Annotated in this window: 48 protein-coding genes and 2 pseudogenes (1 of these 50 running past the window's edge); 27 read left to right on the forward strand and 23 right to left on the reverse strand. The window is 38.2% G+C overall.

Annotation, left to right across the window (positions count from 1 at the left end):
* Nucleotides 1-1,498: pseudogene (locus AABB81_RS11945) on the reverse strand (hypothetical protein); the annotation flags it as partial.
* A 276-nt stretch (nt 1,499-1,774) separates the two neighbouring features.
* Here AABB81_RS11945 and AABB81_RS11950 point away from each other — a divergent pair.
* The 4 genes from AABB81_RS11950 to sufD are packed head-to-tail and all read left to right on the forward strand — an operon-like array spanning nt 1,775 to nt 5,681.
* A complete protein-coding gene (locus AABB81_RS11950) occupies nt 1,775-2,104 on the forward strand; it encodes a HesB/IscA family protein (RefSeq protein WP_342160775.1) in 330 nt (109 codons plus the stop codon).
* Nucleotides 2,105-2,124: 20 nt separating this feature from the next.
* A complete protein-coding gene (sufB, locus tag AABB81_RS11955; protein ID WP_342160776.1) occupies nt 2,125-3,573 on the forward strand; it encodes a Fe-S cluster assembly protein SufB in 1,449 nt (482 codons plus the stop codon).
* A gap of 36 nt (nt 3,574-3,609) precedes the next feature.
* Nucleotides 3,610-4,347, forward strand: a complete 738-nt coding sequence (sufC, locus tag AABB81_RS11960) for a Fe-S cluster assembly ATPase SufC (protein ID WP_342160778.1) — start codon at nt 3,610-3,612, stop codon at nt 4,345-4,347.
* An 11-nt stretch (nt 4,348-4,358) separates the two neighbouring features.
* On the forward strand, nt 4,359-5,681 hold the full coding sequence (gene sufD, locus AABB81_RS11965) for a Fe-S cluster assembly protein SufD (protein WP_342160780.1): 1,323 nt from the start codon (nt 4,359-4,361) through the stop codon (nt 5,679-5,681).
* Nucleotides 5,682-5,688: 7 nt separating this feature from the next.
* On the opposite strand, the gene AABB81_RS11970 is transcribed toward sufD, so the two are convergent.
* Nucleotides 5,689-6,549 carry a cupin-like domain-containing protein gene (locus tag AABB81_RS11970; RefSeq protein WP_342160781.1) on the reverse strand — a complete coding sequence of 287 codons (861 nt, stop codon included), beginning with the start codon at nt 6,547-6,549 and terminating at the stop codon, nt 5,689-5,691.
* A 13-nt stretch (nt 6,550-6,562) separates the two neighbouring features.
* Nucleotides 6,563-7,909 (reverse strand): serine hydrolase domain-containing protein, encoded by a 1,347-nt coding sequence (locus AABB81_RS11975; RefSeq protein WP_342160782.1) that lies wholly within the window; start codon nt 7,907-7,909, stop codon nt 6,563-6,565.
* A gap of 110 nt (nt 7,910-8,019) precedes the next feature.
* Between AABB81_RS11975 and AABB81_RS11980 the strand changes: the two genes are divergently transcribed.
* The 3 genes from AABB81_RS11980 (at nt 8,020) to AABB81_RS11990 (ending at nt 11,524) form a co-directional block, all read left to right on the forward strand.
* Complete coding sequence (locus AABB81_RS11980; protein WP_342160783.1) at nt 8,020-9,234, forward strand: aminotransferase class V-fold PLP-dependent enzyme; 1,215 nt, start codon at nt 8,020-8,022, stop codon at nt 9,232-9,234.
* Nucleotides 9,235-9,246: 12 nt separating this feature from the next.
* Entirely contained in the window at nt 9,247-9,882 is a 636-nt protein-coding gene (locus AABB81_RS11985; protein WP_342160784.1) for a DUF4377 domain-containing protein, read from the forward strand.
* Between the two features lie 79 nt (nt 9,883-9,961).
* The gene (locus tag AABB81_RS11990) at nt 9,962-11,524 is read left to right on the forward strand and encodes a DUF1254 domain-containing protein (protein ID WP_342160785.1); all 1,563 of its coding nucleotides are present in this window, start codon (nt 9,962-9,964) and stop codon (nt 11,522-11,524) included.
* 1 nt (nt 11,525) lies between these two features.
* Here AABB81_RS11990 and rnhA read toward each other — a convergent pair whose 3' ends face one another.
* Nucleotides 11,526-12,020 carry a ribonuclease HI gene (rnhA, locus tag AABB81_RS11995; RefSeq protein ID WP_342160786.1) on the reverse strand — a complete coding sequence of 165 codons (495 nt, stop codon included), beginning with the start codon at nt 12,018-12,020 and terminating at the stop codon, nt 11,526-11,528.
* Nucleotides 12,010-12,582 (reverse strand): phosphoribosylglycinamide formyltransferase, encoded by a 573-nt coding sequence (purN, locus tag AABB81_RS12000; protein ID WP_342160787.1) that lies wholly within the window; start codon nt 12,580-12,582, stop codon nt 12,010-12,012. The genes rnhA and purN overlap by 11 nt, the downstream gene beginning before the upstream one ends.
* Before the next feature lie 170 nt (nt 12,583-12,752).
* Here purN and AABB81_RS12005 point away from each other — a divergent pair, with 170 nt between their 5' ends.
* The 5 genes from AABB81_RS12005 to pyk all read left to right on the forward strand — a co-directional run bounded on the left by AABB81_RS12005 (nt 12,753) and on the right by pyk (nt 17,078).
* Complete coding sequence (locus AABB81_RS12005; protein ID WP_342160788.1) at nt 12,753-12,986, forward strand: acyl carrier protein; 234 nt, start codon at nt 12,753-12,755, stop codon at nt 12,984-12,986.
* Nucleotides 12,987-13,071: 85 nt separating this feature from the next.
* Entirely contained in the window at nt 13,072-14,325 is a 1,254-nt protein-coding gene (gene fabF, locus AABB81_RS12010; RefSeq protein ID WP_342160789.1) for a beta-ketoacyl-ACP synthase II, read from the forward strand.
* Nucleotides 14,326-14,331: 6 nt separating this feature from the next.
* Entirely contained in the window at nt 14,332-15,066 is a 735-nt protein-coding gene (gene rnc / locus AABB81_RS12015; protein WP_342160790.1) for a ribonuclease III, read from the forward strand.
* A 117-nt stretch (nt 15,067-15,183) separates the two neighbouring features.
* A complete protein-coding gene (locus tag AABB81_RS12020) occupies nt 15,184-15,651 on the forward strand; it encodes an IPExxxVDY family protein (protein ID WP_342160791.1) in 468 nt (155 codons plus the stop codon).
* A 2-nt stretch (nt 15,652-15,653) separates the two neighbouring features.
* Nucleotides 15,654-17,078, forward strand: a complete 1,425-nt coding sequence (gene pyk, locus AABB81_RS12025) for a pyruvate kinase (protein ID WP_342160792.1) — start codon at nt 15,654-15,656, stop codon at nt 17,076-17,078.
* A 1-nt stretch (nt 17,079) separates the two neighbouring features.
* Here the strand turns inward: pyk and AABB81_RS12030 are convergent, their stop codons facing one another.
* Nucleotides 17,080-18,843: an aromatic amino acid hydroxylase gene (locus AABB81_RS12030; protein ID WP_342160793.1), complete on the reverse strand. Its 1,764-nt coding sequence runs from the start codon at nt 18,841-18,843 to the stop codon at nt 17,080-17,082.
* 297 nt (nt 18,844-19,140) lie between these two features.
* On the opposite strand from AABB81_RS12030, the gene AABB81_RS12035 reads away from it, so the two are divergent.
* The 10 genes from AABB81_RS12035 (at nt 19,141) to AABB81_RS12080 (ending at nt 30,469) form a co-directional block, all read left to right on the forward strand.
* Nucleotides 19,141-19,812 carry a peptidoglycan recognition protein family protein gene (locus AABB81_RS12035; RefSeq protein ID WP_342160794.1) on the forward strand — a complete coding sequence of 224 codons (672 nt, stop codon included), beginning with the start codon at nt 19,141-19,143 and terminating at the stop codon, nt 19,810-19,812.
* Nucleotides 19,809-21,266 (forward strand): M14 family zinc carboxypeptidase, encoded by a 1,458-nt coding sequence (locus tag AABB81_RS12040; protein WP_342160795.1) that lies wholly within the window; start codon nt 19,809-19,811, stop codon nt 21,264-21,266. Before AABB81_RS12035 ends, AABB81_RS12040 begins: the two co-directional genes overlap by 4 nt.
* A 13-nt stretch (nt 21,267-21,279) precedes the next feature.
* A complete protein-coding gene (locus tag AABB81_RS12045; RefSeq protein ID WP_342160796.1) occupies nt 21,280-23,577 on the forward strand; it encodes a TonB-dependent receptor in 2,298 nt (765 codons plus the stop codon).
* Nucleotides 23,578-23,611: 34 nt separating this feature from the next.
* Nucleotides 23,612-24,736 (forward strand): PQQ-dependent sugar dehydrogenase, encoded by a 1,125-nt coding sequence (locus AABB81_RS12050; RefSeq protein WP_342160797.1) that lies wholly within the window; start codon nt 23,612-23,614, stop codon nt 24,734-24,736.
* Nucleotides 24,737-24,883: 147 nt separating this feature from the next.
* Nucleotides 24,884-26,407: a 2,3-bisphosphoglycerate-independent phosphoglycerate mutase gene (gpmI, locus tag AABB81_RS12055; protein ID WP_342160799.1), complete on the forward strand. Its 1,524-nt coding sequence runs from the start codon at nt 24,884-24,886 to the stop codon at nt 26,405-26,407.
* Between the two features lie 126 nt (nt 26,408-26,533).
* On the forward strand, nt 26,534-26,944 hold the full coding sequence (locus AABB81_RS12060; protein WP_342161575.1) for a BT0820 family HAD-type phosphatase: 411 nt from the start codon (nt 26,534-26,536) through the stop codon (nt 26,942-26,944).
* A 221-nt stretch (nt 26,945-27,165) separates the two neighbouring features.
* Nucleotides 27,166-27,768 carry a DUF4254 domain-containing protein gene (locus AABB81_RS12065; RefSeq protein WP_342160801.1) on the forward strand — a complete coding sequence of 201 codons (603 nt, stop codon included), beginning with the start codon at nt 27,166-27,168 and terminating at the stop codon, nt 27,766-27,768.
* The gene (locus tag AABB81_RS12070) at nt 27,755-28,807 is read left to right on the forward strand and encodes a glycosyltransferase family 9 protein (protein ID WP_342160802.1); all 1,053 of its coding nucleotides are present in this window, start codon (nt 27,755-27,757) and stop codon (nt 28,805-28,807) included. Before AABB81_RS12065 ends, AABB81_RS12070 begins: the two co-directional genes overlap by 14 nt.
* Nucleotides 28,808-28,886: 79 nt before the next feature.
* Nucleotides 28,887-29,693 carry a type I methionyl aminopeptidase gene (gene map / locus AABB81_RS12075; protein ID WP_342160804.1) on the forward strand — a complete coding sequence of 269 codons (807 nt, stop codon included), beginning with the start codon at nt 28,887-28,889 and terminating at the stop codon, nt 29,691-29,693.
* Nucleotides 29,694-29,704: 11 nt separating this feature from the next.
* On the forward strand, nt 29,705-30,469 hold the full coding sequence (locus tag AABB81_RS12080) for a class I SAM-dependent methyltransferase (RefSeq protein WP_342160806.1): 765 nt from the start codon (nt 29,705-29,707) through the stop codon (nt 30,467-30,469).
* A gap of 26 nt (nt 30,470-30,495) precedes the next feature.
* Here the strand turns inward: AABB81_RS12080 and AABB81_RS12085 are convergent, their stop codons facing one another.
* From AABB81_RS12085 to AABB81_RS12160, 16 genes and pseudogenes are all read right to left on the reverse strand, one after another.
* Complete coding sequence (locus AABB81_RS12085) at nt 30,496-31,284, reverse strand: SH3 domain-containing protein (RefSeq protein ID WP_342160807.1); 789 nt, start codon at nt 31,282-31,284, stop codon at nt 30,496-30,498.
* A 7-nt stretch (nt 31,285-31,291) separates the two neighbouring features.
* Nucleotides 31,292-33,052: a BatD family protein gene (locus tag AABB81_RS12090; RefSeq protein WP_342160808.1), complete on the reverse strand. Its 1,761-nt coding sequence runs from the start codon at nt 33,050-33,052 to the stop codon at nt 31,292-31,294.
* A gap of 52 nt (nt 33,053-33,104) precedes the next feature.
* Nucleotides 33,105-33,947 carry a tetratricopeptide repeat protein gene (locus AABB81_RS12095; protein WP_342160809.1) on the reverse strand — a complete coding sequence of 281 codons (843 nt, stop codon included), beginning with the start codon at nt 33,945-33,947 and terminating at the stop codon, nt 33,105-33,107.
* A gap of 1 nt (nt 33,948) precedes the next feature.
* Nucleotides 33,949-34,983: a VWA domain-containing protein gene (locus AABB81_RS12100; RefSeq protein WP_342160810.1), complete on the reverse strand. Its 1,035-nt coding sequence runs from the start codon at nt 34,981-34,983 to the stop codon at nt 33,949-33,951.
* 11 nt (nt 34,984-34,994) lie between these two features.
* Complete coding sequence (locus AABB81_RS12105) at nt 34,995-35,996, reverse strand: vWA domain-containing protein (RefSeq protein ID WP_342160811.1); 1,002 nt, start codon at nt 35,994-35,996, stop codon at nt 34,995-34,997.
* The gene (locus AABB81_RS12110) at nt 35,983-36,975 is read right to left on the reverse strand and encodes a hypothetical protein (RefSeq protein WP_342160812.1); all 993 of its coding nucleotides are present in this window, start codon (nt 36,973-36,975) and stop codon (nt 35,983-35,985) included. The genes AABB81_RS12105 and AABB81_RS12110 overlap by 14 nt, the downstream gene beginning before the upstream one ends.
* Before the next feature lie 41 nt (nt 36,976-37,016).
* On the reverse strand, nt 37,017-37,883 hold the full coding sequence (locus AABB81_RS12115; RefSeq protein ID WP_342160813.1) for a DUF58 domain-containing protein: 867 nt from the start codon (nt 37,881-37,883) through the stop codon (nt 37,017-37,019).
* A gap of 89 nt (nt 37,884-37,972) precedes the next feature.
* Nucleotides 37,973-38,977 (reverse strand): AAA family ATPase, encoded by a 1,005-nt coding sequence (locus tag AABB81_RS12120; RefSeq protein WP_342160814.1) that lies wholly within the window; start codon nt 38,975-38,977, stop codon nt 37,973-37,975.
* Nucleotides 38,978-39,109: 132 nt separating this feature from the next.
* The gene (gene panB, locus AABB81_RS12125; RefSeq protein ID WP_342160815.1) at nt 39,110-39,928 is read right to left on the reverse strand and encodes a 3-methyl-2-oxobutanoate hydroxymethyltransferase; all 819 of its coding nucleotides are present in this window, start codon (nt 39,926-39,928) and stop codon (nt 39,110-39,112) included.
* Nucleotides 39,929-40,020: 92 nt separating this feature from the next.
* On the reverse strand, nt 40,021-40,518 hold the full coding sequence (locus tag AABB81_RS12130; RefSeq protein WP_342160816.1) for a CvpA family protein: 498 nt from the start codon (nt 40,516-40,518) through the stop codon (nt 40,021-40,023).
* Nucleotides 40,519-40,526: 8 nt separating this feature from the next.
* On the reverse strand, nt 40,527-43,670 hold the full coding sequence (locus tag AABB81_RS12135) for a UvrD-helicase domain-containing protein (protein ID WP_342160817.1): 3,144 nt from the start codon (nt 43,668-43,670) through the stop codon (nt 40,527-40,529).
* Between the two features lie 98 nt (nt 43,671-43,768).
* Complete coding sequence (locus AABB81_RS12140; protein ID WP_342160818.1) at nt 43,769-44,530, reverse strand: transporter; 762 nt, start codon at nt 44,528-44,530, stop codon at nt 43,769-43,771.
* 53 nt (nt 44,531-44,583) lie between these two features.
* Nucleotides 44,584-46,771: pseudogene (gene feoB, locus AABB81_RS12145) on the reverse strand (ferrous iron transport protein B).
* The gene (locus AABB81_RS12150) at nt 46,768-47,793 is read right to left on the reverse strand and encodes a metal-dependent transcriptional regulator (protein WP_342160819.1); all 1,026 of its coding nucleotides are present in this window, start codon (nt 47,791-47,793) and stop codon (nt 46,768-46,770) included. Before AABB81_RS12150 ends, feoB begins: the two are co-directional and overlap by 4 nt.
* On the reverse strand, nt 47,793-48,452 hold the full coding sequence (locus tag AABB81_RS12155; RefSeq protein ID WP_342160820.1) for a metal-dependent transcriptional regulator: 660 nt from the start codon (nt 48,450-48,452) through the stop codon (nt 47,793-47,795). Before AABB81_RS12155 ends, AABB81_RS12150 begins: the two co-directional genes overlap by 1 nt.
* A gap of 262 nt (nt 48,453-48,714) precedes the next feature.
* Entirely contained in the window at nt 48,715-49,152 is a 438-nt protein-coding gene (locus AABB81_RS12160; protein WP_342160821.1) for a TerB family tellurite resistance protein, read from the reverse strand.
* Nucleotides 49,153-49,275: 123 nt separating this feature from the next.
* On the opposite strand from AABB81_RS12160, the gene mfd reads away from it, so the two are divergent.
* The 4 genes from mfd to AABB81_RS12180 all read left to right on the forward strand — a co-directional run bounded on the left by mfd (nt 49,276) and on the right by AABB81_RS12180 (nt 55,557).
* Nucleotides 49,276-52,629, forward strand: coding sequence for a transcription-repair coupling factor (mfd, locus tag AABB81_RS12165; protein WP_425287343.1), 3,354 nt, complete (start codon nt 49,276-49,278; stop codon nt 52,627-52,629).
* A gap of 166 nt (nt 52,630-52,795) precedes the next feature.
* Entirely contained in the window at nt 52,796-54,130 is a 1,335-nt protein-coding gene (locus tag AABB81_RS12170) for a PhoH family protein (RefSeq protein ID WP_342160822.1), read from the forward strand.
* A 129-nt stretch (nt 54,131-54,259) separates the two neighbouring features.
* Nucleotides 54,260-54,706, forward strand: a complete 447-nt coding sequence (locus tag AABB81_RS12175; RefSeq protein ID WP_342160823.1) for a DUF4252 domain-containing protein — start codon at nt 54,260-54,262, stop codon at nt 54,704-54,706.
* 65 nt (nt 54,707-54,771) lie between these two features.
* Nucleotides 54,772-55,557, forward strand: a complete 786-nt coding sequence (locus AABB81_RS12180; protein WP_342160824.1) for a CPBP family intramembrane glutamic endopeptidase — start codon at nt 54,772-54,774, stop codon at nt 55,555-55,557.
* Nucleotides 55,558-55,639: 82 nt separating this feature from the next.
* Here AABB81_RS12180 and AABB81_RS12185 read toward each other — a convergent pair whose 3' ends face one another.
* Entirely contained in the window at nt 55,640-56,452 is an 813-nt protein-coding gene (locus tag AABB81_RS12185; RefSeq protein WP_342160825.1) for an SDR family oxidoreductase, read from the reverse strand.
* 96 nt (nt 56,453-56,548) lie between these two features.
* Here AABB81_RS12185 and AABB81_RS12190 point away from each other — a divergent pair, with 96 nt between their 5' ends.
* A protein-coding gene (locus AABB81_RS12190) for a thioredoxin-like domain-containing protein (protein ID WP_342160826.1) crosses the window boundary here: on the forward strand, nt 56,549-57,671 show its 5' portion. 224 nt of this gene lie beyond the right edge of the window; only the first 1,123 of its 1,347 coding nucleotides appear in the window; the start codon lies at nt 56,549-56,551; the stop codon falls past the right edge of the window.

The following is a 57,671-nucleotide window of genomic DNA, read 5'->3' on the forward strand; positions in this document are numbered from 1 at the left end:
TCGTATCATTTATAACTACCGCTTGGGTCTGGGTAGCCGTGTTACCACTTGCATCGGTATAAGTCCAGGTAATTGTTGTACTTGATGTGATTGGTAAACTAACTCCTGTTGTTGCCGTTAAAGCGCCATCACAGTTATCTATAGCTGTTGGTGCCGTTAAAGATGCAATCTCACATTGTGCAGTAAGTGCTGGTAAACTTGCAACATCCGCTACAGGATCTGTCGTATCGTTAAGAAATGTTACAACTACCGTATCGGTAGCCGTACATCCTGTTGATGAATTAGTAACTGTTAAAGTATAAGTACCCGGCGTATCAATCGTTGGACTCAATGTAGTCTCAGCTGTAATCGTACCCGGACCTGTCCATAAGTAATCTAAACCTGGTGTAGTGCCTGAACCATCTAAGGTGATCGTGGTGATCACACAAGTAAGCTCCGCGGTAACGCCTGCTTCTGCAGTAGGTGAAGAAATTACAACTACATCCAAACTCTCTGTTTTTGTAATTGTACCAAAGTAAGTTACCGTAACTTCAAATGTGTAATCCCCATCTTCAAGCCCCGAAATGGAAGGGTCTTCAACCGTTGAACTATAAGTATAGCCATTTGGACCAGTACCAGACCAGCTAACAGCATAATCATTGGGGTCTCCTGATCCGATAGGTTCAAGATTTGTTTCCAAATCAAGTATAGCACCTTCACAGATAGGTGAATTAGAAGTCGGATTCAAAAAAACCGATCCTCCATTATTAATCAACTCTTCAAATGAAAGCTCATCATTCCCTGCATTATTATTGCAAACAGAATAAGTGTTATTTCCAATTACAATTGACCTGCTTGCACTGCAACTTCCCTCTTCGTCTAAAATTCCACCCTCTTTTATAATGATTACAACATCTTCAGGTAAGGTTAAAGAATAATTTGTATTTCCTCCCCAATCAATTACGCCATTGCTTTCAATTAAGAGCATCGCAAAATGAAATTCTGAATTACCTATGATTTGAAGCGTCCCTAAAGTCCCTTCTCCGATAATCAATGTTTGGAATGTACCAGGGACTTCACCATCGATAATAATGGTAAAATTATTGTTGATATAAACGTCATAGGAAGCTATTCCTCCTGCTCCGGGATAAGTTCCATTGTTTACAAAACTTGATCCGTCCCAGACCCCCCAATTAGACTGATCATCCCAATCACCATTACCTATCGCTCCATAGTCACCCACATTCTGAGCAAAAAGGCTTATGGAAAATAAAAGAAGGCCCAAAATCATTAAAATCCTGAGTCCTTTTGAAGAATAGTTGGATTTCTTAGGTAATTTTTTCCTAATAAAATCCATCCTTTCTTTAGGGTCTATTGTTAAATTGTTCATACAATTTGTTCTGTTATTGTTGTTGTTTGTTGCATGCGTAAATCCTGTTAACACAAAATTATCTTGTGAAAACAGGGGTAAAATGTACTTTTTTGATAGCCTACCGATCAGGGAGATGTCGGTTTTCATATCCTATTTTTTAAATTATCTATTTGTATGTCAACAATTTATCTCAAGGATATTGACATTAGCTTTACGGAAAGAGTGCATCCTTGTTAAGAAGATGTTAATAACTCGAGAAAATTGTTAATATCGGAAACGCAGCTATGCAGGTAATATTGCTCCTTTTTCGTGTTGCAAAAAAATATTTTTTATTGTGTTTAAGGCCTACTTTTTTTTTAGAAAATTCTTTAAGTCTTTATTTTACCATATATTTGCACTTATTTAGAATGAATCTAATTTGTTATGATAGAAGTATCCGAAAAAGCAAAATTGAAAGCCATCGAGTTGATGCGAGAGGATGGTTATGACGCTTCCCGAGATTATATTCGCGTAGGTGTGAAGAGCGGGGGCTGTTCTGGATTGTCGTATGAATTAACTTTTGATAAAGAAGAAAAGGAAAACGACAAGGTTTTTGAAAACAATGACATCAAAATCATTGTTGATAAAAAGAGTTTTTTATATCTGGTGGGTACTACCCTTGATTATTCAGGTGGGCTTAACGGAACAGGTTTTGTATTTAAAAACCCCAATGCCAACAGAACCTGTGGCTGCGGTGAAAGTTTTTCCCTTTAATTAATCTTTAATTTGATATTATGAGTAAGTACACCGAAGATGACTTAAAGAAAGAACTCGAGACCAAAGAATACGAATATGGTTTCTATACGGATATTGAATCCGAAACCTTCCAAAAAGGCTTGAACGCTGATATCATCATCGCTATATCCAAGAAAAAGAATGAACCACAATGGATGACTGAATGGCGTTTGGAGGCTTTTGAGATTTGGAAGCAGATGAAGGAGCCCGAATGGGCCAATGTAAGATATGAGAAGCCTGATTTTCAGGCTATCAGTTACTACTCTGCCCCGAAACCCAAGAAAGAATTGGAAAGTTTGGATGAAGTAGATCCTGAATTGTTAAAGACTTTTAGCAAATTGGGAATTTCAATTGACGAACAAAAGCGTTTAACGGGCGTTGCCATGGACATTGTAATTGATTCGGTTTCAGTAGCGACAACTTTCAAGGAGACCCTGGCCGAAAAAGGAATTATTTTCTGTCCTATTTCTGAAGCCATTCAGGACCACCCTGAGCTGGTAAAAAAATATATAGGTAGTATTGTCCCTAAAACTGATAATTTCTATGCGGCTTTGAATTCAGCTGTTTTTACAGATGGTTCTTTCTGCTATATCCCAAAAGGAGTTACTTGTCCTATGGAACTTTCCACTTACTTCAGGATTAATGAAGGGGGTACAGGTCAATTCGAAAGAACACTTGTGATTGCAGATAAAGGAAGTTATGTAAGTTATTTAGAAGGATGTACGGCTCCTGCAAGAGATGAAAACCAATTACACGCTGCCGTTGTTGAATTGATTGCTCTGGACGATGCAGAAATCAAGTATTCAACCGTCCAAAACTGGTTCCCCGGAGATGCAGAAGGGAAAGGCGGCGTTTACAATTTTGTGACAAAAAGAGGTATTTGCCATAACAATTCAAAAATCTCATGGACACAAGTGGAAACAGGAAGTGCTGTTACCTGGAAATATCCAAGCTGCATACTAAAAGGAAATAATTCGGTCGGGGAGTTTTACTCCATAGCCGTTACAAATCATTTTCAGCAGGCAGATACAGGAACAAAAATGATTCATCTTGGTAAGAATACCAGAAGTACCATAATCTCAAAAGGGATATCGGCAGGGAAATCACAAAATTCATATAGAGGCCTTGTCCAGGTCGGGGCTCGTGCTGAAAATGCTAGAAATTTTTCACAATGTGATTCTCTGTTAATGGGTAATGAGTGCGGTGCACATACCTTTCCTTATATAGAAGCAAAAAATAAAACGGCTCAAATAGAGCACGAGGCTACCACAAGTAAAATTGGAGAAGACCAATTGTTCTACTGCAACCAAAGAGGTATTGATACTGAAAAAGCAATCGCCTTAATCGTCAATGGTTTCAGCAAGGAAGTATTAAATAAACTTCCAATGGAATTTGCCGTAGAAGCCCAAAAATTATTGGAAATCTCACTTGAGGGATCCGTCGGATAACAAAGAACAAAACATAAAGACTTTAAGATATTTAAAATGCTACATATAAAAAATCTACATGCCGGAATTGACGACAAAGAAATCCTAAGGGGAATTGATTTGGACGTCAAAGCTGGTGAAGTACATGCCATCATGGGACCAAACGGTTCTGGAAAAAGTACACTTTCATCGGTCATTGCCGGAAATGAAACTTATGAAGTTTTGGATGGTGATATCGAGTTTGAGAATGAAAGCATTCTCGACATGTCTCCGGATGAAAGGGCTCACAAAGGAATATTTATGTCCTTCCAGTATCCCGTTGAAATTCCAGGAGTTTCTACTACAAATTTCATCAAAGCTGCCATTAACGCAAAAAGAAAGGCTCTTGGGCTGGAGGATCTGCCGGCAAGAGATATGCTTAAACTCATCAGGGAAAAGTCAGAATTACTTGAAATGGATAGAAAGTTTCTTTCCAGGTCTTTAAATGAAGGATTTTCGGGTGGTGAGAAAAAACGTAATGAGATCTTTCAAATGGCGATGCTTGAACCAAGTTTGGCCATCCTTGATGAAACTGATTCAGGTTTAGATATTGATGCCTTAAAAATAGTTGCCAACGGAGTCAATAAATTGAGAAACGAGAATAATGCGGTGATTGTCATTACCCATTACCAGCGTTTGCTTGACTATATTATTCCTGATTTTGTTCACGTTTTACATAATGGTAAAATCGTTAAATCTGGAGGAAAAGAGCTTGCACATGAGTTGGAAGACAAGGGTTATGATTGGTTGAAATAGTTGGAAGTGATATGGATTTAAAAGAAAAATTAGTAGCCTCTTTTATGGCTTTTGAGAATAAAGGTAATGTGGATCTGGATTCTAAAATACACGGAATCAGATCAGCTGCTATTGAACAATTTGAAAAATCAGGTTTCCCTGACAGAAAAGATGAGGAATGGAAATATACTTCTCTGAACTCATTGATTAAAAATGATTTCAGTGTATTCCCGGAGGCTGATACCGCCATAGAATTAAAAGAGGTCAAAAAATATTTTCTACACGAAATTGAATCGTATAAAATCGTTTTTATTGATGGGGCTTACAGTTCGTTTTTGTCAGACACCACTCATGAGGGAGCAGATATCTGTATCCTGTCATCGGCATTGAAGCAACCTAAATACAAAATGGTAGTCGATCACTATTTTGGTACTGTTGCGTCAAAAAGTGAGAGTCTCACTTCATTGAATACCGCCTTCTCCAAAGAGGGGGCCTTTATCAATATTCCAAAAAATATCGTACTCCCAAAACCAATTCAGATCCTTCATTTCTCAACAGGAAATGAAAAGGAGATCATGCTACAGCCTAGAAATTTGATTGTTGTGGGCGAGAATTCCCATGTTCAGATTTATGAACGTCACCAGAACCTTGGGAATAATCTGGTATTGACTAATGCCGTAACAGAAGTCTTCGCTCATAAAAGAGCCATAGCCGATATTTACAAGATTCAGAATGACAAAAATACGTCTTCGTTAATTGATAATACATACGTTCAGCAAAAAGACAGCAGTATCGTCTCTGTAAATACATTTTCCTTTGGAGGAAATATTACGCGTAATAATCTGGAATTCCATCAGGAAGGAGAACATATTACTTCTAACCTTAATGGAATAACCCTCATTGGAAATAAACAACATGTTGATAACCACACGCTGGTACATCACAAAAAAGAAAACTGCGAAAGTCATGAAATGTATAAAGGCATCTATGATGATCAGTCAACAGGGGTGTTTAATGGAAAAGTTATCGTTGATAAACTGGCTCAAAAAACAAATGCTTATCAGCAGAATGACAATATCCTTATCGGGGACAAAGCGAGTATAAATGCAAAACCTCAGTTAGAAATCTTTGCGGATGATGTAAAATGTTCACATGGCTGCACAATTGGTCAACTGGATAATAGTGCCCTATTTTATTTGCAATCAAGAGGTATCCCCAAAAAAGAAGCCAAAGCGTTGATGTTATTTGCCTTTTGTAATGACGTAGTTGAAAAAATAAAAATTCCCGGACTCAAATCAAGGATAAATAAATTACTCGCTGAGAAACTTCAAGTTGAATTGGGAATGGAGATGTAAATTGCATCTATAAGCCTGAATGGGTATTCTTTATTGCTTTTTCATTTTTCTCATCAATCCATTTCTGGCCTTTAACGCGTCTCATAAGGTTATCTATATTCCTCATGATAAATATGTTATAGATGGCCTTGGATAAGTTTTTAGGATTCATGGCTATTGCCCTCATGCTCATTGAAAATCCCGGTGTGATATATCGCATATAGTGCCAGTAACCTTCAGGCATATAAAGGGTATTCCCATGTTCCAGTTCAGTTCTATACCCTTTGGCATTTTTTAAAGCAGGCCATTGATTGAAATCAGGATTTGAAAAATCTATAGATTCATGGGTAATCAGTGAATGCGGGATCTTATACAAATGCTTTCTTTCTTCATTAGGGTACAGTATACACTCTTTTTTACCTTGAAAATGAAAGTGAAGGATGTTAGCCAAGTCTATATCATAGTGCATAAAAGTGTGAGAGTCTTCCCCTCCGAAAAAAAGCATGGGCAAGGATTTCAAAAGCTTCAAACCTATATCGGGAAAATCAAAATCCTCCTGTAACTCAGGAACCTCCTTTAAAACATTGTATAAAAAAATTCGGTATTTGGTTGGCTCCCTTTGCAACAGGTTTATATACTGGCTCATTGTCATTGAGGCATGCGGTTCATTAAACCCATCTTTATACGTCACCGGGCGATCATCGTAGAGCGGGACGATCTTATCCCCCACTTTTTCCTTTATATAGTCAAAATTCCATTTAGCATTAGCCGGCCAGTCATCGGCAAGATTTTCAATCACCACAGGAATCTGAGGTTTTAGGTAGTTTTGAACAAAATCTGATTTTGAAATAGTTTTTACCCTGTCAATATGTTGAAGATTCAACTCCATATCATCTCAATGTTTATTCTATACTGTTAACGATGTCTCGCAAGAATCCGTTAAGGTCAAATTTTGGTTCAGATACCAAGCCTGTTCTTACCACTACAAGGTTACGACTGGGTATGATGAAAACATACTGTCCTTTAAATCCGTTACTGGAATACATATCTTTTGGAACATCTGGATGATAACCACCGGCATTTAACCAAAACTGTGCGCCATACCTGCCCTCAGAAGTATTTGTGGGGGTTGCTGCATATTGTACCCATGAACTGTCTACTACCTGCACTCCGTTCCAATTGCCTTCATGCAAATATAACAATCCGAATTTCGCCCAGTCTCTTGTTGTTGCCCAGGCATAAGATGACCCGATATAGTTCCCCGCCAAATCAGTTTCAACTAAGGCCGAATGCATTCCAATCTTATCGATCAATTCACTATACCAGAAATCGAGGTAGTCCTGATGGCTATCAAATTCCTTTCTGAGAAGCGGCCCCGATAGTATATTGGTGGTGCCCGAAGAATAATTCCATAATTGATCAGGTTCCCCAACCAATTGATTGGCTATTTGAACCTGGCCCATGTCACTTTCCAGATACAGCATCTTTGTGACATCCGATATGTTAAAATATTCTTCATCCCAAGCCAATCCACTGTTCATATGTAGCAAATCATTATAAGTGATATGCTGTCTTTCATCTTCTGCCCAAGCTTCCAAACCCGCTTTTTCATTGATCTCGATGCTGCCTTGTCGTTGCAATATTCCATACAAAGTACCGGTCAGACTTTTGGTCATGGACCATCCATGCATAAGCGAGGAATCATCAAATCCATCCGCATATTTCTCGGCAATAATATGGTCCTTATAAAGAACAAGCACTGATCGTGTCTGCTGTTTTTTTTCTCCTGCTTCATCAAAGGAGTTGTTTACAGCCTTTTGAAGTTTATCATAATTGACCTCACCAAAAATCGTGTCTTTTTGAGGTAGCTCTCCATATGGATATGGCATCATTTTTTTTGAGAAAATGCGATTTGGAACTTTAAACTTCCTTCCTTTAACATAGTCATCATTAACCAGAATAGCACCCAAACCATCGACATAAATCGCTTTTCTTGTCATCAAACCAAATAGGGATGCGGTTACTGATTTTTCAATAGTATCTATCTGGTAAGAGGCTAAGTTGATAGGTAAAAATCCATTATCCTGTTTTTCCATTGACAGCCGATCTCTATTGGCCAGAAACAAGCCCGATGCCATATTCTTACTGGCATAACCTGTTACAATGTTCAGGGCAGGATAATAAGTATAACCCAGGTAGATGATACAGATCAAAACTACAATTAAGAGGTACTTACGTTTTTTATTCATGAGAATCGGATTATTAACTTGGGTAAAAATAACAAATTTTTCAATTCATATTTCGAGGCCTTGCCGGCTTACTATCGTATATTTGTATTTTGAATGGATCTAAATAAAATATGTTCGACGTAGAAAAAATAAGAAAGGATTTTCCTATTCTCAATCGCAAGGTCAATGGGAAGCCATTGGTCTATTTTGACAATGCTGCCACTTCGCAGAAACCTCAGGTCATGATGGATTCCATTGTTGACTATTACAGTAACTTTAACGCCAATATCCATAGAGGGGTACATACCTTGAGTCAGGAAGCTACCAATGCTTATGAGGAGGCCCGAATTAAAATTCAAAACCATTTTAATGCAGCCAAGTCCCATGAAATCATATTGACATCGGGTACAACCCATAGTATCAATATGGTAGCATCCGGATTTTCTTCTTTGCTTAAACATGAAGACGAAGTCATTGTTTCTGCACTTGAGCATCATTCAAATATAGTACCCTGGCAAATGTTATGCGAAAGAACAGGTGCGGTGCTTAAGGTAATTCCGATGACGCTTAAAGGAGAATTGGATATAGACGCTTATGGAGACCTCCTTTCCGAAAAAACCAAATTGGTTTTTGTCAATCATGTTTCCAATGCCCTAGGGACTGTCAACCCGATCAAAAAAATTATTGATATGGCTCATGATTATGCTGCTGCTGTTCTGATCGACGGCGCGCAGGCCACACCTCATATAAAACCTGATGTTCAGGAACTTGATTGTGAATTCTATACCTGTTCGGCCCACAAGCTTTGCGGGCCAACCGGAGTTGGAATGATCTACGGAAAGGAAAGCTGGTTAAATAAATTACCTCCATATCAGGGAGGGGGAGAAATGATCAGTGAGGTTACCTTTGAAAAAACAACATATGCCGAGCTACCCCATAAATTTGAAGCAGGTACCCCTAATATCGCGGGTGTTATTGCTTTTGGAGTAGCCCTTGATTATATGAACAGCATAGGCTTTAATCAGATTGCCGCTTATGAAAATGAATTACTTCATTACGCTACGAATAAACTTCTGGAAATTGACAAGATGGTACTTTATGGTACTTCTAAAGAAAAGACTGCTGTAATTTCATTCAATATTGAAGGAATCCATCCTTATGATATTGGATCAATTATAGACAAGTTGGGAATTGCTGTAAGGACCGGACATCATTGTGCCCAACCCATTATGGATTATTATAAAATTCCTGGTACAGTTCGTGCTTCCTTCTCTTTTTATAACACAAAGGAGGAAATTGATATTTTTATCGAGGCGCTGATAAGAGCGAAAACAATGCTATCTTAATTTAATATTACTATGAAATATTTGTTCCTGTTGATCGCAATGTCCTGCACTTCAAACAATGAAGTTCAATCTAAAGTGTTGATTGTCGCTGATCATATAGAAAATTGCATCGGGGTTGGCCCGCAGTCATGTATGCTTGTAAAAGAAAATCCAGAAGATGAATGGACTTTTTTCTATGATCAAATAGAGGGCTTCGAATACGAAGAAGGATACACCTATGAGTTACTGGTAAATGAAATCCCAGTGGAAAATCCTGCTGCTGACGCCTCCTCCATTCGTTATAAATTAAAAAATATCATCTCTAAAATACCTACTCTTTATGATTCTGATCTGATAAAAGAATGGACGGTTATCAAAATTAAAGGATTGGAACAATTAAGTAACTCACCAACTATGATCTTTGAAAAAAAAGACGCCAAGGTTGCTGGTTTTGCCGGTTGTAACAATTATTTTGCCACCTATAATGTTTCCGGAAACGCTTTGAGTTTTGGGCCTGCGGGTGCTACCAGAAAATTGTGTCCTGACATGAGTGTTGAGGATGTGTTCTTTAAGAATTTACCTAATATCTCCCGCTTTGAGATAGTCAAAAAGGAACTTTATCTCTATGACAAGAATGATGAATTGCTTATCTTAGCTATATCTCAATAATCAAAGATTTTTGTCTTAAAAAAATACATGAGGATGTTTACTGAGGTAAACATCCTCTTTCTTAAAAAACCCAATACCAATGAAATGTCCCCCCTTGATTTCTACTGGCCTTATTGTAGCAATGATGGCTTGCCAACCTGCAGAAAAAGAAACTAAAATCGAATCGGTTACAGCGCCACAGAGTACCACTTATTCACAAACAACTGACATTCCGGAAGGGTTAAAAACACCCGATCACGTAGAAACTTCTATAGGAACTCTTGATTTTTTTGATGGGGTTCCAAGCAAAAATACTGCAGATAATGTTTATGACTACCTCGATAGGATGAGAGGAGTTGATGCTTTTTTAAAAGGAATGCCGGGAGCTTCTGTTCGAGGATTGATCCTTGGCCCTCAACAACTCGGCGCCACAAAATACAATCAGGTATTGATCACGGATAAGTTAATGGACTCGAAACCATTATTTCTCACAGCCAATACTTCTACCTTATATGTAACCCCTATTGTGGATTTAAAAGCAGATGGACCAACGGTAGTTGAAGTACCACCCGGGATGTTAGGCGCATTTAATGATGCCTGGTTCAGGTATATTGCCGATGTTGGTCCCCTTGGAGAAGACAAAGGAAAAGGAGGCAATTACCTTTTGATTCCTCCTGGATACGATGGTAATATCCCAACAGGCTATTTCGTTTTGTATCCGAAAACATATCATGTTTGGACTTTTATGAGGGGTTCCATCGCGAACGGTCTAGAGGCTGCGGTAAAAAATGTAAAAGATCATCTTAAAGTATATCCTTTGAGTAAGAAGAATGATCCTCCTGCCATGGAATTCATTAGTGGTTCTGGTAAATCGGTTAATACCATCCATACGAATGATTATTCTTTTTATGAACATTTAAATGACTGGATCCAGTATGAATCGGATGAAATGCTAGATATTGAAACAAAAGGGCTTTTTGCTTCCATTGGCATCGAAAAAGGTAAGGAGTTTAATCCTGATGCTCGAATGAAAAATATCCTCACTGAGGCGGTTGCCATTGGTAATGCTATTGCCCGCTCTATTGTATGGTATCCAAGAACTGATGGCACTATGAAAGGCATTGAAGTTTATCCCGGCAGCGATAGTGCCTGGATCATGGGTTGGGTGAATAAAAATGTGTTTTTTACCACAGAAAACGGTGGTATGAATTCGGATGCACGGGTGATGTTCCACTATCCTTACACGGCAGTGACGCCAGCCATGGCAGTTTCGGTTCCTGGAAAAGGTTCAGATTATGGTATTGCTTTTGTCGATGCTGATAAAAATCATTTTGATGGAAGCAAGTCTTATAAACTGCATATTCCGGCTGATGTTCCTGCCAAAGACTTTTGGGCAATTACCATATATGATTCACAGACCAGATCCATGCTGCAAACAGATCAGCCATATCCAACGGTAGGAAGCCAATCAGAAGGTTTTATCCAAAATGAAGACGGTTCATTTGATATTTTTTTCGCTCCGGAGGCTCCTAAAAACAGAGAAGGAAACTGGCTTCAGACCATTCCGGGTAAAAGTTGGTTTATTGCATTTAGAGTTTACGGACCTTTAAAGCCTTGGATAGATAAAACCTGGAGGCCGGGAGAAGTACAGTTAATGCAATAGATCAGGATTCTAAACTAAGTTTCCCTGTCGTATTATTTTGAGAAAGTTCAAACCCTTCATCTACCTGGAGGGTTTCTTTTTTTACTGCATTTACAGCCAGTTGGTCGCAACGTTCGTTTTGAGGATGCTCATTGTGACCCCTGATCCAATGAAATTTGACCTTGTGCTTTTTATAAACAACTAAAAACCTGCGCCAAAGATCGGCGTTCTTCTTGTCTTTGAACCCCTTTTTGACCCAGTTGAATACCCATCCCTTCTCGACTGAGTCCACAACATATTTGGAATCCGAATACACCATTACTTCGATCCCTTCTTTTTTGAGCTGTTCGAGCGCCACAATTACAGCAAGGAGTTCCATCCTGTTGTTTGTTGTTAATCTGTACCCTTCTGAAAATTCCTTTTTATAAGGCTTGCCAACCCATTCCATAATGATCCCGTAGCCGCCCTTTCCTGGATTTCCACTACAGGCACCATCTGTGTATACGTTAACCCTCATGGATATCTTTTAATAGTTTTTCAATGACATTTGGAAAATTTTCCTGCTCCAAAACATGTATTTTTGCTGCGACATCCGCTGCTGTATCATTATTTTCAACCGCTACTGACTTTTGAAATATGATAGTTCCTTCATCGTAATTTTCGTTCACGTAATGAATGGTGATCCCAGTCTCTGTTTCCCGATTCGCAACTACAGCCTCATGTACATGCATCCCATACATACCCTTTCCACCGTATTTAGGAAGTAAAGCAGGATGTATATTTACGATGGAATTTTGAAAAAGGCCAATCATCTTATCGGGAATCTTCAATAAAAATCCGGCAAGAACAATAAAGTCAGCATGGCTACTTAAAAAATTTAAAAAAGAATCAGACTCCATTTCCTTTTTGCTAAACACCTTAACGGGGATTTCCAACCTTTTGGCTCTCTCTAAAACTCCTGCATTCGGATTATTCGTCACCACATAAGTCACTCTTGCTATTGCGCTGTTTTTAAAGTGTTCAATGATATTCTCTGCATTCGTACCAGAGCCTGAAGCGAAAATAATAATCCTCAGCATAATTAATATTTTGGGCGGTTAAGCAAAAAAAAGAATAATAATCAGATTGAAAAAACAAAAAGGAAAGTATTTGTCAATACAACCTTGTTCAACTTTTTTTTACTTTTTACCAATTTCAACTTAAAATATATTATTTTTGCCACAATAATTAAATTTAAAATTAAAAAATTATGTCAGACATTGCATCAAGAGTTAAAGCCATTATCGTTGACAAATTAGGAGTTGATGAAAATGAAGTTACAAATGAAGCTAATTTTACCAACGATTTAGGAGCGGATTCATTAGATACAGTTGAATTAATAATGGAGTTCGAAAAAGAATTTGATATACAAATTCCGGATGACCAGGCAGAAAACATTGGAACTGTTGGTCAGGCTATTATCTACATAGAAGAAGCTAAATAAATTTTACTTTACTTATAAAATTACGAGCTTTTCCAATTGGAAACGGCTCGTAATTTCTTGTTTTTATTAATACAATCTTTTAAGGATGGAACTAAAACGGGTAGTTGTTACAGGATTAGGTGCTTTGACGCCTATTGGGAATTCTGTTGAAGAATACTGGGAAGGGCTTGTTGACGGAGTTAGCGGGGCTGCTCCCATTACCTATTTTGATGCTTCTGATTTTAAGACTCAATTTGCTTGCGAACTAAAAAACTTTAATGTCACAGATTTTTATGACAGGAAAGAAGCTCGCAAAATGGATAGATTCACCCAGTATGCAATGGTTGTGGCTGATGAGGCTATTGCTGATTCAGGGCTTGACCTGGAAAAAGAAGATACGACTCGAATTGGTGTAATCTGGGGTGCCGGAATTGGGGGTCTTGAAACCTTTCAAAACGAAGTTCTCAACTATGCTGAAGGAGATGGTTCTCCTCGTTTTAACCCATTTTTTATACCAAAAATGATCGCTGATATTGCTCCCGGGCAGATCTCGATCAAACACAACTTACAAGGTCCAAACTTTACAACTGTTTCTGCCTGTGCTTCTTCTGCAAATTCAATTATTGACTCTCTGAACTATATTCGTTTAGGTCAAGCAGATATCCTGGTAACAGGAGGTTCAGAAGCAGCAGTTACCATTGCAGGTGTTGGCGGTTTTAATGCCATGCACGCATTATCTACAAGAAATGATGATCCAAAAACAGCTTCCCGTCCTTTCGATAAGGATAGAGATGGATTTGTTTTAGGTGAAGGAGCAGGGGCTTTGATACTTGAGGAACTGGAACACGCTAAGGCCAGAGGTGCAAAAATTTATGCAGAAGTAATTGGCGGTGGCCTATCGGCTGATGCCCATCATATTACTGCGCCACACCCTGAAGGGAGAGGAGCAAAAAATGTCATGCTAAACTGTTTAAAAAATGCAGGAATTGGCCCGGAAGAAGTTGATGCCGTAAATATGCACGGAACTTCAACTCCCTTAGGAGATGTAGCTGAACTTAAGGCAATTCAATCCGTTTTTGGCGAATATTCCTATAAATTGAACATTAATTCGACAAAATCAATGACCGGCCATTTGTTAGGAGCTGCCGGAGCTATTGAAGCAATTGCATCCATCCTTTCAATCACAAAGGGGATAGTCCCGCCGACGATCAATCATTTTACGGATGATGATCAAATTGATCCTAATTTAAACCTTACTTTTAATAAGGCTCAGAAAAGAGATGTAAAGGTAGCCATGAGCAATACATTTGGTTTTGGTGGCCATAATGCCTGTATCTTATTTAGAAAATACGAAGACTAATACTGCATGAATCTTATTCGCAAAATAACAAATTCTCATAGTGCTAAGGATGAAGAATTTATTATGGCGATGAAGAAAATTTTGGGATACCGCCCTAAAAAGATTAATTTTTATAAAGAAGCTTTTACACATAGCTCTTTAAAGAAGTTAAAACTCAGTGGTAAACCCATGAATTATGAGCGTCTTGAATTCCTCGGAGATGCAATTTTGGGGGCAGTAATTGCCAATTACCTATTTAAAAAGATTCCAACAGGAGATGAAGGTTATTTAACGCAAATGCGCTCAAAGATTGTAAGCCGCGAACATCTCAATGAATTGGGCAAAGACCTTGACCTGATTCAATTTGTTGAAAGTTCAATTCCCAGTTCTAATTTTGGTGACAATATTCACGGGAACCTTTTTGAAGCCCTTATCGGGGCTATTCATTCAGATCGAGGATATTCATTTACCGAAAAATTTATTTTCAGGTTTGTTATCGAACCTTACGTTGACATTGAAAGGCTTGAAGGCAAGATTACAAGTTATAAGAGTGTTTTGATTGAATGGAGTCAGAAGAACAGAAAAAGGATCAAGTACAATGTATATGAAGATACAGGAAATGACACCTTAAAGCATTTTAGTGTAAAATTGCACGTTGATCACGAGCTGGTTTCAAAAGGACGTGCTACCTCAAAAAAGAAGGCAGAAGAAATTGCTTCCAAAAGGGCTTATTATAAACTAAAGGCTCAGATAGAAGCCTGAATCGAATGGTTTTTTCCCCATTTTAATGTTCAATTAAACCAATTTCGCAAATATTTGAGTTGTTTTACCAAAACTATCTTTATTTTTGCGAAAATGATTTGAATCAAACCAATTATTGTGTCAAAAATTCATAGCATTGATTTTGAATACGATCATGATTATACTCTGATTGGAATTCATTCTGTTCTCGCAGACTATAGAATGGCATTTTTTTTGAATCACTACTTGAATATACAATTGAGACGATATAAGGATGATCTTGATTTTAAGTCAAGGAATTGCAGTTTCCCATTGTATAAATTTGAGGATGAAACTGCATTTACAACCTGGTCGTTGATAGCGAATAAACATGTCTTCACAGAGAACGTAAGAGCTGGTGGAGGCAATTTGTTTCCGGAAGAAACCAAAATCTCCTATTTGATTCCAGAAAAGAAAAGGGTAGATTATTTTATCAAAATTAATGGCTTAAAAGATGATACAGAATTCAATACCGTATTGACCGGTATCAATAAAATAAATAATATAATGGCGACATATGCCGTTGACCCTATGGATTTAAAATCAAGGGATAATTTAATTTTTTAAGAATGAAAAAAAGAAAAAAAACGAAAATCGTTGCCACCCTTGGACCCGCAATTGGAACCAAGAAGAAGCTAAAAGAATTGATGGTTGCCGGTGTTAATGTATTTAGAATTAATTTTTCACATGCCGATTACGAGGATGTAAAAACCAAAATCAAGGATATTCGTGATTTAAATAAAGAGAGTAATTATAATGTTGCCGTGCTTGCAGATCTTCAAGGACCTAAACTAAGGGTAGGTGTTATGGAAGATGGAGTTGTCCTTAAAAAAGGAGACGAATTTATGTTCACAACTGAAAAATGCACGGGAACTAAGGAAAAAGCCTTTATGACCTACCAGAACTTCCCAAAGGATGTTGAAAAAGGTGAAAGTATTCTGATAGATGATGGTAAACTTCTTTTTGAAGTACTTGATACAGACAGAGATACCACGGTTAGAGCCAAAGTTATAAGAGGTGGTAGCTTAAAATCTAAAAAAGGTGTGAATCTTCCCAATACAAAAATTTCATTGCCTGCACTGACTAAAAAAGATATCAAAGACGCCATATTTGCGATTGAGCAGGAAGTTGACTGGATCGCTTTGTCTTTTGTGAGAACACCTGAAGATCTTGTTAAATTAAGTGATCTTATCAAGGAGAAATCAAGTTATAAGATTCCTATAATCGCAAAGATTGAAAAGCCTGAAGCCGTGGAAAATATCAACCATTTGACCTCCTATTGCGACGGAATAATGGTTGCCAGAGGTGACCTGGGTGTTGAAGTGCCAATGCAAAAAGTACCAATCATACAGAAAATGCTTGTCAGAAAAGCCAAAGAAGCTCGTATTCCTGTCATTATTGCCACCCAAATGATGGAGTCTATGATTACGAGTCAAATCCCTACAAGGGCAGAAGTCAATGACGTAGCCAATTCCATTATGGATGGTGCTGATGCCGTAATGCTTTCCGGTGAGACTTCTATTGGTGAATATCCCGTAGAAGTGATCAAAGCGATGAGGAGTATTATTGTTAGTGTGGAGGACTCCGAGTTGATCGAAGGTTATGTTCAGGGAGTAAATTGCATCAATGAGCGTTATATCTCTAAAGCTGTTTGTAGTAACGCTGCAAAATTAGCGGATGAGATTGAGGCAGCAGCAATTACGACGCTGACCAATAGTGGTTATACCGCGTTCCAGATCTCGGCAAGAAGGCCAAAGTCAAATATATTGGCCTTTTCAGATAATCCGAGAATCCTGGCCCAATTAAATTTATTATGGGGGGTAAAGGCACAGTTCTACGACAAGATGGTAAGTACCGATGAAACGGTAGAGGACCTCAACAGGATTACGCTGGAGAGGAACTACGCGAAAAAAGGTGATTTTGTGATCAATCTGACTTCCATGCCTGTACATGACAAAGGTATGGTGAACACCTTAAGGGTTTCTCAGTTGTAGCTTATAAATTTAGAGTGTCTTGATCAGCCAAACGTATTCCATCTTTAATAAGTTGATTTACGTGCTCGTTGTGATAGGATTCTTCCAAATGAGACCTCACCTTGTTTCTGAATCCAGTCGAACTTTTAGAATTTAGAATTTCATAGATTTCAAGAACCAATAACCAATCATCCGGGTAGTTTTTTAAAAGCTGCCCGAATATGTTTTCAAGCACTTCTTCATTAACTTTTTGAGAAGCCCTCATCATACGCACTTTTTCATAAAGCTTAAACAGGGCCTCTTCTTTTTTAGAGTAACTAATTTTATGTGTCTTTTCCTTAGGTACTTCAAACTGCTGGCCAAAAGCATTGGGATCAGCAATGCCCGAAAAAGCCGATATGATAGATTCCCCTATCGCCATATCGTAAGTTCCCCAGGAAGGATGGAACAATACCTGGTCTTTGTAAGTCACCGTACAATTTTTCAAAGAAATAAGAATGATCTTTCCCTGTAAGTTACGCTTTCCTGTAATTATTTCACCTTCTACCAGGATGCCTCCTTCAAACAACAATCTGGTCTTTCGACCTTCATAAATTCCATAGGCCTCCAGATCGGTTGGTGACATGTTTTCAATAGGCAGATTGATCCCTTTTAATTTACCAACAGGAGATCCGAATCCATCTTTGTGGTATTTTTTGTCGTGCCCGATAAGTTCCTTATTCTTATAAGCCAGTGCCGTGGGTCCTTTTGTCTTGAGGTATACAGGTCTCATTCGTTCATCGCTGATCACATCAATAAACTTGCCTGAAATCTGAATTCCAGTACTGAGTTCTACAGTTCCCAGATTCATCGACTCAATCAATTTTTCAACGCCCTTTAAGCCTCCACTTCTTAGAGCCATCGTATTGGCATATTCCTCCAAAACAAAACTCAAATGGGCAAAATCAGGTGTTACAAATAATTGTGGTTGTGGCTTGGTAATATCAAATTCCACTCTTGAAGCGTCGATGGAATACGGTATCTTTTTTACCTGATCCCCCATGCACCATTTGCTTTCTCCAATTGAGGAAAGAAGCCCTGCCCCATAAATTTTAGGGTTGTCAATATCACCGATTAAACCATACTCCACGGTCCACCAATGCATATTTCTTATTCCTGCCATTTCACTCGGTGTGCCCATATGAGCTGTGATGTGAGCTATCTGTTCTTCTGCTTGAGATACCTGTTCCGCCTTGGTCTTTGGATCTTCTTTAATGATTGATAAATGCCTTATTGCTTCATACAATTCAAAATCCTTCGCTGAGGATATTGCCTTTGAACCAATCTCCCCAAACCTCCGGAGGTATTCTGCATATTCCGGATTTGCTATAATTGGTGCATGTCCTGCGGCCTCATGAATGATATCAGGAGCCGGTGTATATTCAATGTGATCAATGGTCCGGATATCTGCGGCTATCACCAAGGTATTGTAAGCCTGAAATTCCATAAAAGCATTGGGAGGAATAAAACCGTCAACAGATACTGCCGCCCAGCCAATATCCTTTAAAATCCTGTTCATCCCTTCCATTCTTGGAATTTCATCTACTGAGATCCCTGCTTTGGCAAGCCCGGGAATATAAGATTCATGAGCCACCTCACTTAGATAATCCATGTTTTTTCTCATGACATATCTCCAAACTGCCTGGTTTTGCCAGGTGTACTCATCATATGGTTGCTTTAAGATAAAATCCCTTAAATGATAGGGAAGTTTTTCCAAGACACTGTTTGACATATATTTTTGGCCCATGAATTGTCTTTTTGTAAAGTTATGCAATTTTAAAATCCCCTTCACTTTTTGGTATTAATAAGCTTTTTTATCAAAATGTGTCAATTTCATACGATTATATCATCATTGACTGCCAATTCTTAATATTTTTATAAAGAAGTAAAGAGAAATGATAAAATCAGCTTATGAAAAGTCCGGCAATATTTTTTTGTATTTGATCAAGTACTCAATTGGCATTGAAATAAACTATTTTTTTGAATTTATCAAGCTTATTTTTGGCTAAATTAGCCCCCAATAAATAAACTTCATTTTCACCCGATGCTAAAATCAGGACTTTGCATTTTTTTAGTTTGCCTTAGTCTCTTTTCTTGCAACTCCTTTAAAATCAATGACAATCCCGTAGTTTTTGATGAGGAAAGAAAACAACTGAGTATCGATTATCTGGAAAAAAGATATGGGATAATTAAAAACGAGCCCACGATCAATCCTCGAATGATTGTTATTCACTGGACTGCAATTCCCGGATTTGAAACCTCATTTGATGCTTTTAAAGAAAGTAAACTTCCTAATTCGCGTCAAGATATAACCAATGCCAGCGCTTTGAACGTATCTGCTCATTTTCTTGTAGATCAAAATGGAAAAGTATATCGTCTGCTACCTGAAAATATCATGGCCCGACATGTGATCGGACTGAACCACTGTGCCATTGGTATTGAAAATGTTGGAGGAACCCCAAATATGCCTTTGACAAAAAAACAACTTAGATCAAATATCAAACTGATCAAATATTTAAAGGAGCAGTTTCCAGAGATCAACTACCTCATTGGCCATTATGAATACACCCAATTTGAAAACCATCCCTTATGGCTCGAAATAGATAAAGGCTACAGAACCGAAAAATCAGATCCCGGCAAGGATTTTATGAAAAAAATTAGAAAATCAACGGCATCTTTACATTGGGAAATTGTGCCAGACAACTCAAAATCATGACTAAATATTTTTTGCTATTGTTAGTTCCCTTCTTGGGTCTGGCCCAAAAACAAACATTTGATCAGCGTTTATTTGATTCATATGAAAATTTCAGGGAAACATCAATTGATAAACGTCGGTTTAAGCACAGAGACATTCAACCTCTCATTGATAGCCTAAAATCAGAAAAGGGTTTTGAAATCAACTTGTTGGGTAAGTCTATTCAAGGACGCACTATTTCTATGATAAGTGCTGGTGAAGGAGAAACGCAAATATTGTTATGGTCGCAGATGCATGGTGATGAACCAACGGCAACGGCCGCGATGTTCGATATTATCAATTATTTTAAAACCGACAAAACCCTGCTAAAAAATGTCAAAGTGCATTTTATTCCTATGCTGAATCCTGATGGTGCCGAAATCTTTAATAGGCGCAATGCCATTGGAATAGACATAAACAGGGATGCACAGAGGCTGCAATCACCTGAATCGAAATTACTTAAAAATGCAAGGGATAGCCTGGATGCAGATTTTGGTTTTAACCTTCATGATCAAAGCAAATATTACAATACCAAACAAACCTTGAAACCTGCGACGATTTCATTTTTGGCCCCTGCATTTAATGCTGAAAAAGACATTAACCAGACAAGAGGCAATGCCATGCGCGTCATCGCTAAAATGAACTCCGTGCTTCAAAGATACGCACGTGGTCAAATAGGGAGGTATTCGGATGAGTTTGAGCCCAGAGCTTTTGGCGACAATATGCAAAAATGGGGAACTAGTACCATACTCATTGAATCAGGGGGGTACTATGAAGACCCGGAGAAGCAGTTTATCCGCAAACTCAATTATGTAAGCATCTTATCAGCTATCGAAAGCATCTCATCCGATAGCTATCAATCAATGACACTTGATCAATATTTGTCAATTCCTAAAAATGATCGGAAACTCTTTGATCTTAAAATAGAAAACCTGGCTTTTTCCTATCTGGGCATGGATTTTAAAATAGATATAGGTGTTAATCGGTATGAGATAGAAAACAAGGACCACAGTGAATTCTATTATGTTGGAAAGATTAGCGATATAGGTGATCTTTCGTCTAATTTTGGATATGAAACCGTAGATGCCGAGGGGTTTACGTTTAAGGTTGGAGAAACTTACCCAAAAATCCTGAATGACTTTGACGATTTTATGGCCTTGGATTTTTCAACGCTCCTTTCTCAGGGTTATACTTCTGTAAGCATCAATAATTTACCCGAAGAAATCAAATTTACATCAATGCCCATGAATATTATTGACATAAAGAAGATCAAAATTCCCAAAAATAACAGCATACCATCTCCTCATCTGAAATTGGGTAAGGAAGCAACTTTTTTACTCAGCAAAAATGAAAAAGTAGTCTATGCCATCATTAATGGTTTTGTTTATTATGTGAGTGAAGGGAAAAACACCGTTAAAAACGGAGTAGTCAAATAAATATCATTAAAAAATGAAACTTCAAGTAGGGCCATGGCTAAAAATATCCATAATTCTGATATTTATTTCATCATCGCTAAACGGTCAATCATTTCAGGGAAAGGTCATAAGCGCCGAGAACACGCTTGAAATTCATGATGTAGAAATACTTGATGCCTTTGGCAATATTCAAGGTCATACAGATTTCAATGGAAGTTTCTCTCTTGACAAACCGGGGATTTATTTGTTTATAAAGGAGGGATATGCCAGTGTTTCAATGAACATCGAGGGTGCAGAATACATCGTTGTTGAGCTTTACGAAAAACCTCTGGATCTGGCTGAGGTAGTCATAAAATCGAATCATTTTCAAAGTGCTTTAAAAGAGATCCCTTCAGCAATTACTATTATTCCGAAAAGACAGCTCAAAAGTAATGATGGTGTCAATATAGCACCCATCCTCAATAGTGTCCCGGGAGTTTATATGCACAACGGCACCCTCGGTACCAACAGGATCACCATAAGAGGTATTGGTTCAAGAAATTTATTCGGAACGAGCAAAATCAGAGCTTATTATCAAGACATCCCGCTTACCAATGGTTCTGGTGAAACAACCATTGAAGATATCGAACTTGAAGGAATCGCTCGCATGGAAGTGCTCAAAGGGCCTTCCTCCAGTATTTATGGTGCAGGTCTGGGAGGCACTATTCAGCTTATTCCGGACAAAGGCCTCTTCAATTCGCGTGCAGTTCAAACTTCCTTTACTTTCGGATCCTTTGGCCTGCAGAAATTTTGGATCAACACAAACCTCGCCAACAAGCAAAATTCAGCTAAAATCAGCTATTCCAATACACACAGCGATGGATACAGGGATAATAATGAGCTTGACAGACAAACAGTGACCGTGGCTTCAAATCACTATTTAAATGAGCGTAATAACCTAAATATCATTGCCAATTTCATTGATCTGAAATCATATATTCCGAGCTCCCTTGATGCCGAAGATTTTGAGAATGATCCCACAAAGGCAGCTTTTACATGGTCAGCATCAAAAGGGTTTGAGGATTATTCAAAATTTTTGCTCGGCCTTTCCTGGCAACATGAATACAGCGAAAAATCAAAACAGATCAGTAGTATATTCGGAAGCCTGTTAGATTCCTACGAAGCGAGACCCTTTAATATTCTTGAACAAAATACAAATGCTTTTGGCCTTAGGAGCAGATTCATTCAAAATGCAAACATCTTTCAAAAAAAGCTGCAATGGACAGTGGGCTTAGAATTTTTCAATGATCTAAATCGATTGAAGACCTTTGAGAATCTCTATCAGGATTATCCACCGGGTACCGGCAGTGTCAAAGGGTCTGCCCTGAGTAACTTAAAAGAAAACAGGTATTATTTTAACTTCTTTGCAGAAGGTAAATACCACTTGTCAAAAAAATTCCTTATCAATCTGGGCCTTAATTTAAATCAAACCTCCTACACGCTTAGCGACGATTTTAATGAAGGAATCAATGATGCTTCAGGAACATACAGCTTCGATCCAATCATCTCACCAAAAATTGGTCTTAGCTATCAATTGAACAAAACCAGTATGTTCTTCGCTTCGGTGAGTCATGGATTTTCTCCTCCAAAACTTGAAGAAACGCTGTTGCCGGATGGCCTGATCAACAATGAAATACAGCCGGAGACAGGATGGAACTATGAAGTTGGAAGCCGTGGAAAAATCTTTAAAAACATTTTTAATTATGAGGTTTCGGCCTATTTCATGGATATCGAGAATCTTTTAGTTGCCAGAAGGACCGGTGATGACCAATTCATAGGGGTTAATGCCGGTAAAACAGTTCATAAAGGCCTTGAAATTGGATTAAATTATTTTTTGCTTGACAACCAGCGGGTTCAGTTGAGCCATACAAATGCCTTCAGTTTTAACGATTACAACTTTGATGAATTTCAAGATCTTGACAATGACTATTCAGGAAATGACCTTACAGGAGTTCCTGATAAAACCTTCTTTTCCCAGCTTTACCTGAATACTTCCTTTGGGTTTTATGCCTATATGAATTACCAATACATCGGTGAGATCCCTATACGTGATGATAATAGTGTTTATGCTTCTTCTTATCAGCTGGTAAATTTAAAAACCGGATTTCGAAAGGATTTTGGCGATCATTTACAATTTAATGCCTTTCTGGGATTCAATAATATCTTTAACGAAACCTATGCCTCCATGCTACAAATCAATGCAGGAAGCTTTGGCAATAATGCACCCAGGTATTATTATCCGGGAAATCCTCAGAATTACTATGTCGGGCTGGATCTGAAATACGTATTCTAAAAAATCGTACTTTTACGCTTTAATTATGATTGACATGAAAAAATTTACCGCACTGCTGATCCTTTTATCTTTTTCTCTTACTCAATGCCAGAAAAAAAACGAATTTATCAGCCAGGATAATCTGGGTTATAAGGCCGAAACTGTAGTGGATGGATTAGATATTGCCTGGGGAATGGAGTTTCTTCCGGATGGTTCGATCCTTATTGCTGAACAGGAAGGTAAAATGATTCTTTTTAAAGATGGTAAAAAAACCCAGGTCAAAAATGTTCCTGAAGTAATGTACGAGAATCAGGGAGGCTTACTCGATCTTAAATTACATCCTGATTACGTCAATAACGGCTGGATCTATTTTTCCTTTTCAGGGAATGTTGAAAATGATGACAAAGGATCGAATACAACAATAATGAGAGCTCGTTTAAAGGATAATGAACTCGTCGACAAGGAATTGATCTACAAGGCAACACCGAATACGAAAAAAGGCCATCACTTTGGTTCCAGAATAGAATTTGATAAAGATGGCTACCTGTTTTTTTCAGTTGGAGACCGGGGAAACAGGGATGTTAATCCGCAAGATATAAACCGTGATGGAGGCAAAATATACAGGCTTCACGACGATGGAAGCATTCCATCCGACAATCCTTTTGTTCAAACAACAGGAGCCAAGGCAGCCATTTATTCATATGGTCATCGAAATCCTCAGGGGATGGACATGAATCGTGAAACCGGTGAAATCTGGGTACACGAGCACGGACCTCAGGGAGGAGATGAAATCAATATTATAAAGGCTGGAAAAAATTATGGATGGCCCTTAATTACTTATGGCATTAACTATGATGGCTCAGAAATCACTAAGGATACTGATTTGCCCGGAATGGAGCAACCCTTGCATTTTTGGGTACCGTCAATAGCCCCTAGTGGAATGGCCTTTATCAACAGTGACCGTTACCCCGGATGGAAAGGAAATCTTCTTGTGGGATCTTTAAAATTCCAATATCTGGATCTGGTTTTTCTTGAGAATGGAAAGGTAGTCAAGGAGGAAAAGTTGATCGAAGGTATGGGCAGAGTAAGAACTGTAAAGGAGGCTCCGGATGGCTATATTTATGTCTCAATTGAACAACTTGGAATCGTCAAACTGGTACCCACAGCTTCTCAAAAATAAGTTCTTCATCCCTTTTTTCAAGGCCGCACAGTAGGGAGTTCACATCTTTTATTTTGCAGGTTCCGGATATTATTTTCCTGGAAAACATACGAGAAAATACAATTGTTGCGTATCTTTGCATTTCAATTTTTCAATACGAAAACAGCCATGGGAAAAAAAGTTATTTTGATCATTTTAGACGGATGGGGTGAAACACAAAATCCAGACGTCTCAGCTATATATAAAGCGAAGACACCATTTTTTGATTCTTTGATCGAGAATTATCCCAACGCCAGTTTAAGAACAGATGGCCTGCACGTAGGTTTACCTGAAGGGCAAATGGGAAACTCTGAGGTAGGGCATATGAATCTGGGTGCTGGCAGGATTGTGTATCAAGATTTTGTTAAGATCAATAATGCGGTTGCCAGTGGATCCATTGCTGATGAAAAAGTGATTAAAGATGCTTTTGAGTATGCGAAAAAGGAACATAAAAAAGTACATTTTTTAGGTCTTCTTTCAGATGGAGGTGTGCATTCACATATCGATCACCTCAAAGGGCTTTTGAACGCGGCTGATAGCTTTGGTTTGGAAGATGTCTTTGTTCATGCTTTTACAGATGGGCGGGATGTTGACCCAAAATCCGGGCTGGGTTTCGTCAAGGAAATTGAAGGCCATATGAACAAATCAACCGGAAAATTGGCCAGTATTTGTGGAAGGTATTATGCCATGGACAGAGATCAGCGCTGGGAACGGGTAAAACTTTCATATGATGTGATGGTCAATGGAATTGGGGAAAAATCTCAAAATGCAGTCGAAAGCATACAAAAAAGTTATGATGATGGCGTAACAGATGAGTTTATAAAACCCATTGTTATGGTTGACAATCATCAAGATCCCATTGCTAAAATAGAAGATAATGATGTCATCATTTTCTTTAATTTCAGAACTGACAGAGGAAGACAATTGACCCGAGTGCTAACACAGGAAAATTTTCAAGAATACAGTATGCATACCTTGCCGTTGTACTATGTGACCATGACCAATTATGATGATTCATTCAAGGAGGTCGAGGTGATCTATCCCAAGGACAATCTTACGGAGACATTAGGTGAAGTATTGGAAAATCATCATAAAAAACAGATAAGAATAGCTGAAACTGAAAAATATCCTCATGTTACCTTTTTCTTTTCAGGGGGTAGAGAAAAAGAATTTAAAGGCGAAAAAAGGTTACTGTGCCCTTCCCCTAAAGTTGCGACCTACGATTTAAAACCCGAAATGAGTGCAGAAGAGATCAGAGATGCCATCATTCCTGAACTCAAGTCACGTGAGGCAGATTTTATTTGTTTAAATTTTGCCAATACTGATATGGTTGGCCATACAGGAGTCATGGAAGCTGCCATGAAGGCTGCTGAATCCGTAGATGCATGTTTGGAAAAAGTGGTAACTACTGCGTTGGAGAACCATTATTCAAGTATTATTATTGCCGATCATGGCAACAGTGAAAAAATGATTAATGAAGATGGCTCGCCAAATACGGCACATACAACGAACCCGGTTCCTTTGATTCTTGTTGAAGAAAAAAAGGAAAATGATATAAAAGATGGTGTTCTTGGAGACATTGCACCAACTATTCTTGATCTTTTAGAGATCCCTCAGCCGGATTCAATGACCAGACATTCATTGTTGGATTAAAATAGCCCGTAAGGATAAAATAGCCGGTTAGGTACGAAAAAGTACAATTAGCCGTTTAACTATATGTTAAAGTTTTTTTGAATGAAGACTTTATAATGATTAGATTTGAAAAATTTCAAGATGAAAATGTTACCTAAAAATTCTTTGTTAATTGCCGTTGATTTCGATGGTACTATCGTTGAAGACGACTATCCAAGAATTGGGCCTGCCAAGATTTTCGCCTTTGATACTTTACTTGAATTGCAACGAAAGGGACACCGTCTCATTCTATGGACCTATAGATATGGTGAAAGGTTACAGGAAGCTGTTGATTTTTGTCAAAAAAATGGCCTTGAATTTTATGCCGTAAACAAAAGTTACCCGGAAGAAAAATTCGACGGGAGTATCAGTAGAAAAGTGAACGCCGATGTATTCATTGACGATAGAAATGTTGGTGGACTGCTGGGTTGGGGAGAAATATATCAGCAGTTATTGAAAACAGAAAAACCAAAAGAGCACAAGTCTAAAAAAGGACTATTCGGGTTTTTTAAAAGCTAATATTTACTTTTCAAAATCATATCACACTACTTTCCGGCATCGTCATCCAGTACAATTTTGACCTATACTTTACTAAATTTTTTACTTTTTTACCTTATCTTTATCGACAATATCAAAGGATTATAAAATCATATTATGATATCCTTTCCAAAGTTATACTCTTTCCTGAAAAGTCAGATAACTTTCTCAAAACCAAACATGTAAAAAAATCCATTTTTGTAATGAACGCGACGCAAGCCTATACCATTTTTGAAAAAAGTATTAAAGATTATCACACTAATGATCAAATAGATACCCCAATTGATAATCCCTATGACAAGGAAGACATCAAACATCTTTTTTACCATAAAAATTGGATAGATACTGTTCAATGGCATCTTGAAGATATTATTCGCGATCCTGAAATTAATGCCATGGACGCTCTAAAAATCAAAAGGCAGATTGATGAATCCAATCAGGTAAGAACAGATATGGTGGAGTTTATTGACAGTTACTTTTTGGATCTTTACAAAAACGTTTCTGTTAAAAACAATGCCAAGATCAATACGGAGAGTCCTGCCTGGGCATATGACCGCTTATCTATTTTGGCACTTAAAATTTACCATATGCGTGAAGAGGCAACCAGATCTGATGCATCTGACGCCCACAGGAGTTCATGCGAGAAAAAATTACAGGTTTTGTTGGAACAGCAAAAAGATCTTTGTACTGCGATTGATGAACTGTTGGAGGATTTTCAAAATGGCGATAAATACATGAAAGTTTATAAGCAAATGAAAATGTACAATGATGATAATTTAAATCCTGTACTTCGTGCCAGAAAATGAACTGAACCGGCCTAAACACATACTGATTATGCGATTGTCTGCTATTGGTGACGTAGCAATGATCGTACCTGTAGTTTTAGCGCTTCGCCAACAATATCCACTGCTGAAGATTACTGTGGTCTCAAGGCCTTTTTTCAGAACTTTTTTTTCTTCTATACCCAATGTTCAATTTTATCCGGCTGACGTCGAAAATTCCAATTCCGGGCTTCGCGGTTTGTATCAATTATACAGGAGTTTATCGCAATTTGGGATTGATGCTTTTGCCGACCTGCATGACGTCTTACGATCAAAGATTATCAAAACCTTTTTTAAACTGAACGGGGTCCCCGTATCATCCCTGAATAAAGGAAGGAAAGAAAGAAAAAAATTAACGGCCTTAAAGACTAAACGCATTACATCCATAAAACCAATCTTGGAGCGCCATGCCGAGGTATGCGCAGCGTTAAGGTTACCCATATCGCTATCTGAAGTTACGCTGCTTCCTAAAAGAGAAATATCACTTGATATTGAACGAATTACCGGTAAAAAAGATAAGAAATGGGTGGGTATAGCCCCTTTTGCTACTTATGAAACTAAAATGTATCCACTGCATTTGATGAAAGAGGTCATCAAAATAATCCTCAAGGAGAATTATCAAATTTTCTTGTTCGGAGGAGGCGATAAGGAAGTGGAACAATTAAACGATCTGGCTACTGTTTCAGATAAATGTATCAATATTGCCGGTAGAATCAGTTTCGATCAGGAGTTAAATTTGATTAGTAACCTCGACGTCATGGTCAGCATGGATTCCGGCAATGGTCATATGGCGGCAATGTTTGGGGTACCAGTGGTTACGATGTGGGGAAATACACATCCCTATGCCGGTTTCGTTCCATTTAGACAACCTCTCGAAAACAGTCTGATACCTGATCTTGAAAAGTATCCTTTCCTCCCAACTTCTGTTTATGGAAACAAAATTGTTCCAGGTTATGAAGACTGTATGAAAACTATTAAACCTGAGGTAGTTGCAAAAAAAATTACCATGGTATTAAATAACTAAAACCAGCGTGATATTGAAGATTTGATTCGCTTTGGAACAATATCTTTTTACAGTATCTTTGCGGCATTAAATGCAAACCATGATAAAAATTAAAACCCGTGAGGAGATCGAATTGATCAGAGAAAGTGCCCTTATAGTTTCGATGACTCTTGGAGAAATTGCAAAAGCGATCAAACCAGGAATCAGCACTTTGGAGCTTGACAAAATTGCCGAGGAGTTTATCAGGGATCATGGTGCCAAGCCGGGTTTTTTGGGTTTGTATGATTTTCCCAATACCTTATGTATGAGCCCCAATGAACAAGTTGTTCATGGTATACCAAATAAACAACCCTTGGTGGAAGGAGATATTATTTCTGTTGATTGTGGAGCTCTTAAAAATGGATTCTACGGTGATCATGCCTATACTTTTGCTGTGGGTGAGATTGATATTGAGACGAAAAAACTTCTGGAGGTGACGAAAGAAAGCCTGTACCTGGGAATCAGAGAATTTAAGATCGGCAACAGGGTTGGTGATGTAGGCTATGCCATTCAGCAATTTACCGAAAAACATGGATACGGAGTGGTAAGGGAACTCGTTGGGCACGGTCTTGGGAGAGAGATGCATGAAGATCCTGAAATGCCAAACTACGGACGACGTGGTAAGGGAAAGAAATTCCTGGAAGGAATGGTAGTTGCGATCGAACCGATGATCAATTTAGGAACCCACAGAATAAGGCAATTTAGCGATGGCTGGACGATAAAAACAGCTGATGAAAAACCAAGCGCCCATTTTGAACATAATGTGGCTATAGTAAACGGTAAGCCCGAATTACTGTCTACTTTTGCCTTTATCAATGAAGCCTTAGGTATTAAAACTAATGAAGAGGCCGAATTCAGGGCTTTATAAGCTGCTATTACATGAAGATCTTTAAGTTTGTGCTCAATACTGTTCCTCGTCCCTATTTGATCAAATTGAGTTATCTGGTCAGTCCTATCCTGGCCTTTTGGTTAAAAGGAGACCGATATACTGATCCTATTGATGGAAAAAGCTTTAAACGCTTTTTGCCTTATGGATATGGTGCTCAAAGACCCAATGTTTTATCGCCAAGCACGCTATCCCTGGAACGCCACCGTTTACTTTGGCTCTATCTTAAAAACGAGACCGGGTTTTTTACAAAGCCCCTCAAGGTTTTGCATATGGCTCCTGAGCAATGTTTTTTGTCTCTTTTTAAAAAGATGAAACACCTTGACTATACAACCGCCGATCTTTATTCCCCCATAGTGGATGTCAAGGCCGATATTCTCAACCTGCCATTTGAAGACAATCAATTCGACATCATTTTGTGCAATCATGTCCTGGAACATATTGAGGATGATGCAAGGGCAATCAAAGAGCTCTTTAGGGTAATGAAATCAGGTGGAATGGGGATTTTTCAGGTCCCTCAGGATATAACCAGAGAAACCAGTTATGAAGATGACACCATTCAAACTCCCGAAGACAGAGCAAAACATTTTGGGCAATATGATCATGTCAGGATTTATGGCAGAGATTATTTCGATCGATTAAGAGCCGCCGGATTTAAAGTGGAAGAAGTAGATTATTCTAAAACATTGCCCGATGGACTTGCTGAAAAATATTGTTTAGCTAAAGGTGAGGTTTTACCGGTTTGTTTCAAGCCATGATCCCAGGGAAGCCTAAGTACGGCTTATCAGATCTCCTTAATAGCTGCTGCATTGATCCAACCCATTTTACCATCTGCAATCCTGATCTTTTTCCAATTATCGAGCGTTTCTAAAATAAGCACCTTGGTCCCTTCATGCAGCTCAAAATAAACATCGCTTGAATTTGTAGGAGCGCTCTTTACCTCTACCTCAGTCGAAAATACGATTGCTTCTGTATTGCGATCAACATAATGTTTGTTTCTGTACGAAAAGAATAAACTCGTTGTGACAAAAATCACTGATAAAATACTGGTAACAAAATAAATACGTTTCTTTCGGGTACTGTATGAAAAGTGGTACATCAGAAACAAAACAGCAAAGACAAAAGCCAAACTAACTGCTATTTTTGACCAGGTTTCATAAGTAAACCTCAAAACGACGTCATTCATGAATTTTTGCCAGAGACTTCTCGGAAGGGGTTCAATATTATCAAGAATCGTCCTGTTGGCAAATTCCAGATTAAAGAGAATGTCCTTGTCATTTGGCGCAAGTTTCAGGGCTTTCTCATAGTAATAGATGGCAGGAGCAACCTGATTGGATCTGTAATATATATTAGCCATGTTATAATAAAGAGAAGCAGATTCAAGGTCCTGTTTTTCAATTTTCTGATATGCCTGTAAAGCCTCTAAATATTTTTCCTGCTGATATAATTTATTAGCAGCAGTAAACAAACTATCCGGGGTCTGGGCATGGAGTTGCATTCCCGACCCGGAATAGGTGCAGATCGCAATCAGCGCAATGTAAAATAAACCTTTCAATACTTTACTTTTAAACATTTATCTACTACAATTGTTTGTCAATTTTTGCAATAACCTTTTTGGCATTTTCATATTCCAGCTTCATCATAACATCCGTAGATGGCGTATAACGGGCATAGTCGCAATTCTCCAATACCTTGCCAAACTCCTCAATAGTTTTCTCATCTACCTGCTTTTTATCTAATATCTCAGCAATTTTTTCTCTTGAAATCTCTGAAGTTTCAACGTGCAGCTTCGCCTTGAGATAATTGTGAAGTGCCTTTTCCAATGCGATATAAAATGCCTCCTTCTTCCCAAGCTGTTTTCTAGCCTGTGAAAGATATTTTCTTGCCAACCTATCGGCCTTCCTTCTTTTATTTCCTATGATATCACTGTCTCTTTGACGTTTCTTCTTCCCTATAAAAATACCCAATGGAATCGACAATAACGGCAGGATCATCAGGAGATAAAACAGATCCGAAAGAAAGAAATCTTCCTCCTTAAGGGTTGAAACGAAGTCAGTTTTCAAATGAATATATCGAATGTCTCCTTCATTTATAATCACATCCTGTTTGCCCGACACAATTGGTTCATCAGCTATATCCCTGCCTTGTAAGGCATTCAACATGATTGGGTCAGTTTCAATCGAATAATATTTTTCCTCCTTAGGGTTGAAATATGAAAACGATACTCCGGGGATTTTAAATTTACCCCGTGATTGCGGTACTACGGCGTATTGATCAAACACGCTTCCCGACAGACCATTTAGGGAGGTAGTGATATTTTCTTTGTGTTCAGGTTCATATACTTCCAATCCGTTTGGAGTTGAAATTCCGGGAAGTTTAACAAGTTTTAAATTTCCCTCACCACTTAATTCAACCTTAATCTGAGCTGATTCATTAGCTTTCAGATCAGTTTTGCTAGGGGTTACCCTGAATTTGAAATCACCGACTGCCCCAGAAAAATTAAACGGTTTATTTTCTGACGGCAACTCCTTGACACGAATGATCTTTTTACCTGAAGTCAAGGTAAAGTTCACATCATTCATCAACATGTTTCCAAAAAAATCTCTTCTTCCAATGGGAACACCGGCTGTTATTTCCATTTCCAGTGGTTCTATTTCGAGGTTTCCTGACTTATGGGGAATTAAAACTGTTTTTCTAACGATAACATATCGATGTGGTTTACCTCCGTAAGTGCCGTTCTTTGCTACCCATTTTTTAACATCAATATTCTGGTTCCAGAAACCATTAAAAGATGGTGAAGAAGTTTCTCTTGTATTCTGCACATTCACCTGGTTGATGTCGACGTATAATTTATAAACCACCGAAATGCTTTCACCAACGTAAGGACTCAAATCAGAAACCTCGGCTACCAAATGCACATTTTGCTGTGCTAGATATCTGGGGTCATTCGGGTCCTCGGGAATCTCAATCGCATCCGTAACGCTTATTCGTACAGTATTCGATTTGATCACTTCGTTCTCATAGGTCACGGTAGCTGACGGTATGGTAAAATTACCCTTGGCAGTAGGTTGCAGGATATAGGTATAGGTCAATTTATAGGAGGTTTTTCCATTGATAGATGAAAAACTGCTCGATTGACTCGGCCCGGCAAGAACTTTAAAATTTTTAAAATCAGGTGGTGTAAAATCATCGCCTCCCTGACGGTCAATGGAAAACTCGATTCTTAATCTTTCGTTAAGACCCAGTTCAGTTTTACTCACAGTCGTTTTAAACGTTACCTGCGCGATGACGTTTTGTACTGCAATCAGCAGTATTACTATGAATAAATACTTCTTTTTCATTTTTTAAGCTCTAATCCAAATTCCTCCAAAAGACGATTAAACTAACTTTGATTTACCAGTCTTTTTCCTGGTTTACCTTTCTCCCTTTGGCCTTTTTGGCATTCACTTTCTGTTGTGTTTTGTTCTCTTCATTATTCATGGCCTCCAACAACTGTTCAATCTGCTGTTGGCTCAATTGATTTGGCTGAGGCTGTTTATTCTGTTCTTTTTTATCGCCTTCATTTGGCTCATCCTTCTCATCTTCCTGATCATTTTCATCATTTTTATTGTCTCCTTCATTCTTGTCCTGTTCTTTCTTTTCATCCTCGCCTTGATCTTCCTTTTGATCCTTGTTCTCACTATTCTGGTCCTGGTTTTGATCCTGATTCTCGTCTTTGTTCTGATCTTCGTTCTGATCCTTATTTTGATCTTTATTATCCTGGTTTTGCTGCTGGTCTTTGAGTAATTTCTGAGCAAGTGCCAGGTTATATCTTGTCTCCTCGTCATTCGGATTCAAGAGCAAGGAGTTCTTATATGCCGCTACTGCTTTATCATACTGCTTCTGTTTCATCATCACATTACCGATATTGTGAAATGATTTCTCGCGGGTATCCTTATCGCCTGCACTTTTGGCTACCAATTCATATTGTGGTAAAGCTTCTTCAAACCTGTTCTGCTCGTACACTGCATTACCCAGGTTGTAGCCCGCGGTCTCATAGTTAGGGTTTTCCTTAAGGGCCTTCTTATACTTGACCTCAGCGTCAACAAACCTCTTTTGCTTAAACAAATCATTTCCCTTTCTAAGAATCTGCTTCTCAGCCAGTTTGATTTTAACCGGTTCCTGTTTTTCCTTCTCTTTATCCTGCGCAAACAAAGCAAAGGGTAAAAAGATCCAAATACAAATGATATATTTCATTTTACCTTTCATTAAACAAATTCAATTTCTGTATCCATTTGGTTTTCTTATTCAGCAAGAAAACGTCCAACACCAAGAATAAAAGACCAAATCCGACAAACCATTGGAACTGATCCTTGTAATCGGAAAACTGTTTTGATTCAAACTCCTTTTTATCCGCTTTAAGCAAAAGGTCTTCAACGTACTCAATGGTTTTTGAAGTTTTATTTCCGTAGATATACTTTCCTTCCCCGTTTTTCGCTATATCCTTCAGCGTTTCAACATTGAGTTTGGTGATTACAACTTCATCTTTATTATCTTTCTTATATCCCTGAAACTTTCCATTGACATTTATAGGGATAGGGCCACCTTTGTTGGTCCCGATACCAATTGTATAGGTTCTTATGCCTATATCAACGATCTCTTTTGCCACCTTTCCTGAATTTTCCTCATGATCCTCGCCGTCTGAAATCACGAAAAGAAATCGATTGGTTTGGGTATCATCGTCAAAAAAGGTTTTTGACAATTCCAACGCCTCGTTAATTGCAGTTCCCTGCGAAGACACCATGTCTGGGCTGGCATTTTGTAAAAACATCTTGGCGGCACCATGATCAGTGGTGATCGGAAGCAGCGGATAAGCGTTGCCGGCATATATGATGATTCCAACCCTGTCACTACCCAATTTATCAATGATCTTAGAGATGATCTGTTTCGATTTTTCCAGCCTGTTAGGGGCAATGTCTTCAGATAACATACTTTTTGAAACGTCCAGAGCGAAAACAATATCAACACCCTGTCTTTTCACTGTTTTGAGTTGGGTCCCCATTTTGGGGTTCACCATGGCTATGATCAAAAATGACAAACTCAATAATACAAAAATCATTTTCAAGACTGGTTTAAAAACAGATTTTTGAGGGCTTAATTCATTCAACAAAGCAACATCCGCAAATTCCCTTTGCTTTTTTACTTTCCAAAACCAGTTCAGAAGATACAACAGCAATAAGATCGCAACTGCGATAAACAAGTAAAAATATTTTGGCTCCTCTATTTGATACATATGCTCTTAACCTAGATAAAACTTCTGTAAACCGTAAATCTCAACAACATTTCCAATAAAATTAAAAATCCTGCAAACATCAATAACGGTCTGAATTTTTCCTGATAATTATAATATTTAAATTCTTCGATTTCAGTTTTTTCAAGCTTGTTTATTTCATCATAAATAGCCTCCAGCTTTTTATTTCCGGTTGCCCTGAAATATTTACCCTCTGTTTCAGCAGCTATATATTTTAACAGTTCCTCGTCAATTTCCACAGGGGCGTTTCTAAAAATGAGTTTACCGTTTAAATCTTTAGCTACAGGAAACAAAGCTGTTCCATTTGTTCCTAAACCAATAGTATAGACCTTGATGCTTAACTCCTTGGCCAATTCAGTTGCCGTTTTCGGATCGACGAATCCTGTATTGTTAACTCCATCTGTTAATAGAATAATCACTTTGCTTTTTGCCTTACTGTCTTTTAATCTATTCACCGCTGAACCCAGCCCCATGCCAATAGCAGTGCCATCCTCGATCTGGCCCCACCTTATTTTTCTGATGGTGTTTTGGATGATCGCCTTATCGCTTGTGATAGGAGTTTGTGTAAAACTTTCACCTGCGTATACCACTATTCCTATCCTGTCATTTGGCCTTTTTTGAACAAATTTACTCGCTACCTCCTTCAAGGCTTCAAGTCTGTTTGGCTTCAGGTCCTTTGCCAGCATACTGGCTGAAACATCTATAGCCATAACGATGTCTATCCCCCGGGTTGTTTTGGTCCTTTTACTTACCTCGACATTCCTGGGCCGTGCCAATGCAACAATCAAAACTGCAATTGCCAATAGCCTCAAGAGGTACAACAAAGGTTTTAACCTGGCCCAGATATTATCATGTTCAAAACTGGCAATACTGGGCATATGTAAATCTGCACTGTCTTTTTTTCGTACAAAAAAGTACCAAACAGCCATGAGCGGAATCAATACTAAAAACCACAGGTATTCCGGGTTTGTAAATTCCAAATTACTGCCCATCATCTTCTATTTCTTTAGGTTCTACTTTTACCGGATGCAAGGTGTCTATAATTCCTTCTGCATCCTCCCTGTGAAGGGCAATTTCATTTTGAAGCGGCTTCGATTTCGCAAACTTTACCAAATCGGCCTCCTGCAATAATTTTTGCAATTTCAAAAGTGTTTCTTTCGGAATATTCAAATTGCTGCTACTGTTGAAATCAGTAATAGTTTCTATCAATTCATCGGTTGTGGATTCCAAAGCCGGAATATTCAATTCCCTTTCAATAAAGGTCCTGACAATATCGGTTAGTTCCACGTAATATAATTTGATCTTGTTTTGTGAAATCAGCCCCTTCTCGTCTAATTCCTTCAACCTGATTTTAGCCGCATCGAAAGGAGGTATTCTCGAAATAAGTTCCTCCTCGGTAGGCTTGTCCCTTAAAACAAAGTAAAGGATCAACCCGATTACGATTAAAAGAACGATTAAACCCCAAAAATAATTCAGGTAATCACTGAACAAATAAGGTTCGTTCTTAATTTCCTTTATATGGTACATGGGCTGCTTGATCGTATCAACCTCAACAGTAGATACGTCAATAACTACTCGATCTGTTAAAAAGCGCTTATCCCTGATGAAAATTTCCTGACCCGGCAATACATAACGGCCACTGTCGAAACTGGTAAGCGTATACTTTTTTATCAGTTGATTCTTTAGAGAATCAATTTTATGAGAAGTCACGACCCCTATCCTGTTGAGACTATCAGATTCAAACTTTGGAAACCGAACATCTTGTGTCTCATCAACGATGATCTCATAATTGAACTGTTCTCCTATCCTGATTTGGGTAGTGTCTATTCTACTTGAGACCTGTGCGAAGCCCGAAAAATTTACCAGAAAAACCGACACCACTAAAATATTTCTAAAAAACACCGCAGAACCTAGGTTCCTTGAATCTTTCAGAAACTTCATGATGTTATATGTCGGATATAATAAATATCTCATTTTAGTATTTTCATTTTTCAGGCCTGGTTTTTCATGACCTGTTAAGCCCTTCTTTTAAAATATCCCAATAACTTCTTAACATAACTTTCGTCGACCCTGTTATTGATTACTCCCGATCCGCTTTTTGTAAAAGAGTCTTCGAAATAATCAACGGTTTTAAGATAGTGGGCGCGATAATTTCTTCGTACGATCTTCGAATTTGTATTTACAAGCACAATTTCACCGCTTTCAGCATCCCTCATGGGTACCATTCCCAGTTTTGGCAATTCTGTCTCAATTTTATCATAAACCCGTATTCCGGTTACATCATGCTTCTTGCCTACAATCTTCAAAGCATTATCATATCCGGTGTCGATAAAATCGGAGAGAATAAACACAATGGCCTTCTTCTTCATTACATTGGAAAAGTATCGCAAGGCATGGCTTAAATCAGTTTTCCTGCTTTTGGGTTCGAATTCAATCAACTCCCTGATAATTCGCAATACATGGGTCTTTCCTTTTTTTGGAGGAATAAACAGTTCTATTTCGTTGGAAAACAGCAATAATCCGACCTTGTCATTATTCTGGATAGCTGAAAATGCAAGTGTTGCACTAATTTCTGTCAGGATATCTCTTTTGAATTGCTGGGTGGTCCCGAATGATTCAGATCCGCTGATGTCAACCACAAGCATCATGGTCAATTCCCGTTCCTCTTCAAAAACCTTGACATAAGGTTCGTTATATCGGGCAGTAACGTTCCAGTCAATTGATCTTATGTCATCACCAAACTGGTATTGTCTTACTTCAGAAAAAGTCATACCACGGCCCTTGAAGGAGCTGTGATATTCTCCTGAAAAAATATGATCCGACAACCTCCTTGTCTTGATCTCTATCTTTCTTACTTTTTTAAGTAATTCTTTAGTATCCACTTGCCTGTATTCTAATTAAAATTCCCAACCCTTCATTCCTGCCAGATAAGATCCATCAAGAGTGTTTTTGTTGCTGATAAATAAACTGATTAAGGCACTTCAACCTCGTTCACGATCTTGTTTATGATGTCAACAGAAGTTATATTCTCGGCCTCGGCTTCGTAAGTGATTCCGATCCTGTGGCGAAGCACGTCATGCACTATGGCGCGAACGTCCTCCGGAATTACATATCCTCTTCTCTTAATAAAAGCATAACATTTGGCTGCCATTGCCAAATTGATACTTCCCCTTGGGGAAGCACCAAAACTAATTAGCGGCTTGAGATCAGTTAGTCGATAATTTTCCGGGTATCGGGAAGCAAAAATTATGCTGAGTATGTATTTTTCAATCTTTTCATCCATGTAAACTTCTTTTACAGCTGCCCTCGCTCTAGCAATTTGTTCTATGGATACCACAGGGTTTACATTATCAAATCCTCCTGCAAGGTTTTGCCTCATAATTATTTGTTCATCATCCATTTTTGGATAATCTATCACTGTTTTCAGCATAAATCTATCAACCTGCGCTTCCGGCAAGGGATAAGTTCCTTCCTGTTCAATTGGATTCTGAGTAGCGAGTACCAAAAACGGTTCCGGCAATTTGAAGGTAGAATCCCCAATAGTTACCTGATGCTCCTGCATAGCTTCCAGCAGCGCTGACTGAACTTTTGCAGGTGCTCTGTTAATTTCATCTGCCAACACAAAGTTCGCAAATATGGGGCCCTTTTTAATCGAGAAATCATTCTCCTTCATATTAAAGATCATGGTTCCTATAACATCCGCAGGCAACAAGTCAGGTGTAAATTGAATTCTGCTGAAAGAACCTTTAACAGCTTTAGATAAAGTGTTAATTGCCAGTGTTTTTGCCAAACCCGGGACTCCTTCCAACAAAATATGACCATCCCCAAGTAATCCAATAAGCAATCTTTCCAGCATATGCTTTTGCCCTACAATAACCTTGTTCATTTCAAGTTGCAGCAAGTCGACAAATGCACTTTCTCTTTCTATTTTTTCGTTGATCAATCTGATATCAACATTAGCGTTTTGTGTATCCATTTATCTTTTTAAATTTCAGTTCGTTTTTAGACTACAAGGGCAACAAATCTAAGGGTTAGCTTAGTTTTTCCTTGTTAAAATTTGGTTAAAAGTTAAAATAAAAAAACTCGCCAAAACGGCGAGAATCATAGATTAATACTGCTCTTCCTTATTTGGAAAATCACGGGATTTAACATCCAAAATATAATTTTTGAAAGCATCGCCCATTTCGGTATAGAGATCAAGATACCTTCTAAGGAATCTCGGACTGAATTCATGGGTCATTCCCAACATATCGTGCGTCACTAAAACCTGGCCGTCGACTCCGTCTCCGGCTCCAATTCCAATCACAGGAATGGTTATGCTTTCGGCTACCTCCCTGGCCAATTTTGCCGGCACTTTTTCAAGAACTATGGCAAAACATCCCAGTTCCTCGAGCAATATGGCATCAGCTTTTAGTTTATTAGCCTCTTCTTCTTTTCTGGCTCTAACCGAATAGGTGCCAAATTTATAGATCGATTGAGGTGTCAAACCCAAATGTCCCATAACCGGGATGCCCGCTGAAAGGATTCGCGTAACGGATTCTGAAATTTCTGCTCCACCTTCAAGTTTAACCGAATGACCGCCCGACTCTTTCATAATCCTTATTGCCGAATCCAGTGCCTGTCTTGAATTTCCCTGATAAGTCCCAAATGGAAGATCAACCACGACCAAAGCCCTTTCAATTGCCCTTACTACCGAAGATGCGTGATAAATCATTTGATCCAGTGTTATTGGCAAGGTCGTTTCATGACCTGCCATAACATTTGAAGCAGAGTCCCCTACCAAAATAATGTCTATACCTGCGTGATCAACGATCTTGGCCATTGTATAGTCGTAGGCAGTCAACATGGCAATTTTCTCACCGTGTTTCTTCATCTCAACCAAAGTTTTGGTTGTAATCCTTTTGTACTCCTTTTTTGCTGTGGACATAATTAAGATTTAGCAGGGCTAAAATAATGATAATTTCGATTCACCAACAGTGCCGTATTAAGTTATTTTATCTTCTCAATAAGGAGCAAGCCTTAATTTTTAGATTTAACTACTTTAACCAAATTGGGAAATATAGCCGGAGCAAAATTCTTGACCGGTTCATATAAAACAGATTCTTTGACTTTTTCCTTTTCAACAAAACGAAGCGAGGCATTAATCTGGTCATAGACAATCAAGACGATACTCAAGATCAAAGCGTACTTTAAGAGCCCAAAAATGGCTCCAACCAATTTATTGAAAAAGCCAAGCGCTATGGTTTCAGCAATTTTGGTCATGGCCTTACCCAATAAAACCAAGGCGATCAATATGATCAGGAATGTACCGGCAAATGAAACTACCTGAATCATAGACTCATCCCAACTCACGCTATCCTTGAGGAAATCTCCCAAAAAATATGAAAAATGAATAGCTCCGTAAACCCCGAGAACCAGTCCGACCAAGGTAGTGACCTCCACAAATAAACCTTTAATAAATCCATTGACCGTACCGAATATCAGGATAATCCCAATAATAATATCTATCGTATTCATAACTGTATTTAACTTTTTATTACCCTGATGTTCTCATCTATATAGACCAGAATTTTATCAAGCACATTATAATTCAATTTTTCTAAAACCAAAGCATAATTATCTATTTGAAGCCGGTGATTTTCATTGGGCTTACCTGTTTTATAATCTATCACCGTTACATCTTGTTGGTTTATGACCAATCTGTCAGGGATAATGACCTGACCCGAATCGGTAAAGATCTCCCTTTCGTTAAAGATAATTTGTCCGGGCCTAAAATATGGCTTGAGCAAGGGGTGTTCAACGATACTCAAAACCAGTGTACGCATAATATCTATTTCTTCTTTCGGCAAAATCCCTCTGTTGACAAATTGTTCAAGCACCTGTTCAACATCTTGTTCATGTTTAATTCTTGCCATCATTTCGTGGATCAGATTGCCGTACAGAATGGCTTCAGCTCGTTCAGTATCCCATAATAATTCTGAGTTGGCTACAATATGAATCTGATGATCATTCCATGAACTGCTTATAAACTCCTGCTGAATTTCGGCAAGTCCCTTTGAATCCTTCTTTGTAGCATTCCTTTTTTTATTGCCGTACTCATACTGCAAACAATTTTCTTTCAAACGCTCTTCCTCAGAGAGAAAATCCATAAATAACTGCGCACTTGTTCCGATCCGGTCATTTGATTTTTTTATCTCCGAAATAATATACAGCTGCTCAATGGCTCTGGTCAAACAAACATATAAAAGATTAAAACTGTCTAGTTCCTTTTCCTTTCGCTGTTCCTCAAAAATACTGGTTCCAAATGTCCCCGTCTTCTTAATCCCGGAGGAAGAATCAACCAGAATACTCTGAAAATCATCAAAGTGCTCCTCTTTCAATTCTGAATACCAAGCTTTTGGATCTCTTTCGTAATAAAGATCCAGATTATATGGAAAAATCACCACCGGAAATTCAAGGCCCTTTGACTTATGAATGGTCATGATTCGAACGGCTTGCAAATCATCAGAACTAACAATATTCAATTTTTCTTTTTTCTCCTCCCAATACGCTAAAAACGAAATGCTTTTCTGCGATTTTCTCTGAGTATAATCAAACACAAAATCCATAAAGAATTGTATAAAGGCATCTGATCCTTTTGTCAATCGAAAACTTCTGATGATATCTTCGACCCCTTCATAAATTGAATATTCATTAAATTTCAGGGCATCGTAAAAAAGCTGGTATCGCTCTAGTTCCCTGAATATTTCAGCTGAACTCCTTTTGATCAAATTTGCTAAAAAATCATGCCTTTCAGATGTAATGCCCAGATGGTCGTACAGAAAATTCAATACGGTAAATTTCGCGTCATCATTTGTGTCATCAGCAAGCATTTGCAGTAAACCAATGATAAAATTCACCTTCGCATTGTTCTTTATCAGTAAGGTTTCAGAGCTTACAATATCCATTCCCTGGTTTGTAAGGTACTTGGCAATAGACACACCTTCCTTTTTTTTCCTCACCAATATGCAAATTTCATTAGGGTTAAATTGATCCAAAAGACCCACAATTGTTTTATGAACCAATTGAGGATATATTTCATCCCTTGCCTGAGCATTCCTCTGGCTCTCTATAAATTGAAGGCTAACATAACCTCCTTTTTTAGAGTTCACCTTCTGAGCGTTTCCTATACTGTATAAATCTCTATAGTCATCGTTGCCAAAATGTTGAGAAATGTGCGTAAAAAAGCGATTGTTGAATCCTATTATTTCAGAGTGACTGCGGTAATTTGTATCAAGATTTTTAGTGAGTTTTGAGGTTTGAAATGGGTTAGTACCGTAGTCATTCTGATCCGAAGATAAATTGATAAACTGTTCGGCACGTCCGCCTCTCCATCTATAAATCGCCTGTTTTGCATCGCCCACCAACATTAATCCTGCACCTTCAGAACTCAGGGCATTATCGATTAAAGGTATCAAATTCTGCCACTGTAAGACTGAAGTATCCTGCATTTCATCAATAAAAAAGTATTTGAATCGTTCCCCCAATTTTTCATAGATAAAAGCCGCTGGCTCATTTATCAGGTGCTCACTGATCATTTGATTGAACTCGGCATTTAACCTGATATTATTATTTGTTTTGATCTCTTCAAGAGCCTGGTTAATACTATTGATTACCGCCAGTGGAACAAGGTTTTTCAATATGAGCTCATTCAATTTAAATTTTTCAAAAATCCTGCCGGCACTATGATAAAGATTTATCAAATCATCCGCCATGCCATCTATTGCCAAGCTTATCGCTGCCGGTTTATTCTTAGCATAGAATTTTCTTTGTTCAATATTCCTTGACAAACTGTTCTCTTTGTCAAAATCGAGAGATTCAGGTTGTTTCAGCATTTTAAGAAAAAATTTCGGAAACTGCGATCTTAAGAAATCGGTATGATCAATTCCCTTGTCCCGTAACAAATTCAAAGCCTCATTTGCTATATCCTCCAAAGATTTCAGATAGACCTTTTGCTCCTTTCTCAATTTGACTGAAAGTGCTGAAAAACTTGACAGGTCATTTTCAGCCAACTTATTCAGTTCTCTTGCATGATTTTCATTCAAAATGAGTTTCGAAATTTCAAAAAGATCCCTGCTTACATCCCAAGACCTGTCTTCAAGTGTTTTCTCTTTTGAAAATGATACTAAAAGTTTGGTCAACTCCATGTCAACTCCTATTCGAGACAAAACCTCATCCACCGCTTCCTTTAAAATAGAATCGGTATCAAGCTCCACTTCAAAATCAGAAGTAAGCCCCAGGTCAAAGGCAAAAGACTTAATCAGTTTATTGGTAAAACTATCAATGGTTTTAATATGAAAAGAAGCGTAATTTTTCAGTATATCCTGTAACCTTTCCCTTGACCTGTACTGCAGGTCACTGCGGTCAAGTCCTGTTTCAGCCATTAAAACAAGCAACATATCATGCTGCTCATCTTCCTTGTTCATGATAGAAAATCTTAGCAAATTCTCAAGGATACGGTCTTTCATTTCAGTCGCCGCCTTGTTTGTAAAGGTTATGGCAAGGATATGCTGATACAGCCTTTGATCAGAATTTTTTAAAATAATCTTTAAATATTCCTTAACCAGTGTAAAGGTTTTTCCGCTGCCGGCGGAAGCATTATAGACCTGAAATGTAGAAGGGTTGGCCAACAGTATAATTTTAAATAAAAGTAATGAAAATGGCCTTAAGCAAGGCCTGTTTATTTTAAAAATATGGCTGCCTTTGCAAAAGTCATAACCCGTTTATATCAATTCTCTTTTGGGGCAATGTTCCAGCTAAATCCAGCAGAAATATAATTCATGGTATAATTCAGGCCCGTCCCGAATGAAAAATCAATCTGGAAATTGTCTTTCAACAAATATGTAAATCCGGCATCAATGTTAGCTAAGTGTTCGTTAAATATCCCTATATCACCATAGGGCTCCACATATAATCCGGCCCTTTCGTTAATTTCAACACCTATCGCCAACGAATAGGTCAGAAAACCGTTCTCAATCCCAAAATAGTTATAGCCGACATTATATCCTAAACCGACCTTATCCCCTAACTGATGAGAGATGCTCAATTTATTTATCGTTCCCACTTTTTCAAAAGAGACCTCCTTCGTTCCGGTAGGGAGAATCATATGAGACAAAAATGCAATTTCAGTGTTTTTGTTTTCCTTTTTTAACAACTGAATTTTTACGCCTACTTCGAGGTCAGTAATCCCGGAAATTTCTTTACCCGAATTTTCCTCCTTTATATTCACATATTGATTCACGACTCTTATTTCCAATCCTTTAGAAATTCCATAGCGAAACAAAGTGCTCGGAATTGCTACTTCACGTAAAGAAATTTCTCCCTCTTCTGCATACCTGAACAACATGCCACTTTCGATTTGTAAACTGTTTTTAGGAACCGTCGACGAGCTCTCTGTCTGATCAGGCCTGTCAGTAACTATTTTCTGAGCAAAACTGACCGTATAGCTAAGGCAAAAAATACCTAAAATAATTACATTGAGTTTTTTCATTTGAATGGAAATGGGTTTTGTTTAGTCTTTTAAATTAAATTCGGCCTGATTCTTTACATGGAGAATATCCTCCAGATTTGCGCCACTAAAAAAGTGATTATAAAACCCATGATCACAGGAAGCACTGAGGCCACCACAGTCCATTTTGTGCTTTTGGTCTCTTTATAAATAGTATAGATGGTCGTACTGCATGGATTGTGAAGTAAACTGAACAGCATAAGGTTGACCGCTGTTAACAAGGTCCATCCTCCTGCCCTTAGAACCTCCCCTGTATCTGAAATAGAATCCAATTCAAACATGACTCCCGCACCTTCTCCCCCTGACATACCCGTGACCAAAACCGTTAACATCAACACCGTTGGAATAACGATCTCGTTGGCTGGGATAGCAACAATATAAGCCAAAAGTATCACTCCGTTTAGTCCCAGTAAAAATCCGAATCCATCCATGCTTTGAACCGACCATGCCGCCAAACTTACATCACCAATATGGATATTCGAGATCAACCAGATAACGGCCCCTGCTGGTGCGGCAAAAACAATTGCCCTCCATAGAACGATCATTGTCCTGTCAATCAGAGAGGTGTATATTGTTTTCCAAAATCTTGGAGGTCGGTAAGGTGGCAATTCCAGATTAAAAGTAGAAACTTCTCCCTTGAGAACTGTTCTGGACAGTCCCCAGGAAACCAAAAACATAAAGGCAATTCCCAATACAGCAATTCCGACTACCGCCAGTAACGAAGCTAAACTTGAAAAAGAACTTGGAACCAAAGCTCCAACAAAAATTGTTGCGATCAGGATCTGGGTCGGCCAGCGACCATTGCATAGTGAAAAATTATTGGTGATGATCGCGATCAGCCGCTCTCTGGGGCTATCAATAATTCGAGTGGCAACAACCCCCGCGGCATTACAACCAAATCCCATACTCATGGTAAGGGCTTGCTTCCCATGAGCTCCTGCTTTTCTAAAAAGGTTGTCCATGTTAAAGGCTACCCTGGGCAAATAACCAAAATCCTCCAATAAAGTAAATAAAGGGAAGAAAATAGCCATTGGAGGAAGCATCACCGCGATCACCCAGGCTACCGCCAGGTATACACCGTCTAACAAAAATCCATCAATCCACCAGGGTATCCCTAAAGTGGCAGATAAATTTTTAAGAAAGGGGTGAAAGTTGTCCAGGAGAATATTTGCGAGCATCGCAGAAGGGTAATTTGCTCCTATAATAGTGAGCCAAAGCACAAGGCCCAATAGCAACAACATGATGGGAAACCCCCAGGTTCTGCTCGTGACAATTTCATCAATCTTTCGATCGATCCTAAATCTGTTTTTTGCTGAAGTACTGATAACAGAGCTTTTTGCTATATCAGAAGCATCCGCATAAATTCCCTCGGCAAGTCGATCGTGAAAATCTTCACCAATCTTCCACCGTAGTTCATTGGTTAAGCTTAAAATTCTATGAGCAGTTCTTTTTTCCATATTAAATCAATTCTCCTGTTTTTAAAGCCTCTATAATCCGGTTATCACCCTCGAGCAACCTGAAGGCTATCCAACGACTGTTGGGAATATTTGGAAATTCTGATTCTATTTCTTTGCTCAATTCAGTCACTGCCTTTAGTATTTTTTCCGGAACATTCTTTATTTTTCTGGGCTTGCAAACTAGTTTTCCAGCAGCGATTTCATCAACTGTCTGAATAAGTTCAGGGATACCCCTTTGATATCTTGCGCTTGTTGCAACAACGGGAATTCCCAATTCACGAGACAAGGTTCTCGTATCAATTTCAATCCCGTTTCTTTCGGCTTCATCCATCAAATTAAGGCACAAAACAGCCTTATCTGTAATTTCCAGAATCTGCAATACAAGGTTTAGGTTTCGTTCAAGACGGCAAGCATCCGCCACGATAATTGTCACATCCGGCTTACCAAAAAGAATAAAATTTCGGGCCACTTCTTCATCCTGAGAAGTTGACAGGAGCGAGTAAGTACCCGGAAGGTCAACCAATTTGAACTTTTTATCGGCATAAGAAAATGCCCCCTCTGCCCTGGCAACGGTTTTTCCCGGCCAATTACCCGTGTGCTGACGTAATCCTGTCAAGGCATTAAACACGGTGCTTTTCCCCGTATTAGGATTCCCGGCAATAGCGACTACATAATCAAACTTACTCGTGTCGACACCAAGTTTCTTAAGCCCATCAGAATTATAATGAACACAAGAATCACATGCCTTATCTATTTTCTTCGTCATGACTCTAATTTAGTGATAAGAATTTTTGAAGCCTGATCCTTCCTCAATGCTATACTCGTACCTTTTACCGCATAGGCCACAGGATTTTTCATTGGACTGTTCAGGTCTATTTTTATTTCCGTCCCCTTTACAAACCCAAGATCCAGTAATCTCCTTCTGTTTTCTCCTCGGCTTTCCTTTGACATACCGACTATTTTTGCTAATTCACCTTCCTGCAAACTGGACAATCTGAAGGTGTCTTCATCTTCTACAACATCCTTTTTCAATTCGGCAACAGTAATATTGGCTGCAACGATAGGAGCCAGGATGAATTCTTCTCCCTCGGCATAAAAAACAATGCGTTCATTGCTTTTTTCCTCTACTCTGATGATGGAGCCTATATGAATATTTTCGGCAAGAATTTGTTTGTAAATAACGTCTGGTTCATCTTCTATATGGACAATTCTTCCGATGCTGTTAACCGACAAGGATGATAAGGGTTCTCCTTCAATTTCCTTTAGCATTCCGTGGGTGTTGGGAATTGGATCTCCATGAGGATCATACATCGGGTTTCCCAATTCATCAGCCAAAATATCTGTTTCTTCCAAACTCAAAATATGCTCCATTTCTTCAGCTCTGTCATGCCATTCAGATTTGTCAAATCCAGTTTTTTCTGCAAGGTATTTTTCCCATAACCTGTGTACCCTAATTATTTTTAAGGCGTATTGCCTGCCTTCTTTTGTCAATTGAAGCAAATCACCTTGAACCTTAACCAACTCATTGACCGACATCTTATGGATGGCTTGTATCACATGGCTATCTTTTGTTTTAAGGGAATTGGTAAGCGCACTGATGTCTATCTCAGCACCGTAACTCTCCAAACGGTACAGCTGCTTCAGGATATCTTCCATAACTGTCTTTTCGTTTGATTGCCAATTGTTCTTCAAGACCCAAAACCAACCTTTTACAGGCCGGAAAAAAGCATAGATCAGCAAGGAGGATCCTATAAAAATTAAAAGTGCAATTTGTGGATTATAGGTCATTATTTGACATTTTTTAAACAAAGGTTGTCAGCAACATTGCTCGTAATTACCAACCTGTGTGTTTTTGTTTCAATATGATAGGAATTATCAAAAGGTTCAATATCGATGACTTTGATTTTATCTCCCAAAGCAAGATTCTTCTTGTTCAGGTATTTCAGAAACGTAGCGGATGAATCCTTTACGCCAACTAAGGTCCCGGCAGAACCAATCTTCATATCTGAAATGCTCATAGTTTTACTCAAAATGATCCTGCCGTGTGCATCCGGGATGGGATCTCCATGAGGATCGAGTTTAGGATACCTTAAAAAGGCATCGAGTTTGTTGATAAGGAGCTCTGATTTTACATGTTCCAGTTGTTCTGCTATTTCATGAACTTCATCCCAGTTGAATTGAAGCTTTTGAACCAAAAAAGACTCCCACAGCCTGTGCTTCCTAATGACCTTTAATGCGCTCAACCTACCTAATTCAGTAAGGTAAACACCCTGGTATTTCTTGTATATCACAAGGTCCTTATTTGCTAGTTTCTTTAGCATATCGGTTACTGAAGAAGCTTTGGTCTTAATTTTACTCGCGATCAGATTCGTGCTTACTTCATTTGAAAAATCCTTTTCAAGCGCATAGATCGTCTTTAAATAATTCTCCTCTGCCTGTGAATACATGCTATTTTTTTTGCAAATATAAATATAATTTTAGATTTGTCTAAATATTTGTGATTATTTGACCTTATGCTTATAAAAAAAACAATGTGACTGCATATTTTTAAAAAGAAGCGGAAAATATACCTGTCTGGATTTCTAACGAAAATATGGAAGGAAAGAGGATGGCTACTATACACTTTTAGAACATACCCTAATGATATTTATTGGCCGCATTAAAATCACAATAAGCATGATCACAACCGGCTGGTACATGAAAAAACATCTATTTATGACGTAAGATCTTCAATATGGCTTTTGTAAAAGATTCTACATCAGTTGAATCGGTATCAATGGTAATGGCTTCATCAACAATTCGATCTACCTCATGAAGAGGGAAAGCCAAGCCCGTTGCAATTTTTCTCAACATAGAGACCTCCTCAGTTTGGATATGGTGATCTGCCCTGATCATAATTAACAGATCATACAATCTTTCAATTCTTTCAATACAGTTGATATGAGCAATTGTGGGAATACTTTCGGGAGACTTTAAAATCTCCTTAAAATTTTCTTCTGAAATATTATACTTATTTGATATCCTCGTTAGAAATGCTATCTCTTCAGGTGAGATTTCATTGTCTGACATTGCAATGCGAACAATATTTGCAAAGTGACTGATGTTCCTACGTTGACCAATGCCCAAATAAATATCAGAAATACCCATAAAACAGCTATTAATGGTGATGTTTAAAGATACGAAATATCGACTAAAATATTGCAGGTTTTCATTGAAAATTCATTGAATTATCTGATCCATTACACTTATCTTTGCCCAAAACACATTATCTTGAGTAAGCAGGTTATTGCTGATCTTTATAAAAAGTTTGACAAGGTCAAAGACATTGTCAAGGCCGTCAAAGGTGGTGATAAACAAATTGAAATTACCAATTTGGCAGGATCATCATTGTCCATGGTGATCTCATCGGTGTATCAGGAGATCCAGAAACCCTTGTTAATGATCTGCAATGACAAGGAAGAGGCGGCTTATTATTTAAATGACCTCGAACAACTTTTGGACGCCGAAAAAGGAAATAAAAAAGATGATGTACTGTTTTACCCGGGTTCGTACAGAAGGCCTTATCAAATTGAAGATACAGACAATGCCAATATTCTTCTGAGGGCCGAAGTTCTGAACAGAATCAATTCTCAGAAAAAACCTGCGCTTATTGTAACCTATACTGATGCCCTTTTCGAGCAGGTGATTACTAAAAGTGAATTAAAAAGAAATACCTTAAAACTGGCAGTAGGTGATTCACTTTCCCTCGATTTTATCCATGACCTCTTACATGAATTCAAATTCAACAGGGTTGACTTTGTGATTGACCCGGGCGATTTTGCTATAAGAGGCGGTATCATCGACGTTTATTCCTTTTCGAACGACCAACCTTACCGAATTGAATTCTTTGGTGATGAAATTGACAGCATCAGAACCTTTGATTTAGAAACACAGCTCTCAGTAGACCGATTGACCAAGATCGATATCATGCCCAATGTAGAAAACAAATTTCTCGAAGAAAAGAGGCAAAGTTTTCTTAAATATATCTCCTCCAAGACTGTGGTTTTTATAAAAAATTCCGAATTGAACAACGACCGTCTCGATAAGTTGTTTGCCAAGGCAAAAGAAGCTTTTAAAAATCTTAAAGGAGAGATCAAACACAGCGATCCTGAAGATCTTTTCTGCACAGGTGCTTTGATAAAGGAACAATTACTCTATTTCTCAACGGTATTTATTGAAAACGGACCACGCTCCGACTCGTTAAGAAGCATCAACTTCAACACCCTTTCGCAACCTGCATTCAACAAACAATTCGATCTGCTGATTGAAACGCTAAATGAAAATTCTGCTGCGGGAATTACCAATTACCTCTTTTGCGATAATCAAAATCAAGCCAAGAGGTTTCATGACATCTTTGATGACCTTGATAAGGAGGTCGAATATGAGACCATCACAAACCCCTTGTATCAGGGATTTACTGATCGTGACCTGAAGATAGCCTGTTATACTGACCACCAGATCTTTGAGCGTTATCATAAATTCAGGTTAAAAAGCGGGTTTGCCAAAAAGCAATCTATCCAGTTAAAGGAATTAACGAATCTCGAAATTGGAGACTATGTAACCCATATCGATCACGGAATTGGAAGGTTCGGAGGTTTGCACAAAATTGATGTGGAAGGTAAAAAGCAGGAAGCCATAAAACTGGTATATGGCGAAAGAGATGTGCTTTACATCAGTATTCATGCCCTGCATAAAATAACCAAATATAACGGCAAGGAAGGAAAAGCTCCAAAAATTCATAAACTGGGGTCCAATGTTTGGAAGAACCTTAAACAAAAAACCAAGGCAAGAGTTAAGCATATTGCCTATAACCTAATCGAATTATACGCAAAAAGAAAGTTACAAAAAGGATATGCTTTTCGAAAAGACAGCTATTTACAACATGAACTGGAGGCTAGCTTTATCTATGAGGATACACCCGATCAACTGAGTTCCACAGAAGCTGTAAAAGCAGATATGGAAAAAGATCAGCCTATGGACAGGTTGATTTGCGGAGATGTTGGATTTGGAAAAACAGAGATTGCAATCAGGGCAGCCTTTAAGGCAGTTGACAATGGAAAACAAGTCGCCATTCTTGTGCCTACAACAATTTTGGCCTTTCAGCATGCTAAGACTTTTAGGGAAAGATTAAAGGATTTCCCCCTGAGGATAGATTATTTAAACCGGTTCAGAACAACCAAACAACGCAAGGATGTTTTAGAGGGGTTGAGCGATGGATCCATAGACATAGTCATTGGCACACACCAGTTGGTGAGCAAAAGTGTAAAATTCAAAGATCTTGGTTTGCTTATCATTGACGAAGAACAGAAATTTGGTGTGGCAGTAAAAGACAAGTTAAAAACCATAAAGGAAAATATCGATACCCTAACGCTTACCGCAACCCCTATCCCCAGAACCTTACAATTCTCGCTTATGGCGGCCAGGGATCTTTCAGTGATCAAAACCCCTCCTCCAAACAGACACCCAATAGAGACGCAAGTGATTCGATTTAATGAGGAGGTGATTCGGGATGCGATTCGCTATGAAATCCTAAGAGGGGGTCAGATATTCTTTATCCATAACCGAATTGAAAATATCAAGGAAGTTGCAGGCCTTATACAACGTTTGGTTCCGGATGCCAAGGTGGGTATTGGCCATGGCCAGATGGAAGGCAAAAAATTAGAACAACTCATGCTTCAGTTCATCAATGGTGATTTTGATATCCTTGTAAGCACCACGATTGTTGAAAGCGGGCTCGATGTGCCAAATGCAAACACCATCTTTATTAATAACGCCAATAATTTTGGATTAAGTGATCTTCATCAAATGAGGGGCCGGGTGGGACGGTCAAACAAAAAAGCCTTTTGCTATTTGATCACTCCTCCTTATCATATGATGACCGATGATGCCCGAAAAAGAATCCAGGCACTTGAGTTGCATTCAGAATTGGGAAGCGGTTTCTATATTGCGATGAAAGATCTTGAAATTCGCGGTGCAGGAGATTTACTGGGTGCCGAACAAAGTGGCTTTATCAATGATATAGGATTCGAGACTTATCAAAAAATTCTTAATGAGGCCATACAGGAACTTAAGGAAAACGAATTCAAAGAACTCTACCATCAGGATGAGGACCAAATAAAAGAATATGTCAAGGAAGTTCAGATTGACACCGATTTTGAGATTCTGTTCCCTGATGATTATATCAGCAGTATTTCTGAAAGGCTCAGCCTCTATAAAGAACTAAGTGATCTTGAGACTGAAGAAGAGATAGAAAATTTTGAAAAGAAATTGGTAGACCGCTTTGGAGAACTTCCTGTTGAAGCTGTTGATCTTCTTAATTCGGTAAGACTAAAATGGGCAGCCCGCAGCCTGGGCCTTGAGAGGGTGATTTTAAAACAGAAGAGAATGGTAGGCTATTTTCTATCAGACCAACAAAGCGATTTTTACCAGAGTGAGTTTTTTACCAGGGTGCTTTCCTATGTCCAGCAGCATCCTAAGACTTGTGTGATGAAAGAGAAACAAACTAAAAAAGGACTTCGGCTGTTGATTACTTTTATCAGGATTGACACTATCGAAAAGGCCTTAGAGACACTTCTCGACATTTAGTTAATTTCTTGTTGATAAGTCGAGTCATATTTTAAAGATTGACACTTTGTCCAATCCTATTTTTTTGTACTTTTTTAAAAAAATTAGAAGCAGCCCATTGCAAAGCTGCCTATGAAAAATTAACCATTTGCAGGAAAATTGATATGGTCTCGCCTAAAAAAGACATATGAAAAAAAACATTACAAAGAAAATTTACGTCTTAGACACTTCTGTTTTATTATTTGATCACAATTCTATCACAAGTTTTGAAGAGAATGATGTCGCCATTCCGATAACCGTTCTTGAAGAGTTGGACCAATTCAAAATCGGTAACGAAACCAAGAATTTTGAAGCCAGGGAAGTGATCCGTTTTTTAGATAAGCTTTCGGGAAGCAAAGGTCTGAATACCTGGATTGGACTCGGTGAGGACAAAGGTAAGATCAAAGTCATCATGGATCAACTTACTTTGAACAAAATGGATGCAGAGGAAATTTATGGAAATACTAAAAACGACCACAAGATTATTAATGCTGCAATCTCCCTGCAAAATGAGGAAAAAGAGCATACAATCATTCTCGTTACCAAGGACATCAATTTAAGGATAAAAGCCAAGGCCATCGGTATGGTTTCTGAAGATTATGAAACGGGAAAAGTAAAAAATATCAAAAAGTTTTCTGAAGGGCTTCCCGTTATCGACAATATAGATGCAGACATCATTCAAAATATCTATCAGAAAAATCAGATAAAGGAAAAAGGTATATTGGGTAAGGAAAAAATAACCAACGGTTATTATATCCTCAATAATTGTACAAATTCTGTTCTTGCAAGATACAACGGGATTACCGACGCTATTGAAAAAGTTGATAAAAAATATGTGTTTGGAATCAAACCACGGAATGCTGAACAGACCTTCGGGCTTAATGCCTTGTTAAATGATGAAATTAAGCTTGTGGCTCTTGAAGGTGTTGCCGGAACAGGTAAAACCTTGCTTGCCCTGGCCTCTGCCCTTGAGCAAAAGAACAAATATGATCAAATCATTCTTGCCAGGCCAATCATTCCGCTGAGCAACAGGGAGATTGGTTTTCTGCCTGGAGATGCCGAAGACAAGATCTCTCCTTATATGCAGCCCTTGTGGGACAACCTTACGTTTATAAAGAATCAATTTAAGGCCAATGAGAAAAAGAGTCGGGTGCTGGAACAATTGCAGGAATCAGGCCTTCTAACCATAACCGCACTTGCTTTTATCAGGGGGCGCAGTTTAACCAATGCGATCTTTATCATCGATGAAGCACAGAATCTAACACCGCATGAAGTTAAAACCATCATTACACGAGCCGGAGAAGGTACAAAAGTAATCTTTACTGGAGACATAAATCAAATAGATACCCCTTACATGGATGAACACAGTAACGGGCTTACTTATTTGATCGACAGGTTAAAAGGAAAAGCACTCTTTGCCCATGTAAAACTGGAAAAAGGGGAACGATCTGAATTAGCCAATTTAGCGAATGAAATGCTTTAACAATTTTTCCAACGGGAATACCCAGGGTTTCACTAAAGTGAAACCCTGAGGAAACCCCGATTCTAATTAATCTCAGAAATTTTTTGTTACAATTCAAGCTTTGATTCGTCATAAGGTAAATCAATTCTTATGAAAAAAATCATTTTAGTAGTTGCCGTGTTTTTTGTCACGTCCTGCGCCACCAATACTTCGTTTAATACTTTTTATCAAAACAACCAGGAGGATTCTGAATTTTCCTTTGGACTGAGCAGTTCCCTGATCGCCAATTTTTTGCCTGACGAGGACGTGGAAGACATAAAACCTTTACTAAAAAAAGCCAAGCATATCAGGATACTTGTGTTCTCACAAAATGCTGAAGAAAAAAATAAAAAATTCAATAAATTCATCAACAGGTCTCAATTTGAAAAGGTAGTCAAGTTGAAAGATGACGATGATAAATTGGCTTTTTTTACACTTGAAAAGAAGGATAGGATCAAAGAAATTGTTTTGGAGATCTCTTCAGGAAGTGAATTGGTTTTAATAGGGTTAAAGACAAATCTCACTCAGGAAGATTTGGATACATTACTTAAATCTTAGGGCATAATCAATTCAATCCGTAAAACACGTGATTGTGTTGATCAGAATAAAAGCATATACATAGTATGGGTATCATAGAAAAAAGAGAGATTATATTGTTTTCCATAATTGTTATGGGCTTGAGTTCGCTCATATGCTTTATCTCTTACAAATTTGACAACTCGAATTTAGCTATATTCACTGTTTTTACACCATCATTGCTGGCCCTTTTATTTACAGCATTTACAAAAGGGAGAAAAGGGATTCACGACTTATTCATAAAACAAACCATCAAAAGAACAAGCATAAAATGGCTGCTTCTTTCTTTATTGGGAATCCCGCTTATTGCGTCTTTTGCAGTGCTCACCAATCTGAATTTTGATGTTTCGGCATTTAGTTTAAGAACTACTCAGTTAGTACCACAGGTTATAATCATCATACTAATAGCGCTGGGCGAAGAATATGGCTGGAGAGGATTTTTACTTCCTAAATTGATGAATAAATTCAACCTGTTATATTCGAGTATCATACTTGGGTTAATTTGGGCTTGCTGGCATTTCCCGGCATATCTTATTGGTTCAGGGGTTCCTTTACAAATGAACTTCATGGTCTTTTTACTTTGGGTCTTGTTAGCAACGCTTTTTATCAGTTGGATTTATTACTATACAAGAAGTGTCCTTACCTCTATTCTAGTTCATATAGGTGCGAACGCTGCATTTAATTATCTCTTTATTTTACCTGAGTTCACGGGTAGCATGAACACCTTTTGGTTATTGATACTCTATATGTCTGTTGTGGTATTGGCTGTTTATTACGTCAAGCGTAAAAACTTAATAAAAGATAAAAACATAATCTCTAAAAATAGGGCTTAGGTGCCAACAAGAAAGTATAAAAAATAAACTGAGAAACCAGCACATCACAATCCTTATTATTCACCTATAAGACCGGTAAGAATCAGGTCACTTTTACCTTTGTCAGCATTTTTGAAAGCAGCAGGGGGAAATATCTTTTAACATAAATGGCAAAGACTTCAAGCGCGCCACCTATAACCACTTCCTGTCTTTTTTTATAAATGGATCTAATCGCTTTTTTTGCAAAAAGATCCGGGTTCAAACCCTTGGCCGTGGCCTCATCCATTGTTCCTTGTTCTTTGCCATCTGCAGTTAGGGCATTGATTGAAACATTTGTTTTGACAAAACCCGGGCAAATCAAAGTAATATCAATATTATCCTTAAACAATTCAGCTCTTATACTGTCAAAAAAACCATGTAAGGCATGCTTGGATGCCGAATAAGAAGACCGCCAGGGCGTACCTATTTTTCCCACAACACTTGTAATAGTCACGATATGACCTTGTTTCTTATCAATAAAAAAGGGAAGCAGCGCTTTGGTTAAAGCAATCGTTCCAAAATAATTGATATCAAAAATTTTCCTGTCGACTTCCAGCAGGGTCTTTGAAGCCAGCGACCTCTGACTGATCCCTGCATTATTAATCAAAATATCTATAGCGCCAAAAAAGCTCATGGCCTTCACTACCAATTGCTTCATATCACCGGCCTTTAAAAGGTCCATTTCCAAAACAAATACTTTGTCTGGATGATCACATGATGATTTTACAAGTTGCAAGGCAGTTGAGTCTCTTGATGAAAGAATCAAATTGGCTCCTAACCTTGAAAACCTAAGGGCCATAGCCTTTCCAATTCCGGAAGAGGCACCTGTTATCCATATGGTTTTATCATTAAAATTCACAAAACTAGCTTTGCTCAAATATACTTAATTGACGCTAATATAAACCGTGATTTTCCCGTTGGAACTAATCAAATCCAATTTTCAGATAAATTGTACCTTTGCCAAAAATTTTTTATGAAGAAGATCTTCTATATCGTCATTTTTATAACTTGTTTTTCACTTCAAGCACAATTTTCCATAAAGGGAACGATTGATCCTGATCATGACTATTCATGGATTCTGTTGTATAAAATGCAGAATGGAGATCAGACATATATCGATAATGCCGACGTAGTTGAAGGACAGTTTGAATTTGAGATCAATGATAGCGAACCCTCAGGAATATACAGGGCCTATTATCAAATTGAAAATAGTTTGTACGTAGAGTTTATTTACAATAAGGAGGAGGTCGAATTTTCTTTTGATCCGAACAATCCTGATATTTCCCTTTCTTTTTCTCAGTCAAAAGAAAACAATGTTTATCAAAACTATTACAAGGAGATCCGATCAAAACAGCAAAAGATTGACTCCATCCAGGTATTGTATTTTAAATCCTCTGAAGAGAACCGGTATTTGGAATTAGAAAAACAATACAAGGAATTTTTGGGAGAATTAAATGAAGTTCAAGCGAGGTATGAAAAAGAATCGATGGGAATGCTCGCCAACCATTTTATAAGTGCCAGTGCCCAATACAATGCCGAAAGCCCTCAGAAAGACCCTAATAGGTATATGGACGCTATTAAAGAGCATTTTTTCGATAATATGGACCTGTCAGATGAAGAACTGAGCCATTCAACTTTTGTCAGTGACAGGCTGCACGATTATGTCTTTTATTTAAACCAGGCAGAGGATCAAAATTCTGAGAATGAACTTCAAAAAGATGCCATTGAAAAAGCATTGCAATGGATCGGTGATGATATGGAATTGCTGGGCAGTTTTGAAAGTGATCTGCTGGAAGTATTTCTTTTAAATGAAAATGTTGAAATGATCAACTTTGTCAATGAAAATCATTACAAAAAATTACCTGCCACATATCAAAGTGGTGAGCTCAATAAAAGAGTAATCGCCACCCTTAAAACAGCTATTGGCATTACTGCGCCTGATTTCAGCTGGAGCGAGAATGGTATAACCAATTCGCTGCACGCTCTAAGGGGTACGGATTACTATATTCTTTTATTCTTTAGTTCAAATTGCCCTCATTGCCAGATGGAAATTCCTGAATTTTATAAATTTATCATAGGCATTGAGAATATAAAAG

This window comes from Lutimonas vermicola (genome assembly GCF_038433205.1).
In the GTDB taxonomy this organism is placed as follows: domain Bacteria; phylum Bacteroidota; class Bacteroidia; order Flavobacteriales; family Flavobacteriaceae; genus Lutimonas; species Lutimonas vermicola.

What these genes read in the sequence shown, in the direction of transcription:
- AABB81_RS11950 (WP_342160775.1), top strand. Translation starts at nt 1,775, where the DNA reads ATGATAGAAGTATCCGAAAAAGCAAAATTGAAAGCCATCGAGTTGATG.
- sufB (WP_342160776.1), top strand. Translation starts at nt 2,125, where the DNA reads ATGAGTAAGTACACCGAAGATGACTTAAAGAAAGAACTCGAGACCAAA.
- sufC (WP_342160778.1), top strand. Translation starts at nt 3,610, where the DNA reads ATGCTACATATAAAAAATCTACATGCCGGAATTGACGACAAAGAAATC.
- sufD (WP_342160780.1), top strand. Translation starts at nt 4,359, where the DNA reads ATGGATTTAAAAGAAAAATTAGTAGCCTCTTTTATGGCTTTTGAGAAT.
- AABB81_RS11970 (WP_342160781.1), bottom strand. Translation starts at nt 6,549, where the DNA reads ATGGAGTTGAATCTTCAACATATTGACAGGGTAAAAACTATTTCAAAA.
- AABB81_RS11975 (WP_342160782.1), bottom strand. Translation starts at nt 7,909, where the DNA reads ATGAATAAAAAACGTAAGTACCTCTTAATTGTAGTTTTGATCTGTATC.
- AABB81_RS11980 (WP_342160783.1), top strand. Translation starts at nt 8,020, where the DNA reads ATGTTCGACGTAGAAAAAATAAGAAAGGATTTTCCTATTCTCAATCGC.
- AABB81_RS11985 (WP_342160784.1), top strand. Translation starts at nt 9,247, where the DNA reads ATGAAATATTTGTTCCTGTTGATCGCAATGTCCTGCACTTCAAACAAT.
- AABB81_RS11990 (WP_342160785.1), top strand. Translation starts at nt 9,962, where the DNA reads ATGAAATGTCCCCCCTTGATTTCTACTGGCCTTATTGTAGCAATGATG.
- rnhA (WP_342160786.1), bottom strand. Translation starts at nt 12,020, where the DNA reads ATGAGGGTTAACGTATACACAGATGGTGCCTGTAGTGGAAATCCAGGA.
- purN (WP_342160787.1), bottom strand. Translation starts at nt 12,582, where the DNA reads ATGCTGAGGATTATTATTTTCGCTTCAGGCTCTGGTACGAATGCAGAG.
- AABB81_RS12005 (WP_342160788.1), top strand. Translation starts at nt 12,753, where the DNA reads ATGTCAGACATTGCATCAAGAGTTAAAGCCATTATCGTTGACAAATTA.
- fabF (WP_342160789.1), top strand. Translation starts at nt 13,072, where the DNA reads ATGGAACTAAAACGGGTAGTTGTTACAGGATTAGGTGCTTTGACGCCT.
- rnc (WP_342160790.1), top strand. Translation starts at nt 14,332, where the DNA reads ATGAATCTTATTCGCAAAATAACAAATTCTCATAGTGCTAAGGATGAA.
- pyk (WP_342160792.1), top strand. Translation starts at nt 15,654, where the DNA reads ATGAAAAAAAGAAAAAAAACGAAAATCGTTGCCACCCTTGGACCCGCA.
- AABB81_RS12030 (WP_342160793.1), bottom strand. Translation starts at nt 18,843, where the DNA reads ATGGGCCAAAAATATATGTCAAACAGTGTCTTGGAAAAACTTCCCTAT.
- AABB81_RS12035 (WP_342160794.1), top strand. Translation starts at nt 19,141, where the DNA reads ATGCTAAAATCAGGACTTTGCATTTTTTTAGTTTGCCTTAGTCTCTTT.
- AABB81_RS12040 (WP_342160795.1), top strand. Translation starts at nt 19,809, where the DNA reads ATGACTAAATATTTTTTGCTATTGTTAGTTCCCTTCTTGGGTCTGGCC.
- AABB81_RS12045 (WP_342160796.1), top strand. Translation starts at nt 21,280, where the DNA reads ATGAAACTTCAAGTAGGGCCATGGCTAAAAATATCCATAATTCTGATA.
- AABB81_RS12050 (WP_342160797.1), top strand. Translation starts at nt 23,612, where the DNA reads ATGAAAAAATTTACCGCACTGCTGATCCTTTTATCTTTTTCTCTTACT.
- gpmI (WP_342160799.1), top strand. Translation starts at nt 24,884, where the DNA reads ATGGGAAAAAAAGTTATTTTGATCATTTTAGACGGATGGGGTGAAACA.
- AABB81_RS12060 (WP_342161575.1), top strand. Translation starts at nt 26,534, where the DNA reads ATGTTACCTAAAAATTCTTTGTTAATTGCCGTTGATTTCGATGGTACT.
- AABB81_RS12065 (WP_342160801.1), top strand. Translation starts at nt 27,166, where the DNA reads ATGAACGCGACGCAAGCCTATACCATTTTTGAAAAAAGTATTAAAGAT.
- map (WP_342160804.1), top strand. Translation starts at nt 28,887, where the DNA reads ATGATAAAAATTAAAACCCGTGAGGAGATCGAATTGATCAGAGAAAGT.
- AABB81_RS12080 (WP_342160806.1), top strand. Translation starts at nt 29,705, where the DNA reads ATGAAGATCTTTAAGTTTGTGCTCAATACTGTTCCTCGTCCCTATTTG.
- AABB81_RS12085 (WP_342160807.1), bottom strand. Translation starts at nt 31,284, where the DNA reads ATGTTTAAAAGTAAAGTATTGAAAGGTTTATTTTACATTGCGCTGATT.
- AABB81_RS12090 (WP_342160808.1), bottom strand. Translation starts at nt 33,052, where the DNA reads ATGAAAAAGAAGTATTTATTCATAGTAATACTGCTGATTGCAGTACAA.
- AABB81_RS12095 (WP_342160809.1), bottom strand. Translation starts at nt 33,947, where the DNA reads ATGAAATATATCATTTGTATTTGGATCTTTTTACCCTTTGCTTTGTTT.
- AABB81_RS12100 (WP_342160810.1), bottom strand. Translation starts at nt 34,983, where the DNA reads ATGTATCAAATAGAGGAGCCAAAATATTTTTACTTGTTTATCGCAGTT.
- AABB81_RS12105 (WP_342160811.1), bottom strand. Translation starts at nt 35,996, where the DNA reads ATGATGGGCAGTAATTTGGAATTTACAAACCCGGAATACCTGTGGTTT.
- AABB81_RS12110 (WP_342160812.1), bottom strand. Translation starts at nt 36,975, where the DNA reads ATGAGATATTTATTATATCCGACATATAACATCATGAAGTTTCTGAAA.
- AABB81_RS12120 (WP_342160814.1), bottom strand. Translation starts at nt 38,977, where the DNA reads ATGGATACACAAAACGCTAATGTTGATATCAGATTGATCAACGAAAAA.
- panB (WP_342160815.1), bottom strand. Translation starts at nt 39,928, where the DNA reads ATGTCCACAGCAAAAAAGGAGTACAAAAGGATTACAACCAAAACTTTG.
- AABB81_RS12130 (WP_342160816.1), bottom strand. Translation starts at nt 40,518, where the DNA reads ATGAATACGATAGATATTATTATTGGGATTATCCTGATATTCGGTACG.
- AABB81_RS12140 (WP_342160818.1), bottom strand. Translation starts at nt 44,530, where the DNA reads ATGAAAAAACTCAATGTAATTATTTTAGGTATTTTTTGCCTTAGCTAT.
- AABB81_RS12150 (WP_342160819.1), bottom strand. Translation starts at nt 47,793, where the DNA reads ATGACCTATAATCCACAAATTGCACTTTTAATTTTTATAGGATCCTCC.
- AABB81_RS12155 (WP_342160820.1), bottom strand. Translation starts at nt 48,452, where the DNA reads ATGTATTCACAGGCAGAGGAGAATTATTTAAAGACGATCTATGCGCTT.
- AABB81_RS12160 (WP_342160821.1), bottom strand. Translation starts at nt 49,152, where the DNA reads ATGGGTATTTCTGATATTTATTTGGGCATTGGTCAACGTAGGAACATC.
- AABB81_RS12170 (WP_342160822.1), top strand. Translation starts at nt 52,796, where the DNA reads ATGAAAAAAAACATTACAAAGAAAATTTACGTCTTAGACACTTCTGTT.
- AABB81_RS12175 (WP_342160823.1), top strand. Translation starts at nt 54,260, where the DNA reads ATGAAAAAAATCATTTTAGTAGTTGCCGTGTTTTTTGTCACGTCCTGC.
- AABB81_RS12180 (WP_342160824.1), top strand. Translation starts at nt 54,772, where the DNA reads ATGGGTATCATAGAAAAAAGAGAGATTATATTGTTTTCCATAATTGTT.